Here is a 57,133-nt window from a genome sequence, read left to right as displayed (position 1 = left end):
GGTATTGAACAAATTACTCAAGGCAATGATGGTGAGGTCCGACTTAGGATCTTGGATCAAAACCGCTTTGAAACCATCAATTTCACCTTGGTGAATAAAGTAAGTTGTGCCGCCAATTTCTTCATTGAACCCGCCAAATTGATTTTCATACATGCGTGCAACCATCTCGCGTGAAATGATTTGCCCGGTATTCAGCGAGCGGCTCCAGACCAGCAAGTCACGCGCGGTGGTGATCAGTTCACCCGCTGCCCATGCACAGCCGGGTGGGGTGATGTGCGCATCAACGAGCCCCGACAGTTCGTAGGACTTCGCCAGCTGGAAAGACAGCGTCAGTTTCATGCTGCTATCTTTCATGCCCAGTGGTCTGAGAATTTCAGCGGTAATGTAATCTTCGTAATTGGTGCCGGTGACTTGCTCAATGATTTCACCCAGCAAGTAATAGCCCGCGTTGTTGTAGTTGAACATTTTGCTCGGTGGATACACACGCGACTTATTGATGATGTTTTTCACCAATGCGTTAGAAGAGCAGCTTTGGTCGTATTCGCGCCATGACGGGTCGCGATACAAACCGGCTGTGTGGTTCAACAGCATGGCAATGGTGATGTTTTTCGCATCGTTCAATTTAGGGAAGTATTGGTAGACAGACTGGTCTATGTCGAGTTTACCTTGTTCATGAAGGCGTAAAATCGTCACCGCGGTCATTTGCTTGGTGATAGAGCCCACTTTAAACAAGTTGTCTTTATTGATTGGGCGTTTGAGTTTCACATCGGCGTAGCCAATGGCTTTCTCGTACACCACCTCATTGTTTTTCGCGATCAATACATTGCCACTGAATCGGCCATAGCTGTTCAGGTGGCGAATGTATTCTTCTAGATTTTGCTGTGTTGGGGTCGCTTGCGTGTCACCTGTTTGATTAGGTGTGGATTCTGTGTGTTGAGGTCCGGTTAACGTTAGGCCCCCGTCCGTGCTCTGTGCACCGGTTAATGTGATCGTTTCAGCATGGGAAAAGTGGCTGAGCGGAAAGAGAGCAAGCAGTAATAACACTTTCAAAGTCTTGGGCTTTTTCATATTTTCTGCAGTAAAGTGATAATAAATGCACTCAACGTATCACCCCAAGAAATGTTCAGCTATTCAAGGGTGTCACCTCGAAGGGGAGAGGGTGAAAAATTTCGACGCAGTTTAACTTTTTTTGAGGGGTGAATTTTTATTGCAGTGAAAAGTGTAAGCAATATCAACTCGATGGCGGCGTAAAATAACGGGAAAAAACAAGGTAATTAAGTATCTGTTTTGTAAATAACTTTGTTGATTTTGTTGACAGTAAAAAGCCACGCAACGGTGGCTTTTATGGGATTGWTTCGCCTTTTAGGCTGGTCTTTGACGGGCGATCACTTTTCCCATTGAATGAGGGTGTCTTTTGGCCATTGCGCGCCAATGTCATAATATTGTTTCTCAAGCAAGTGTCGCTTAATTTTGAGTGTCGGCGTCAGAATGCCATTTTCTATGCTCCACGGTGATTTAATCATGAGCACGCCTTTGATTTTGGCGTGTGATTCTAACTCGTTGTTGATCATGGCGACCATGCGTTCAATACTTTTCTCATACCGGGCAGGATCGAAATTTGGGTAGTCATGCGGCACGGCCAAGAGGATGGGGGCGGGCATGCCTGACCCCACGACACACAACATTTCAATATTCCCAATGTCCACAATGCGTTTTTCAATCGGTACCGGTGAGACGAACTTCCCTTTTGCGGTCTTGAAGGTATCGTTTTTACGGCCTTGAATAGTGAGATAGCCGTCTTCATCCATAAATCCGATGTCACCGGTACGTAGCCAGCCATCCTCATCAAACATGGCCTGCGTGGCTTCTTCGTTCTTGTAATAGCCCGCAAACAGTCCTTGGCTGCGAACAAGGATCTCTTCATCCGCCGCTACTTTGACTTCTATGCCTGGGCCGGCGTTGCCGACAGAACCAATTTTATCGCTTCGGAAAGGGTGATTCAGTGTGCTGTAGGCAAAAGATTCTGTCATGCCCCACGCTTCGGTGATGTTCAGGCCAATGCTTTCATACCAGCGTAACAGCGCGGGAGAAACGGGCGCGGAACCACAGCCTAATACGCGGGCTTGATCCAAGCCAAGGCCATCGGCCAATTTACGTTTTATCAAGCCGGATACGAAGGGGATTTTCAGCAACAGATTGAGTTTTTTTTGTGGCAGTTTGTCGAAGATCCGTTGTTGGAAAACGGTCCACAGTCGCGGGACGGAAATGAACAAGGTAGGACGATGCATTTTGACATCATCAATGAAAGTATCGAGCGATTCTGGGAACGCGACTTGAATACCCGCCATGACGGAAGCGCCAAAAATGTACACCCGCTCAGTGATGTGAGCGAGCGGTAAATAAGAAAATAAACGTTCCCCTTTTACCATGCCGATATGATCCACTAACCGCTGGGCTGACCAAGAAAACGCCCCGTAATTGAGCAAAGCCCCTTTGGGTAAACCCGAGGTGCCGGAGGTGTACACAATCGACATCAAGTCATCATCATGATGAGTCGGACGTTCTTCGGTCGGTGCGTGGTCTTGAATAAAGGCCTCAAGCGTGGTATCGCATTCAGGCGCTGACGGGTAGGGAAAGGCAATCGAAAATACGTCAGGGTGAGCGGCCATGACCGTGGAAATGGACGTGGCGTCGTCCAGCTTACCGACAAAGACCGCCTTTGATTCACTGTGCGTTAAGCAATGCTCAATCGTGTCAGCCCCTGCTGTCGGGAAAATGGGCACACTGACGTAGCTGCCTAGCATTAAGGCCAGGTCGGTGATAAACCATTCGGCACAGTTTTTTGACACAATCGCGATACGATCGCCCGGTTGAAGCCCTTGTGCCCGCAGTGCGCTCACCAGTTTAAGTGCATGATTGGCCACTTCTGCATACGTGAAATCAACGAATTGGCGATTGATGATTTGGCGGAGGTATACATCATTGGCGCGTTCATTGGCCCATTTTAGTATCATGTCGGTAGGCTGTGGGTGAGCCGTTGCCGACGCGCTTAAGGGATCCGCGTGCAGAGGTAACGTCATAATACGATCCTTTCTGTTATGTTATTGTTAAAATAATGCTAACTCAAGGTCTTGGTCAAGTGTTGATTGTCAATAACAGGCAAGAAAAAAAGGCTTACCYTTTCTTCAAACTAGAACAAAATAGGAACAGATGCGTTATTTTTATTACTTTAATAACCTATTCATAAATTTTTGTTTCTATTATACTTGTTGCGATTTACGAAAAAGTAATGTGATAAATTGAATATAAATTCATCGCATGATATTCGCCGTATAGGGATATTTCGTCATGCAAACGGCAATGTGTTTTAGGCCTGCCAATGCATGTTTTTGGTCTGCTAACACATGTTTTTAGCTTGCTAACACAGCGCACCATGTATGACCGGGAAGTGACAAGGCCTGCAGAGGAATTTTGCGGGTATGTTGTTGATTGAATTAGATGATAGAGTCAACTCATTATGCCAAAGCGTAGTAAAGAAGATACCGAAATCACCATTCAGACGATCATGGATGCGGTTGTTGATCAAATTCTGACCTTGGGATACGACAAAATGTCGTACACCACGTTGAGCAAACAGACCGGCATTTCTCGTACCGGCATCAGCCACCATTTCCCCAAAAAGCAAGATTTTGCCAATGCCCTTGATGGGCGAATTTTCTGTTTATTCATTGAGAAACTGGATTTAAACGCCGGATTGCAAGAGTTTGTGAATAGCTGGCTGAGCGCTTTGGATGATGAAAAATTTCGCGCAACGTTACGTTTATTGTTCCACCATATTGCAACCGCCGAAAGCACCAGCGAATTTTCAAAACGTGGCATTGAGCGTTTATACCAAATGTGCCAAGAGCGATTTGGTGATGAAAGTGAGAAAGAACTGGAGTGGTTGCTGGGTAAGTCACTGATTCGACTTGTCCGATAGGTGATGCGAATAGACTAAGACGTACACGGTCAGTAACGACAGATTGATAGAAAGTTAGAGTGTGAATGATGTTGAAATATATTGTAATTGCATTGGTAGGGCTGGGTATTTATATCGGCGTGACATACAAAGATGAGATCGAAGATGTCATGGATGCGCGTTCTTTTGAAGAAGTGCACGATGCGTATGAAGACGCTGCCGACAAAGCTGATGATGCGGCGGACGAATTAAGCGATAAATGGAAAGAGCTCACCAAGTAGTCCATTGAGCCCACTGTATTGCATAAAAAAGACCGACTTTTCGAAGTCGGTCTTTTTGTATCAGCGTGTTTATACGCGATCAATGCGCTGAAATGATATAGAAGTAGTAAATCATGGTTAAGGCGATGAGATAGACCGACCAGTGATCTTCTTTATAACGGCCTGTGGCGAGCTTGAGGAAAGCATACACCAGCATCGCAGCGGCAATACCGTTACCCGCATTGAAGCTGAACACACTCATTACGACACACACGAAGGCCGGTAAATATTCGGTGATATCGTCGTAGTTGATTTTGCGCATAGAGCTCATCATGGCAATACCGATGTACATTAGAACCGGTGCGGTGGCTTCGGTGGGGATCATACCCGCCAGTGGCGCCAAGAATAAAGTCAGACAGAAGCACGCTGCCGTGACTAACGCAGTAAAGCCGGTACGGCCGCCCGCTTCTACGCCCGCCGAGCTTTCTACATACGTTGTCAGTACCGGGCAAGAGAACAAGGCGCCGAAGGTGGTTGCGCTGGAATCGACATGAAAGTTCTTTTCAATGCCGGGCAAGTTACCGTCTTTATCTAAATAGCCCGCTTGTGCGCCAATGCCCAATAGTGCCCCTAGTGTAGAGAAAAAGTCAGGAATAAAGAACGCCAGCAAAAAAGGCAGATAGACAGGGCTGAGTGCGCCGATGACATCAAGCTGGAAGAACATGTCATCAATGCTGCCCGGCATGCTGAAAAAGTTGTCTGGCACGCTGGTGATGCCTAAAGGCAAGCTGATCAAGGTGGTCAGCAAGACGGCGATAATGATGCCGCCCTGAATTTTACGGGAGACAAAGAACAGCACCATGAAGAAGCCCAGCATGGCAACCATCACTTCCAGTGACGCCAAATCCCCGAAAATCAGCACGTTTTTACGTGGATCCGCGACCACGACACCGGCTTGTTTAAAGCCCAGCAACGCGATGAACAGGCCAATACCCACACCCACAGACACTTTTACGCTGTGTGGGATCACGCGGACGACGAAATCACGCACGCCCAAGAACGACACCAGCATGAAAAGTACACCGCTGATGAAGACGATACCGGCAGCAATGCTGAGCGGGACATCGTTACCCAGTAAGGTGTAGGAGAAAATCGCCACACTGCCCAGACCTGGGCCTAAGACAAACGGGCGGTTGGTGTATAGCGCCATTGCGATGGTGGTGATCACGGTCATGAGCACGGTGACGGTCAAGGCGCTGTTGAATGGGATCCCGCCTTTGCTTAGCATGTTAGGCACAACCGCGACCATGTACGCCATCGTGGCAAAGGTGGTCAGTCCGGCAATCACTTCGGTACGAAGGTTGGTGTTATTGCCTTTAAAATCAAACCAATTAGCAAGGCTAAATCCTGGTTTAGTGGTAACAGTTTCCATTGTATCCCTCTACAAATCGTACTCAGTCGTACGAATAAGTCATGCAGTTAACGTGCGCGGCAATAGTGAATGTGTTTATTGGCTGGAATCATCGGTTCAGCGGCCAGCGTGCGTCGCAATCGATCAAATTCCGCGGTCCATTCGGTGACCCATTGTTGTTTTGTGTCGGTGGGCATCCAGCTGGCTTCGATGCTGTTGATTAGCATTTGGCGCAGGCTGTCTAAATCAAAGCCAAAATCTTCCACCATCACGCGGTAGCAATTGGCACTGGTTGTGTCGTGAATATGCCAGTCATCGGTACATGGAATGATGTTGAGTCCCGCTTTGGCCATGGTACGAATAGGGTGGTTCATTGCCCATCGCGCGTGATCCGGCCACTGTTTGAAGTAATAGGTATTGGACGGAATGACCGTAAACGGGATCCCTTGCTCGGCATATCGCGCGGTCAGATCAGGGTTGTCGATAATGGTGTAGCCATGATCAATACGATCAACCTGGATCAATGCAATACCGGTTTCCACGTTGCGCCAGTGCAGGCCAAATTCTGAACAATGGGCGGTTAAGCGTAAATCATGCTGTTTGGCTAACGCGTAGGCTTTCCAAAAGTGCTCGACAGGCGCGTTATGTTCTTTGTAATCAATACCGATACCCAGCACATAAGGGTGTGGATAGCGGATCATAGCGTTGACCATGTCTACCGCGTCCTCTGGGGATTTTTCACGGTTAATCGACGGGATCAAGCGGATCACTAAACCTAAACGCGTCTGCACATCGTCAATAGCGTGGGCGAGTGAGTCGGTGACCTCGGCATACGTCAGTGACGTATCACTGGGGTTCCAGAAGGTTTCGATGTAGCGCACCCCGCAGGCATGGGCGTCTTCCGCTACTTCATGCAATACACGGGCGTAATCTTCCGGTTCGCGCATCAGTTGATACAGAAACGTCAGTGCCTCAATGCCGCCTTTAATGATGCCACCTTGTTCTTGATGGGCACGGTAGTAGCATTTTGCCTCATCCTCAGCCAGATCAACGCCATATTTATGGGCAAAGGCCAGCATGGTTTCAAGGCGCACCCCACCGAGTAAGTGGTAGTGCAGATCCGCCTTGGGAAATTGATGATAAAACGCAGAAAGCGAAAGTGTATCGGATGCCACAGTAACCTCTTTGACGCAACAATTTGCGCAAACGTTTGCTATTGCGCGGAGTATCTACCTCAAACGCGGAAATGTGAAATGCAAATATCGATATGTCAGTGCCGAATCGGCACTGACCTGTAAGGTTATGACGTTTTAGGCAATGAGAATGTTTATGCGGGACGGTGCCAAGCGTGAGTGAGTTGCCATCCTTGCTGAATGGCTTGCTCTAATTGTTGCCACATCTGCTGTGCCTGATGGCGTAACGGAGCCGAGTTGCGATAAAGCCGGATTTGATACGGGAAGCGGAAGTGATCGGGGGCAATGGCGGTGAGTGTGCCTGCGGCGAGTTCATCACGGATTTGCACATCCGGTAACCAAGCGACCCCTTTGCCTCTCAGTGTCATGTCTTTGTGCAATTGGCACATGGAGCTTTCAAACACCGGGTAGGTATTGAGGGGGTCTAAACGGGGTTGATGCTGTTCGATCAAACGGGCGCTGTAGGAATCGGCACTGTAACGGATCATCGGCGTGGCGTGATGAAGCGGGTCAAAATACGCTGTGCCATCGTCTTGTGTGGCAGAGACAAGTAAGAAGTCGCCCTGTCCAATGCAGAGGTTAGCAAAAGGGGGCTGGAGCAAGGAATGAATTTCAAACCCGAGGAAAAAGTCACACTGGCCTTGGATCAGCGAATCGACCGCGCAATCCACACGCAAAATATCTACCGAGAAGGGCACGTGCTGGGATTGATTAATATGGTCGATCAGATCCAACAACGTCGGTGACGCTAAAGAGTGTGGGCTAGCAATACGGATAGGATTTAACAAAGGCTGTTCAATGCCATTGAGCATTTTTAAGCCGTCTTCCATTTGAGCAATGACATTCCGTGCCACGGTTCGAAATTGTCGTCCTGCTGGCGTTAAGCTGATCGGCGTGGTTGAGCGATCAATCAACGGTTGACCGATGGCTTTTTCCAGTGCGCGAATATGGCGACCAAACGCAGGTTGAGTGATATGTCTGGCTTCTGCGGCGCGAGAGAAATGCTGCAGTTCGGCCAGCATGAGGAAATCTTCCAGCCATTTTGTATCTAGGTTCATGATGCGACTCGTCACGCCGTAAAGGCAGTAGGATCAAAAAAGCACCGAAACGGTGCTTTTTTTTATGATATCGGACTGGCTTATATTCTACATTGCGGTCGCGGTGTTTTATAGCTCGGCAGTTGTTTGATTTCTGCTTTTAGATCATCAATGCGCGTATCGTGCGAAGGGTGCGTCGACATCAGTTCCGGTGGCTGATTGCCGCCAGAGGCTTGTGCCATGTTTTTCCACAGGGCAATGCTGGCGTTCGGATCAAAACCGGCTTCCGCCATGATACGTAAACCCATAATGTCAGATTCGGATTCTTGCGAGCGACCATAAGGCATCAAAATACCGTATTGCACCCCAAGGCCCAATCCCGCCATTGCTGCACCGTGATACTGTGTACCGCTGGTGGCCAAGCTAGATAGCTCTAAACCCACATCGGTCATTTTGCTGCGAGAAAGGCGCTCGTTACTGTGCTGTGCAATCACGTGGCCGATTTCATGGCCAATGACGGTTGCCAGTTGGTCTTGATCTTTCGCCACGTCTAACAGGCCGGTATACACACCGATCTTGCCACCTGGCAGCGCAAAAGCATTCACCTGATCGCTGTTAAATACCACGACTTCCCATTGTTCATTGGCGTGTTCGCCAGCCAGTTTGGCGGTCAGTGCGTTTGTCACACATTGCACATACTGGTTGGTTTTTTTATCCGTATTGATCTTTTCTTGTTTTTTCAATGCATCAAAAGATTGTGCACCCAACTGTGACATATCTTGCTGTGAGTACAGCAACATCTGGCTGCGGCCGGTAGGCGAGTTGCTGCAAGCCGTCAGGGCGAAAGTGGCTGCGATAAGGCTGGCAATAGCCAAAGGACGATTCATGTGTGACTCCTGTCAATATATAATGCAATTCCCAGCTCGGAATTATACCTGCAAATGCCTATCTGAAATCCATCCCTACGGTCTGCGAAAGAGGAGATTTCAAGGATTTTAGTGCAATATTGCGGCGCTGTTGTCGAATTACACCCACGATATTGCACGATTTACGTGCTAACAAGATAGCCAGATTGCTAATTGTGAGATAACTCAGTTCCTGTATGATCGTGAATGGAAATAATGTTGGGATAAACACATGTCAATATGGAAAAAAATATTCAGCCTAGAGAGCTTGAATAAAACGTCAGTGAACACCTTGGTGGAGCATCTTGGCATAGTCTATACCGCCTTTGATGATAACAGCCTGTCTGCCAGTATGCCTGTTGAAGCGCGCACACATCAGCCCTTGGGGATGTTACACGGTGGGGCATCCGTTGTGCTGGCTGAAACGTTGGGATCGTTAGCGGCTAATATGTGTGTGCCTGACGGCTATTATTGTGTCGGGCTAGACATTAATGCCAATCACATCCGCGCCATGCGCTCGGGCACAGTGATAGGCAAAACGACTCCCGCGCACTTGGGCGCCACAACGCAAGTCTGGCAAATCGATATAACGGATGAACGAGGTCGAATGGTGTGTACCAGCCGACTAACCATTGCAGTGATGAAACAGAAAAAAGCGGTGAAGTAAGATGAATATAACGTTTTCAGAAGGGCGAGTGATTGCCAATCAACATGAACTCGTGGTGCGATTAGACGGACAGGCACGTGCAACGATGCAAGCCATGGTGGATGACATTACCTTGATGGGCCGTGGCGCCAATGTGATTACTGCGATGGGATCGGGAGTGAGCTGGTCGGTCAGGCTTGATTCTGATGCGCAATTGCAGGCGGTGTCAGACGCCATTGGAATCGCGATTCAAGAATAATGCGAGGGAGGTCATTGTATTTTAGTGACCCTGTCACTCGTCGCCATTGAGTTATGTGTAAAAAGAATAATATTAATGAGTTGTTGATGGGCTTATTATCAGCTTTGGCCACACTTTTAAGCCGCTCCCATTCTTGTATTTAGAGAACTCATTGTTGATAACATTGTAGATACATTTGTTGTTGGCAATGATCCGCGCCAATTAACAAGTTTTTGTGAGACCCCTAACTCATTATTGACTTTTATGACCCAAATATGGCTCCTGACAAGGTATGGTATAAGGGTAAGGTGCCTCTGAATAACTCGTGTTAATTCATGTGTTTAAGGTTTATTCCTTGGGGGAATTAAAGGTGTGAAAGATAAGGAGTGCTGGTGAATAAGCAACAGCTAAAAAATATCGCTGAATTTGCCTATAAGACGATGTTCCGGCAAGCTCCAGATCTAAGTGACATTCAAGAAACCTTTTATGGGTGGGTTGTCTTTTTGGGCTCGAATAAGGGCCGTGTGGTGGTGAAGTTTTCTCGGGAAATAGGGCGTCTGGCAAAAGAAGTTGAAGGGCTAGAGCGTCTTCGTCGCGTTTTACCTTGTCCGGTGCCGAAAGTGCTCTTTTTTGGTCGCGAAGAAGGTTACAACTATTTGATGATGGATTGGCTCGATGGCGTGTCAGCCCATAATTTACCTCAGGATCAACAAGCGATCACTGCATTTCGTGAGAGTTATTTGGATCTCTTACTGGCACTGCATGATCAAAAAGCGGCACCCGGCTTTGAGATTGGTCGTGAAAAGTATGCACGCGATTTACCCCGCGCGTTTGAAAGCTGGATGGGCCCGGTATTTCGCTATGTGATGAGCAGCGGCTCAGCCTTCTCACAACCGTTGAAAGACGCGTACAGTCAAGCATGGGAGATGAAAGACAATATCTTATCTACCGCATCGCCTGAATCGTCTTTAGTGCATGATGATTGCCACGTCGGCAATGTGCTGTTTGATCCGAAAACGTATCAAGTGTCCGCGATTCTTGATCCTTGTGATGTGGGCTATAAGCATCGGGAAATGGATCTTTTCCACCTGTTTGATGTGCGCTCAGACCTGCAACTGGCGGAATGTTACCAAGCGCATCACCGGCTTGATGACGGTTTTGAGATGCGACGTTGGTTCTTTAGTGTTTGGGATGACGCTAAGCATAGCCGAAATATGGGTTGGTATGACGAAGCATGGCTACAGAACAAATTTGACCACTTTCATCAGGCGTTAAACCACCAAGGCCTTTGATGGTATCTACAATTACACATAACGATCACATATAAAAAAATGCGCTGGCACTGGTGCATTTTTTTATAGGCAATATTTACTATCATTAAACCAAGACGTTACGGTTTAGGGATGAAAACAATGAAACGAAGTATTGCGTGTGGAATATTGGTGCTGTTAGCGGGCTGTGCACAGCAGACCTCACAACGAACGCCATCCCCCTCAGAAGTAGAACAAGAAACGGCGGGCACCCCTGTGGGTGGCATTGACGAAGCTACACCGATGTCACCATCCGTCACGCCACTGCCTAAGCCAGAAGTGACTTTGCCGACAGAGCCCGTCCCTCTGCCTGTGGTGGTTCAGCCAACGGTTAAAACCCCTGTTACCCCTAAGCCGCAGCCTAAACCGGTGCCACTTCCTGTCGTGACCAAAAGCCAGGACGGTAAATATATTTTGGGGCGTGAGGAGTGGGTGTGGTTGCCTGGCGCAAAAACGCATGTAAAAGCCGCTGTTGATAAAGACAAGACCCTGTCGAGTATTGGGGTCACCAGTGTGAAAGCTTTTGAACGTGACGGCAAAGAGTGGGTCAAATTCAAAGCGGGTGATCAGCGGGTTGAATTACCGGTTGAGCGGTGGGTGAAACCGAAAAATGGCGGTAACCGTGAAGCGGTGGTGAAATTGCGCGCCAAGCTGGGGGAATTGAATGAGTTAACCGAATTTGTGCTGACGGCGGGTCAGGGCATTGTCTTGGGGATTAACTTCATCCGTGATGTGGCCACCGTGGACAGTCAGCGCACGTTTGTGCAGCCCAAAACCAAGTAGTCGCCCTGTGCGGTAAAGCGGCTCCAGCAAAAGCACGAAAAACGGCGGCGAGGGGAATGACCACTCGCCGCCGTTTTTTTCTCATTAAACGACGATTATGGCGTTTCTAGCGTCACTTCGTAGCTTGAGAATTTGCGCACATTGATCACACCGGTATCGAAAATCAAATACTGGCCTTTAATGCCGAGCAAAATGCCTTCAACCACCGGATCTTTATCGAAGTTGTGTGAGGCGATTTTGGTTGGGTACTGCTGCACCGGATAGTGGATATCCACAATATCGTTATCTAATCGCTCAATCGCTTCATCACCAAACTCACTCAGTAGTTCCGTCATACGCGCTTCAATGGCGGGTAGTAAGCGTGCCGCTTCTGCTTTCAGATCGATATTGGCATTGTCGCCTTTCAGCATGGCGCGCCAGTTGGTTTTATCTGCCACCAGTTCAGCCAATGCGATTTCGGTTAAGCCGGACAGGTAGCGAGATTTCACTTTTAGGATCGCAAGCGCTTGTGTTGCCCCTTGGTCGATCCAACGTGTTGGCAGTTGCGTGTGACGCGTAATGCCTACTTTCAAGCCTGAGGTGTTCGACAGGTACACATAGTGCGGCACCATGCAGTGTGTTTCGCCCCATTCAGGCTCGCGACACGTGCCTTTTGCGTAATGGCAGGTTTCTGGCTTCATGATACACATGTCACAGCGTGCGAGTTTTTTCATACACGGGAAGCAGTGGCCTTGTGAATAGCTTTTCTTGGTTTTTTTCCCGCACGCATCACAGAAGATATTGCCGGTAAAGGTCAGTTTCAGGGGGTGACCAATGTGCGGATTGAGGGGAACACGATGATCGCCAATCGGTAATTGATACTCCACCACATCCTCAAGGAGGGAATGCATTTTACTTAACGTTCCTTGCATGACTTTGCTCATTATTGTGTGTTTTGTTAGATCATACCAGCCTCGCTGCGGTTGTGCTGCAAGAATCCGAGAATGGGCAATCAGATGCGGTGAAACTATCCCAATTCGTACAGTGAAAAGCGGCTTATCGCATGATGAGGGATGTGTAACGAACAGGTTGTGTAAATGTTTGTAATCTGCGAGTGAACATTATTTACAATGATGAGTAACTTGATATCATTTTGGCGAAATACCCATCAATGCTGAGTGGTTACTTGGTCAGCCACCCTCAGCGAATAATGCCTTCAAGGTGAAAAAGAATAGGGAAGTGAGTCAATGAAGAAAGTCATCGTAATAGCAGGAATGCTGTTTGCTGCCGGCGCTATCGCCAGTCCGTTTGAGAAGCCAAACGAAGCGATTGAATACCGTCAGGCGGCATTTAGTATGATTGCCACCAACTTTGGTGATATGGCAAACATGGTAAAAGGACGTAAAGACTGGGATCAGGCACAGTTTAGCCAGCGCGCACAGTTTATTGCCCAGTTGGCACAAATGCCGGAAGAAGCGTTTCAATTTAAAGGTGCAGAAGCGGGCGATACCACCAAAGCCAAGCCGGCCATTTGGTCTGATTGGTCAGGCTTTAATACCAAGCTGACGAAGTTCCAAAGTGACATGAACAACCTAGCGAAAGTCTCGATGGAAGGAGATGAACGCGCCACCAAGAAAGCCTTTGGTGTGGCGGCGAAGAACTGCAAATCTTGCCACAGTGATTATAAATATAAGTAATCATTGCATGGCGTCAAATGCGCAGAGCAGTGACTCATTACAGAAGCCGACGTGATTGTCGGCTTTTTCACGTCTGAAGGCCTTCGCGTTTCATAGAGTGATAGATTACGCAGATGCGGAAAATATAGCGTGTGATGTGTAGAATAATTCTACAATTCATCTTTCTTGATTTTCATTAGTCGATTAATATCAATGTGTTAATGCTAATGTTGATATGTGCCAACAGAGAAGTGCGGAGCGGTAACGTAGAACCATTCCGCAAATAAAGCCAACAAGTTACTAAAAGGTCAATGGACTTACTCCGTTCTACTGGACATGCATTGACGATCTAAGGCGATCATCATGCCAACCTATCAAAGTCAGGTGAAGGGGAGTCTATGTCATTCGTTATGTGCAAACAGGAGAAAGTGGAGAGTATGGAAGTGTCATTGAGAGCGATGAATTCAGATTCATTCTCAGAGTATTTGAAAATGGTCATCCCTTCCTATGCGAGTGACAATGTGAAAGCTGGTTGGTGGGATCAATCGGAGGCATTGGAACGTTCAAAAATGGCTTACACGCGTCTTTTGCCTGACGGTTTAAATAGTGAGGGTAACTACCTATTTAATATTATTGAAAATACGACCAGTAACAATGTGGGTTATATTTGGGTAAAAATAGAAACTCATATTCATACGAAATCTGCATTTATATATGATATAGGGATTTACGAGGGTTATCGTCGGGAAGGTTATGCTAAATCAGCCCTCAGTTGTATTGAAATAGTTGCTGCTGACCTTGGTGCAACAAGCTTGGGGCTCCACGTTTTTAATCATAATTCATCGGCTAAGTCACTATATTCAAGCGTTGGCTATCGGGTAGTAAGCCACAATATGCAAAAAGATATAGGCGTAAAGTAAAGCATATAGCAAATGACGATTCGTCAACGCTTTCGATTGAGGGGGGGGGCGCCAATTGCTTACAAGCCCAAGATCAGGAACGTTGTTAATAATGAGAGGTTCACTTTTGTTGGATCAGAACAATTGACAATTGACCGTATTTATATGACAGTGGTTGTATGAAATTTAATCCATTGCAACTTAATAAACGAATTATCATCATTTCTTAGAAATGGTGGGATTTTGATAGACTTTGGATAAATCGACCCCACCCTAGAAGGTGGGTTTTCTTTTTCTACCTTTTGGGAATTAACCTCTGAAAGGGATTTAAATGAAAAAGGTAGCCGTTTTTGGAAAGCCGGGTAGCGGGAAATCTACAGTAAGCAAATCATTAGCCTTAGCAAGCGGTTTACCGCTTCATCAACTAGATTCACTCGTTTACAAATCAAACGGTGAGTTTATAGCTCGAGAAGAATTTGATGCTGCACACAGTGATATTCTGCGTTCAGAATCTTGGGTCATTGATGGCCTTGGACCCATCAGTGCTTTTAACGAGCGATTGGCGGCGGCAGACACTCTCGTTTACATCGATCTGCCATACTCGGTCAGTTACTGGTTTGTGACCAAGCGCCTTTTGAAAGGCCTCTTTGTAAAGCCAGAGGGTTGGCCTGATGGAAGTTCAATATTAAAAGGGACAGTGAATAGCTACAAGACACTCAAGTTGTGTCCTAAGTTCTGGAACGATGACTTCACCGCTACGCTAATTGAATACTCGAGTAACAAAGAAGTCTACATAATTAAAACAGTTTCTGAGTTGAATGACTTTGTTTTAGCGCACGCTAAATAACGACGATGGCGTCAATAGCGAATTTTTGGCGATGTTTTTATCCCATATGACGCCATCTCGAAGCATCGGATGCAGGATCACAACCATCTTCCTGCCACACGCCTCCATCCTGATGAGTGCGGGTGGTAAGGTTTGCAAACGTTACAAGAACCTTAGAACACTCCCTGAGTTTTACGTTGTAAAGACTGTTTTGTGGGTCAAGACGTTGCCTGCCTTATCTTGCCATAGATTGAAAGTGATAGTGTGGTCTACGAGGTTTTATCTAACCAGACTCACCAAGTGTGGCAGCGTCTGAATGAGGGGGCGTCCATCTCATTCGTTATGTCTATCCATCGGAAAAGGGTTCAGAATAGATCATTCTGAACCGCTGTGATTCTTAAATATTACTTTATAGCAGCTAAAATAGTCTCGGCTTTGCTCGCTTCAAATTGTTGAGGCTCCTCGACATTTAACTGTGTCACCACACCATTTTCGATAACCATTGCATATCGCTGTGAACGAACGCCACCGAATGTAGCCGTATCCATTTCGAGTCCCAACGCTTTAGTAAAGCTCGCATCACCATCGCCGAGCATCATAATTTCCGTGGCATTTTGTGCCTCTCCCCACGCTTGCATGACGAAAGCATCGTTAACGGAAACACACGCAATGATATCGATACCTGTTGCTTTAATTTCGTCAGCGAGTACAACGTAACCAGGTAAATGAGCCTCTGAACAGGTTGGTGTAAATGCTCCTGGGACGGCGAAAAGCACCACTCGCTTGTTTGCAAAAAGCTCATCGGTGTTGTGGGTTACCATTCCTTCCTCGCCTAATTCGCTGAGGGTTGTGGCTGGTATTGTTTGGCCTTTCTGGATCATGTCTGGATTCCTTATTTAATTTGCCTTGAACAGTGTAGCGGTCAAAGCAAGCAGGAACCACCTACAGAAAATAAGGATTAAGGGCGTTGCACACCCTCATAAGTTTAGCCAACTTTGTACCTGCCGCGTCCCCCCTGCAATAAATTGACAGAGATCGCCATAGCGCAGTGATCCGGTCGAGAATATTCATAAATAGCGTCAATGACAGCGGGAGTTTAGACGAAAAGTCTGGATACTGATTAAAGTAAATCCCTCGTTTATCCAGGAGGCTGAAATGGCCGGTGCAATGACAGAAATGGCAATCTCCAGCTACCTCGGTTGGTTGTTAGTATTGCTCGCTTCATATCCATTCATTCTTGTCGGTATCAGTATGTATTTCTACGATGAAGAGCGGAAGCAAGCATTACGCTGGGTGAACGGCGTCAGTCTGGCGCTTGTTATCTTTTTACTCTATATGCACATGCAGACGGAAATCATTTTCGGAAAGGAGCTGCTCGAAGCTTGGTATCAAGACCATCCAGAAGACAGGCCTTAAGGGAAGTTTGATAAATCCCTCACACTATTCAACACTACCACTTGGTTAGGCGTTGGCATGATTAAACGATTGCAATCAGGAACATACGATGTATAAGTTAACGTTTAAACCAAGCGTTATAGCCGCCTCATTATTATGCCTCATCGGCTTTGCTTATGCTGGCGAGTTAGATCCTTCAACCTATGAGGGGAAGCGCTATGATGTGGTTAAAAGTGAATATTTGGTCAAAGGTTGGCAGGTTCTGTCTGAACAAGGCCGTGAAGTGCCTGTTTATCAAGGCTACCCAGAAATCACATGTGGTTCAGGCACAATGGCTATTTGCTCGGTTGGCTTTCAAAATGATAAGCATGCCGTCGCGTTTATTGTGGAGAAGTTAGGTGATCACATCATCGTTTCAGGGGAATATTAGCCCATGACATTCATGTAGCGGTTTTAGGATCCCAGACACATCTCAGATTGTAAGGTTATCGTTTATTCATGCTTAAGGTGAAAAGGACTTAGCATGAAAAGAGTATCAGCACGCTATTATTGGCAGCAAGGTCACCATCAACAGTATGTTGGGCCATACCAGCAGTATGGCGGCGGCTGATTAATTTGTCAGGCCTGATGGAATTGCATTGACGTCGTTGTGATCAAAATAAATACGCCACCACCTCTTTTGCCCAGTAGGTGTAAATCACATACCCGATCACCAAGAAAATGCCCCAGCCGATAATGCCGTTACGTAATTGTGGGGCAGGGAGGCCTTGTGACGGTTTTTTGCCATGAAGCATTGGGGTAATCAGGTTGTCTTTTTTAAGTAGATAGATGAGCACCGCAGCGACATGTAAGCCAATCGCCCCTAACAACACATCGAAGTTCAGTGCGTGAATACCGGTCATCAAACTGCTGGTGGCCCCGCTGACCATATAGGCGAGTGGGCCTTCTGAAATAATGTCGTCATTGGCAAAAAGTCCCGTTACCAATTGCGAGAGCAATAACAACATGAAGAACAGCACCATGTAGGCCCCCGCTGGGTTATGGCCGTGCTGGGTGGCGTTGTCTGGGCGCTGAAAATAGGCGAATACGGCGCGAGGAGGGCGAACGAATTGTTGAAACTGTGCGGTATCGCTACCAAATACGCCCCAGATGAGGCGGGTAAGTAACAACGCCATAAGGAAATAGGCGATAGAGAAATGCCAGTCCATCAAGCCTTCCGTGCCGGTATACCATAGCCCTAATACCGACAACGCTTGTAGCCAATGGTATCCGCGAATGAATCCATCCCAAATAGGTAACGTGGTGGATGTTGCCATGATGCTCTCCCTGCGACATTGTGCTGCCCAGTGACTTTATATAGCCAGTTGGCGACTGGCAATTATTTTACTCATAAGTGACACATTGGCAGTATCTCATTTTCATTGATTTACATTTCACACTTGTTTTGATGGGTACTGATAAAAGAAAAGGGCCGATAATGGCCCTTTGTATGATGATGAAACCCCGCTGGATCAGCGGTTTTCAATCCGGTTATAGTCTAACAAGCCCGCTTCAATGGGGTGATTACGGTGATTGATGTCGTTCAGTTTGTCACTGAATGGCCAGAAGTCGGTGGCAGTACGTCGAACGCCAAAGGTATCCAGTAGCGCGCGATAATCTTGCTCACTCTTCACATGTTTCACCTGAACGGCCAATAGCGGCAACTGTGCTTCTTTTACGCGCCAAAATGCCCCGGGGTAGCTGCCAATTAAGCTGCGTACCAGTGTGATATCATCTTTTGCATACACACGGTTCGACTCTTCATCAAATAAGCTCGAAATGTTTTTGTGTGCACTGTTACGCACCAACGTAAATAACTGAGGCTCCATTGTGGCGTCGGTTGGTTCAACCATAATGAAGGTCAGCTCTGGGAATAAATGCGTATGCATGCCGTGTAGGCGATCGATATCCGCTAAAGCGGTGATCGCATTGGCCGACAGTGGCGCTTCACGGAAGTCATAACGGTGCGGTGTGACAGGGGCCAGTTTGGCTTTCAGGCGGTCAAGCAATTCACGCTTTGGATCCGCAGTGGTGTACTTCACGCCAGTCGGCTGATCGAACGCATTCACGTCGCCCTGCAAGAAATCACTGAGCTGCTGATTCGCGCCCTGATACCATTCGGCTAATTCCTGCCGACGCACATTGGTCGGTAGCAGTGACAGGAAGTTTGACTCCCCTTCCATGCGCAGGAAGTCCATATACATACGGGTGATCAACTGATGACCAAAGTTACCATACACATCAAAACCGGCCACGAGCAGGTAGTGAATGCGTTCAAGCAACGAGTAATCAATGACCCACGCGGTTTTCGGTTGTGCGCCGACCAACCCTTTAGTGACGGTGGCACTGTCAAAATGGCGAAATACCGTCAGGCTGGCGTGGGGGTTAACGCCATTACCATCCCAAATCAAATCCGTCGTCAGGTGTTCGCCATGTTTGAAGGTGTCGTCCAAAAAGTCATTTTTTGCACGTAAGAAGCGACCTTGCTGTTTGGCGTAGTTGATCCAATTATGGATCGGCAGGGTGTTACTTTCTTTTTCTGCAGGCAAACGCAAATTGTGGGCTTGGGTTTGATAAAACGCATCCACACTGGGGGTATCCGACATGGCTGGATCGACAAAGAATACCCAGAAGCGGTCATTAATAACATTTAACGCCAATTGACCACGACACACTGGCCCTTTGATAAAGCCCATGATGGTGTTTTGCGCGTTGTCGATCAGGAAACGGTAACGGCTGTTGACGGGCAGTTGGCGGAATGCTTCCATTGGATTAGCCGCCAGTTCAGGCGCATAGCTCGGTAACGCAGACACGGTATAAGTCGGCGCAAAAAAGAGATCGTGATAACGTGCCATTTTGGCTGCACTCAGTGCATAGGGCATATGCGTTTTATCGACGATGGTTTCACGCACTTGCTGGAAGCGGTAATACACGCGTTTTACACCGGGATCGTCAAACGGACGGCGGGTTGCGATCACCTCTATCGGTGTGCCGGGTGCGGTACGCGAACGCACTAAATTGAAGTAAACCGGCTTGGCTTGATCGGAAAAATACAGATGTGAGACAAACAAATGCTCGTAAATGTAACGGCTGACCAGTTGTTGTTTTACGCTGTCGCCATTGAGGAAAGCTTCCCATTTGTCCACGTCGGTTAGTGTGGCGGCGTCTGGCGCCGGTACGCTGGCCATGGGTGCACCGGCTGTCAGCCAGTTCATCAGTGTGGTGTTTTCAGCATCACTGATTTGTGGCAGGCCATAAGGCATGCCCCATTTCGGGTAACTTTGCTCATACTGCGCCATTTCTTCAATGGTCGGACACTGTTGGTCACGGTCGAGCGAAAAGTCCCACTGTTCATGATCGAGCACGGTTTGCTCTGGCAGCGGGTGCGATTGTTTTAATTGCAGCAAACGCGCCATCACACCCGCTTGGGTATTGGCTTCTGGGGATTGTTCACGTTCATTCAAGACGGCATTAAAGCCTTTTTCACGCCATTGGGCGGTGTTTTGCGCATCAATAAACATGCGGGTGGTGTTCGCTGCCAATAAGCGGGTGCCTTCATACACTTTGGTTTTATTTGAGCCGCGATCAATGCCTTCGGCGGAAGACAGCTTAAGCTGGCATGGTGCATCGTAACAAGCGTGGCAGACGACACAGCGGTTTTCCAAAATGGGTTTAACCTCTGTGAGGTAGTGGCTGGCCAGCGGTGTTGCTGCGGGGGCGATACGGTCTTGTGGTACCGCTTTACCATAACGTTGGTCGATATTCAAACCGGCATACACGGCGCATCCGGAAAAAACGAGCGTGAGCAAGACAAGGAAGAAACGTTTACGGTGTATAAAAAATCGATGCATGAAAAGGCTTTCTGTAACAAAGTGATGATGGAGAAAAGTATATACCCTGAAATATTGGCGCGTCAGGAAAGGGAGGCGGAGGTGTGGTTTTGCTTTTCGATAAAAAACAGGGAGCGCATGCTCCCTGTGGGTATTACTTCTTGAAGATTTCCTGGAACTCACGCTTCATCGGTGGGTTCTGACGGGCTTTCTTCAATTGCTTACACATGTCTTTCACACAGTTGTGTAGTACTTTGTCTAGCATGACTGCTTTGTAGTCAGTAAACTCTTCGTCAGACATGTCAGAAGGTTTTTCTGATTCTTGCATTTCACTTAGGAAATCGACACCTGAGTAGCTCTGGCTAAGTGCGATTAGTGCATGGAACTGTGCGAAGTTATCAAGCACGTTCTGCGCACTAGCCGGAAGTAGGTTCCATGCTTCATGGGAAGTTGGCTCAGAAGCTTTGTACACGTTGATTAGCATGTCCTGTAGCTCGACAGGGACTTCTTCATATTTGATCACTTGGATAAGCTCAGGCGAGCAATCATCCAGTGTATATGTTACTTCTTCAACGATTTGCTCTTCTTGGTTTTTGATATCAGACATCGCTAATTCCTACAGCATGAATTGTTTAGGGTGGGAATCCTAAAGCCCTTTAAATAAATGTCAACAGTAACCGTACGTTGTATGCGTGACAAGCTTAGGCGTTGAACAGACGGGTACTATAACTCGCATGTTAACGAATAATAGTCATGTAATGAGCAAACCTGTTAGCTTTATCACGTTAAAGGGGAGAGTTGATTGAAATTGATGAACAAAACTGGGTTCTTATCATACTTGTGCTATAAATACCCTATGGGAATGGCTAATATATCAATAGGATACCTACATGGAAGCGATGCGGATTTTACTGGTTGACGATGTCCACTTAGAACGCATGCAGTTAGCGATGCGTCTGCAGCGTTTAGGGCATACGGTTGAAGCAGTATCGTCGGGCAAGGAAGCGATCGACCGATACGCCTCTTTTGACCCTGATCTTTTATTGTTAGACATCAGTATGCCAGAGATGTCGGGCACCGAAACGGCAGAAAAAATTCGCCAGATCTATCCGGAATGGGTACCGATTATTTTCCTCAGTGGGCATGACGAACCGGAGATGATTGCGACGGCGATTGACATGGGCGGTGATGATTATCTGGTCAAGCCTGTGAATAAGATTGTGCTCGCGGCTAAACTGAAAGCCATGCAGCGTATTGCCGATATGCGTCATCAACTCAAAGATGCCTCCAATAAATTGGAAACGGCCAACGAAAAATTATCCCAACAAGTGAATGAAGATGGCTTGACCCGTATCGCCAATCGCCGATATTTGGATGCGAAGTTCAGCGAATTTATCTCTTGGCATGGACGAAATAATTTCCCGTTTACCGTGATCATGATAGATGTCGACCATTTTAAAACCTTCAATGATCACTATGGCCATTTAGAAGGGGATCGCTGTTTGCAACAAGTGGCGAAAGAGCTGCAAATTCAATTCAGTCGAGCCGGGGAGTTAGTGGCACGGTACGGCGGTGAAGAGTTCGTGGTGTTGCTGAGCAATTGCGATAAAACCCGCGCTGTGCGTGAATGTGAACGATTGAAAGATGCGATACGCCAATTGGATATCCCTCATTCACAGTCTCTAACGGCGGATATTGTCACCGTCAGCCAAGGCATGGTGTCATGGGTGCCAACCGGGCTTGAGACGGCTGAAAATATGTATGAAATTGTCGACAAGGTACTCTATAAAGCCAAAGCGCAAGGGCGCAACCGTTTTGTGGCAGCAGAATTTACGTAGGCAATAAGGCAAAAAACAGAATAAGTGGGCTGGTATTCGCTGGTCCATTGACTCTCTCCCCATATACCACCACACCGCTTTCTACGTCACCCCCCTTCCTCATGCCGTGATCTTAGGCATAAAACACGGTAATTCATTGTAATTTTTTTGATCTGGGTAACAAAAAAATTTTACTTCAGTGTCATTTGCTGATTTTACAACCAAATAACCCACTTTGTGCTTGTTGTTACCCCCGACCATGCTAATCTCCCAGCGAGCCAGTGCGAATTCCACTGAACATATCTTGGTATAGACCCATGCCGCCTTTGTGGGCTTGGGGTGAGTAAAAGATGCAGGTTTATCCAGTTGAATTCGTATTGTATGAAAGAAGGGTGAGTGAAGATCATGGATATTAGCTTTTCACAAATTGAAGCGCGCGTGATGGGTTGTCTGCTTGAGAAAGAGGTGACAACCCCGGATCAATACCCGTTAACGTTGAATGCATTAACAACCGCATGTAACCAGAAGAGCAGTCGAGAGCCAGTGATGGCGCTGGATGAAGCGACGGTATTGGATACGGTTGAAGCATTGAAAGCGAAACGCTTTATTCAAGAGGTGACGGCAGGCTTCGGTAGTCGTGTCGCCAAATATCAACACCGTTTCTGTAATACAGAGTTCAGTACGTTCCAGTTCTCTCCACAAGAAAAAGCAGCACTTTGTGTCATGCTGCTACGTGGTGCGCAGACGGCAGGTGAGATCCGCACACGAACCAATCGCCTTTGCACGTTTCATGATGTGAAAGAAGCGGAAACGGTGATGGATCACTTAGCTGACCACCCCAAAGGGCCTTTCTTGGTGAAATTGCCGAAAGAGCCAACGAAGCGTGATTGCCGCTATATGCACCTTTTCTGTGGCGATGTGGATGTAGACGCGTTTCAGGTGGCATCCGTCAGTGCAGTCCCTGTGGCATCATCAGCCAACCTTGAGCGCATTGAGGCGCTAGAGCATGAAGTGGCTGAGTTGAAAGAAGACATGGCGGAGCTAAAAGCGTTATTGGATTCATTAACGTCATAGCATGCATCAATAATCATGAATCATTGAGCCCAGCATTTGCTGGGTTTTTTTATGTTGGGCTTGAATGTGCGGAGAAGGGTCATGACAGAACAAAAAGCGGTTGGGAAGATTTCCCCGCCATGGTCGGTCTATTTAATTAGAACCGCGGCTAATCAGCTCTATTGTGGGGTGACAACCGATGTGACACGACGTTTCCTTGAGCACCAGTCTAAATCTCAGGGCGCCAAGTTTCTTAAAGGCAAAGGCCCGTTGACCTTGGCGTGGTCACAGGCAATTGGTGATAAACGTGTGGCGATGCAAGTGGAATACCGTATCAAACAGCTGCCTAAAAAGAAAAAAGAACAGCTGGTGGCAGGGGACTATTCCGTTGCAGAATGGATCGAGGGCCAGGCGTAATCCCCCGAATTGAATGTTGCCTGTGTAGCTGATAACCGTGTGATTGTTGGTAATTCAATCAATTTGTTGTGGCGCGGATAGAAATATCAGACAGAGTACGAATAAGAATTTGAATGCGGAATAGCTAGGACTTACACTCGAGCATCCTATTTCCCCCATGGGTGGGGAGATGCATCAGCAAACGAGCAGGAAAGAACATCATGGCAATTAAAGCCACCATTTATAAAGCGCAATTCAACGTTGCTGATTTAGATCGCCACGTATACCTTGACCAATCCCATACGTTGGCTTGTCACCCGTCAGAAACGCTGCAACGTTTGATGCTTCGCTTGGTGATGTGGGGACTGAATGCCGATGAAGATCTGCAATTCACGAAAGGGTTGGGTGAAGCTGATGAGCCAGCACTGTGGACGAAAAGCCTGACCGATGAGATTGATCTGTGGATTGACCTAGGCCAGCCTGATGAAAAGCGCATCAAAAAAGCGGCACACAAAGCCAAGAAAGTGATCATCGCGACCTATGGCGATAATGCGGCGGCGATTTGGTGGAAGCAAAACAAGAGCAAAGTGACGCAGTTCGGTAACGTGTCTGTGGTGTTCTTTGATGATGAAACCTTAGCGACTCTTGAAACGATGGTTGAGCGTACCATGCAGCTGCAGTTGACCATTGAAGGTGAGCAAGGCTGGTTGAGTGCGGGTGATAAAAGCTGCACATTGACCCCGGAATGGTGGCACCGCTAAGCCTTCTAGACAGGCCTTGGCGTGAAAATGCGATAAGATCACGAGGGTGTCATTGAAAAGTCATTATTCGTGGTCAATCTAGGGTATATTCCTACTATGTATGGCGGCTTAGGCTGCCATTGAATTCTTGTGAATATACGCAAACAGGGAGTATTGCCATGTCTTCCCACATTCATACCTTAGCCACTAAAGTATGGGACTACCACTTACTCAACCACACAATTACCCCCAGTGATTGTCTCTTTGTGCTGTGCAGCAATGACATTCGTGTCGCCGAACATGCTGCAAAACTCTATCTAGAGGGTTATGCGCCGTATATCGTGATGTCGGGTGGTGCAGGCGTATTAACGGCAGGGCTGTTTGAACGCTCAGAAGCCGAAGCCTTTGCTGCCATTGCGATCGACATGGGCGTGCCTGAAGACGCCATCCTCATTGAGCCGCATTCCACCAATACCGGTGAAAATATTCAATTTACCCAAGCCTTGCTAGCGATGAAGGGGGTAGACCCGCAGCGATTCATCTTGGTTCAAAAGCCTTTTATGGAGCGCAGAACCTACGCCACGTTTATGCAGCTATGGCCGGGTAAAGACGTGACCGTCAGTTCCCCACCGATCCGTTTTGATAATTACCCCAATGAACTCTTGTCGTATAGCGATGTGATCAATGTGATGCTGGGAGATTTGCAGCGGATCAAAGTGTATCCGTCTTATGGGTTTGCGATTGAGCAGGCAATCCCCGAGGATGTTTGGCAGGCATTTGAAGCACTGGTCGCATTAGGTTTTCACGAGCATTTGTTGCTGGATGAGCCAATCAGAAAGACCGGTTGATGTAGACAGACTGCTGTTGCAAAATCAGCTTGGTGTTTATGAAGAGATGTTGATGCGACGATAAGAGGTTGTCGCGAAGCGAACGGATTGACGCTAAGTGGAAGTGAAGCGAAAACGATTGAAAAGGTTGGGTAGCCCATGAGGCTACCCAAGTGCACCTTATTTCTTACGGCAGTATTCTGCAATAATAAACATGGTCTGACCTTCTACTTTACCCTGAACGTGTTTAGGGTCGTTAGTCAGGTTGATACCGCGTACCGCAGTACCTTGTTTGATCACCATGCTAGAGCCTTTAACTGGCAGATCTTTGATGATAGTCACGTCGTCGCCTTTTTTCAGTTCAACACCGTTAACATCACGTGGCTTGTCTTCGTCAGCCAATAGGCCTTTTTCAGCCCACTCAACTTTGTCTTCTTCCATGTACATCATATCAAGCAGATCTTGTGCCCATGTTTCAGAAGAAAGACGCTTAAGCATACGGTAAGCCATGACTTGTACAGCAGGCTCTTGGCTCCACATGCTGTCGTTTAGGCAACGCCAATGGTTTTGATCCAGCGTATCAGCATCTTCGATTTCAGTACGGCAAGTACCACAAACCATCACACAGCTACCGGCTGTTTTGTCTGGAGATGCCGGTACTTCATAGACACTTAGGTTATCTTCAGATGCACATAGTTCACATTTTGCGCCTGAACGCTGCTTAACGATTGATTCAATACTCATAGGATTAGTCCGTAGAAGTGTAATGGTGAATTTACCATACAGGTAACTGTTCTGTTTATATTATGCCACCAAATCCTCAGAAGGGAAGGAATCCAGATCAAGATCACAATATTCAACACTGCACTGTATGAAATTTACACGAAAATGCAGATGTACAATATCTGCATAGTAAAAGGTCGTATTCAGTTATTTTAACGCTAAAATAACCGTCTTCTGTGGGAATTGATGAAATGTTAAGGATAATAATGAAAAAGGCGATAATTTTACTGTCGGCACTGGCGATTTTAGGCTGTGAAGATGAAGACGTAAAAGCGACGATAGAAGGCAATACCCGTGTTTTTGCTGTCGATGGACTCAAACTTGAAATAGGCAATTTAACGGAATATTACTCACTGGAAGAGGCGAAGGATTTAATTATTATTCCGAATAACCTGCCAGAAGGGGATTATGCGGGGCTCAGTAACCTCGGTATTAAAGAAGAAAAGCAATGTGGCTATATTGATGCCAGCGAAAGAACCTGCTTTTTATCGGGCGACAGCAGCACGTGCTTGCCAAATACCGTAAAAATGCTTGGTGTTGAAATTTATACCATTGATATGGAAAATATTGATGAAGCGGCACAGTTAGGCTTTTATCCAACCATTGCGTCTCATTTGGGGGGGAAATATGTGGATTTTGATATTACCACCAGTCACTGTCCGATCACGGGTAACGAAGTGAATTAAAGGGGCAGCCATATTGCTTCAGCAGTCCTGAACAATAGTGTGATCTCAAACACGGAATGGTTGCGAAGGTGCTATATTCGGTGTTAATGACGCCGCGTTCACTCGCATAAATAGGTTATATGCCTTTTCATCGTTTTGTGCACTGATACCCTCCCAAAAACAAATGGATTTTGGAGTATTCAGGCATGAAAAAGGCTTTTCTGGCATTGGCAACCGCGATGTGCTTCTCGTCGATGGCGGCAAACGCATCAAATATCACCCCGTATGTGGTCGGTGGTGATCCCGTTACTGATATCGGTACCCAAAGCTGGATGGCTTCATTGCGTGTGGTACCGATGGATAATGCCCATAATTGTGGGGCGTCGGTTATTGCTGAAAACTGGCTAGTGACTGCCGCCCACTGTGTGGTTACCGCGAATTCCTCGGGTAAATACTTCGTTATCCAACCTCATCATCTGAATGTGGCCGTTGGCTCCGCGACGCTGAGCTTACCGTCAGTTAGCAATTTGTATTCGGTTTCTCATGTGGTAGTGCATCCTGACTATGCCCCGGATGGTGAGTTTGAGAAAGACTACAACGGGGAAATTACGGTCAAAAGAACCGGGCTGTACAGCGATATTGCGCTACTGCGCGTTCACCGTGCGTTTCCGGCCGACAGTGTGACACCGATTACCTTGGCGACCTCTGAGGTAGCAGATGAAATTGACGCACGTTTATCCGCAGAATGGAATGCCGCTAACCGAGTGAAAAACACGTCCGTCTCCGGGTGGGGCGCGGTGGATGTCGGCGCCACTGAAATACCGAATCGATTGCAAACGGCCGAGTTAACGCACCTTCCCATTGCGGATTGCTTCGAGTTGATTGAGAAGGGCAATACCGTTCATGGCATTATCGAAAGTCCGTTTGATGTCACCAAAATTTGTAGCATGTCACCAGAAATTCGCGATGATATTGTTATCGTTGAACCGGATCCTGAAACCGACGAAGACGGCAACCCGGTTGAGACTGATCCGATCTATACCGGTGATTACGGTGCAGACTCTTGTAAAGGGGATAGCGGTGGCCCATTGCGTGCGCAAGATGCCAATGGCAATTGGGTTCAAATTGGTATCGTGAGTGGTGGCGTTGTGGGTACGCCGATTTGTGGTTCAGTCTCTCGCCCGTCATTCTATACCCGTGTCGGTACATACAATGCGTGGGTACAAAAGACAATTGCAAATGTCCCAAGCAGTCCGATAACGGAGCCGAACTTTATCGCAGATGATAAATCGGAACAGTGTAATCCAAACTCTGACGGTGTCAGCCATACAAATTGTGACATGATCCAGAATTCAGGATCGGGTGGTGGCATTGGTGCAGGTTTACTTTCATTGTTGGCGCTTGGTTGGCTACGCCGCAAAACGAAATAAGAATCAGATGAGAGTGGATTGACGCTTCGGTCAGGAATGGCTTAATGCTTGAGATGCAGATATAGGCCTCGTGACGGCACATATAAAAAATGCCACCTGTTAACAGGTGGCATTTTTGTTTGTCACGAAAGCTTGTGGCTTACGAAAACCGGATTAACTGATTCATCTATTAACTGATTAACGACGGAACGTTACCGCTTCGGCGTCGTTACCCAAATGGATCTGGGTGGTTGCAGGTTGCGTTTCAGCGATCACTTTACCGTGACGGATAGAGTAGCGCACAGGCACCTGACGGCGAACCGCATCAAAGCCATTTTCTGCCGGTAGAATGATCAGGTTGCCTGGCTTGCCAGCATCAATGCCGTAGCGGTCTTGAATATTCAGGGTGCGTGCTGATTTCGTGCTGATCAAATCTAAACCATTGTTGATTTGGTCGTAGCCCATGATCTGACACACATGCAGGCCCATATGCAGCACTTGAAGCATGTTGGCCGTGCCGAGTGGGTACCATGGGTCAAAGACATCATCATGGCCGAAACACACGTTAATGTCGGCGGCCAGCATCTCTTTCACGCGTGTGATACCACGACGCTTCGGGTAATCATCGAAACGGCCTTGCAGGTGAATGTTCACCAGCGGGTTGGCCACAAAGCTGATCCCTGACATTTTCAACAGACGGAACAGGCGAGAGGCATAAGCGCCATTGTACGAGTGCATCGCTGTGGTGTGGCTCGCTGTGACTTTGTCGCCCATGTTGTATTTGTGTGCCAGTGCGGCAACGGTTTCAACAAAACGCGACTGTTCGTCATCGATTTCATCACAGTGCACATCAATCAAACGGTCGTATTTACGCGCAAGTTCAAACGCGTAATGCAGTGACTCTACGCCGTATTCACGGGTGAATTCAAAGTGCGGAATCGCACCGATCACATCTGCGCCAAGCTTAACGGCTTCTTCCAGCAGTTCTTTACCGTTCGGGTAAGACAAGATCCCCTCTTGTGGGAAGGCCACAATTTGGATGTCTACCCATTGCTTCATCTCTTCTTTCACTTCAAGCATGGCTTTCAGTGCAATCAGCGTGGGGTCAGAGACATCAACGTGGGTACGTACATGCTGCACACCGTTAGCAATTTGCCACTTTAGTGTTTGCTTGGCGCGCTGCTTCACATCCTCAATAGAGAGCATGGATTTACGCTCAGCCCAGCGTTCGATGCCTTCAAACAGCGTGCCTGAAATATTCCAGTTCGGCTCACCGGCTGTTTGGGTGGTATCCAGATGAATATGTGGCTCACAGAACGGCGCAGTGGCCATGCCGCCTTCGCCATCCAGTACATTGCCGTTGTGTGCTAATGCTTCATCCATGGTCGCAATAGTCTTGAAGATACCGTCTTCAATGAGGATTTGATGCAGGCCATCCTTGCCGCGCAGCGTGACATTTTGAATCAGAGTAGTTGAGGTTTGCATCGTTATTTATCCTTTATGCGTGAGTCGCACATGTTTTTTTCGTAGTTGTTTGAGCGGCTTTACGGTTTAACAGTGGGTCTAAAATCAGGAAGCTGATCGCGCCACCCAGTACGGCATTCACAGGAACAATGCCCGGCAGTAGGTGGCCAGCTGCCACACCAATGGCGACACCCATGATGGCGGCCCAGTTGACGGTTTTAAATTCAGCGTTAGCGAAATCTTTGTAACGATGACGGTTTTTCACGAAATCTGCAATGATGATACCGCCGATAGGTGGAATTGCCGCCGAAAGGAATGTTAACCAGCCGACAAAGTTATTGTAAAGCCAAACCGCACACAGGGTACCAATGACACCATTCATCATGGCGAGGTGTTTACTGGGTAAGCCGGTGATATTGGAAAACCCTAAGCCAGAGGCGTACAGCGCATTGTCGTTGGTCGTCCAAATATTCAGGCCAAGCACAATGATGGCCGGGATAAGCAAACCCTGCGCGATCATTACTTCTGAAATGTCTGATTGGCCCGTTACCGCGGCACCCGCTGCACCAAAGATAAACATCAGGGAGTTACCGAGGAAGAAAGCAATCATGGTCACCATGACGGCGCTCATTGGCTTTTTACCAAAGCGAACAAAATCAGCAGTGAGTGTGCCAGCGGAAATGAAAGAGCCAACGACAAGGGCGAGTGCAGTAGAGAAGTCGAGCGGTTGTTCTGGGGTCAGGGCTTGGAGGTTTTCAATGCCCCCGATGTTGTTAACGGCTTCAAAGACGGAGAAACCACCCAGCAGGGCAATGGCTGGAACGGCAATGGCTGACAAAATCATCAGAGCGGCAATGCCAAAGTAAACGGTGACGGTCATTAAAAGACCGGAAACAAGAATAAGAACAGTGGTGTCAATGCCAGTAGCTTTATGCACCGGGATGGCAAACATCGCAACCCCAACACCGAACCAACCCACTTGTGTGCCGCCTAACAGCAGAGAGGGTAACCAGGAGCCTTTGGCGCCAAAAGAGAATCGAGCAAGAAGATGAGTAGAAAGGCCAGAAGAGGCGCCGATGTATCCAAGAAAAGAAGTATAGATACCGAGAATGAGGTTACCAATAAGAACAGCGAGGAAGAAATCATCATAGGAGAGACCGGTTCCCAATGTCCCCCCTGTCCACATACTGGCGGAAAAGAAGGTTAACCCCAACATCACCATGGTAAGGGAAATCACACCTTTTCGTGCCGATTGTGGCACAGGCCCCAAACTGTAGTTGTTATCACCAGCCATTGTATACCTCTTACGTTATAAGTATCTGTCCTGTTATGCCTACCGAGTAGGTAAACGGCGCGTATTCTATTTTAATGGATTTAGATGTCAATCATGATTTTAATGCCGAATGCGATTTTTATTGTGTTTTTGTGGTTTATTTCAATTTAAACAATGGTTTGTGATTTGTGTTTTTATTTTGATATCGCAAGTAAACGTTTATATGGCGTGATTGTTCGATGTGGTTTTGTGCGTTTATGCACTACTGGTTATGCAAGTGTGTTTATGTGCCAAAAGTGGCAGTTATGATTTTTTGTTTGTGAGGGGTAACGTTTGCTTTTTGTCTTTGTGATGATAAATCAATATTTTTGCACGTCAGTACGCGATAAGAGTGAGTTTTGTGTATGAAGTGATGGTTAGGGGTTGTAAATCAATCTAGTTGGTTGTTTTCATGTGTTTACATCGGTGCATTTGGTTGTTTTATGTGCGTGTGAAACGATGGCGTAAATGAACCAAAAAGGAAAGCGATCAGAGGGAGTCAGTGGTTGTTGCGTTGTGGATAACTTTGTTATCCACAGAAGCTGTGAGTAACTCTGTGGGAAATGCCTGAAGCCTAATACCCGTGCCGCTTTTGCTAAAGTCAAGACTTATGAGTTACAAAAGTAATGTAAATTCAAGGATCTTGACGCAGGATAATTTACACATATAAAACGCGATACGGTTAAAAGTTGGCGAGAAATTTGCCATAGAGGACGGATATTTTACTTGCTTGCGCGCCGTTTACCCTGAATAATCCACACTGTAATGATAATGATTTTTATTAGTGTGAACTTGTGTCAAAAATACTCGTAATTGATGATGATGTTGTATTATGCGAATTGCTTGAAGAAGTATTAAGCGAAGAAGGGCATGACGTACATTATGCACATTGTGGTGAGTCGGGCTTAGCGTATTTACATGCGCATGCTGTTGATCTCGTCTTATTGGATGTCATGTTGCCAAAGGCAGATGGCATGGAAGTCGCACGTCAGATTTGCGCATGTTTTGCCACGCCTATTATCATGTTGACGGCATTGAATGATGAAGCCACGCTGTTGAATGGTTTGCAGGCGGGAGCGGATCATTTTATGCCCAAGCCATTTCGCGTGCCTGAACTGCTGGCTCGCATGACGGCCATGATGCGACGAGTGGGCTTAGAACGTCAACGCAGCAGCGCCGGGTATTCTGCGTCAGTGGTGATCGATCAATTGCTGAAGCTACCGCTTACCGGTACTGAGTGTGAACTATTGGAATACTTGGTGAAGAATAACGGCATCGTTATTTCAAAAGCGGAATTGCAAAAAGTCGTCTTAAAGAAAGATTTAAGTCCATTTGATCGTAACTTGGATATGCATATCAGCAACATTCGCCGAAAAATGACCCAATCAGGCTTATCGAAGCAGCATATAAAGACGGTGCGGGGAAAGGGATACAGTTTTCTTGAAACCGTTGGCCATTTGGCCTAAACGCAGAAAAAAAGAGTGGCGCATGAGCGCCACTTTTGTATTTTACTTTCTGTAAGAACTTGCAATGTTGTCAATACGCTGGTTAGCACGCATTGCTTCTTGGTAAGCTGCATCAGATGCTGCGCGAGCATCGTTAACAGCGCCTGCCATTTGATCTTGTTGACTTTGCAAAGCACCTACCTGATCAGAGAGCATATCGACTTTATTAGTGAGTTGCTGCATTTGATCGACTTCGTCTGAGCTAGAGCAACCAATCAGAGTCGCACTCAGAATAATACCTGTAAGGATAGATAATGAACGGTTCATTTTTCTTTCTTCTCCTTTATTTGCCACTACAAACCGAGTGTAAATAATCAATCGGCAGAGTTAGTATGGCAGACATGGCCCAAATTGCTGCTTAAACACCCATTTTTTAGCGTTTTTTTTCTCTCAAAGTTGAGAAAACCCGCCGTAGCGGGCCTGTTTTAGCGCCATCAATGTTAGCTTGCTGGGGCGTCCAGCACGGTATTTATTGCGTCCACTAAACGGTTCGGGTTCAGCGTATGTTGCACCTTTTGCAGTAACGTGCCGTCTGGTGCCAGGAAGTAAAAATACGAATTATGGTCAACGGCATATTCTAATGCGGAGTCTTTTAGCTCGGTTTTCATGTATAGCACGCCGTATTTTTCTGCCAGCGCTTGAGTTTGTTTTTGTGTGCCCGTCATGCCGATGATCGTTTTGTGGAAATACTGCGCGTATTCGGCGCTTTTCTCTGGCGTATCACGCGCAGGGTCAAGCGTGATAAAGATGGGCCACAAACGGTCAAGTTTCGCAGGTTCAATTTGTTGTAAAGCGGCAGACATGACCGCCAGCGATGTCGGGCAAACGTCTGGACAGTGTGTGTAACCGAAATAAATCACCCGAATGCGCGGATCGTCCGCCCGATAAAGATCAACCGCTTTATCCTTTGTCTCTAAAAGGCTGATCGGGTAGTCCGGTTCGAAATTCGCATTGTCGCGTTTATCCACCACTAAGCTTGCAAATAAGCCGGCACCTAACGCCAGTGCAAGAATTATCCATTGGTATTTCACTTTATCATCCTTATTGAAATAGAAAGCGACTGACGGTTATCTGTTGTACCGACAGGATGAATTTGGCCGAGCCACGTCATGTGTTTTGACGTACAAAAAGGCAGTGATAGCTCGCCGGAAAACGCCGCCTTCGGAGTCTGACGGGTTAATGGCAGACGATATACCCCCATCATCATTTCTCCCCCTTCCAAAGACAGCATCAACGCTGTGACATCATTAGGCAGCGCAGGCCAGTTTACCGTAACACGCGCTTTTTCCATCGGTCGAATAACGTCCCTGTCTAATGATATTGCCGCTCCTTGTTGATGACAAGGCGTCGTGGACAACGCACAGTGTGTTTGTGACACCGAGGAGGAGGACGAGCCGAGCATCGGCAACGGCGCATCATGAAAATAGATCATCAGGGAAACGGCGGTCAGACCGATAAGCAGCGCATATTTATGGAAGGTTAGGAGCATGGATAGGTTACCGACACATTAAACATGGCCGATCATACCATTGGCGGGGTGATGGGTAGAAAGAAGCTGTTCGTTTTGTGATGGAGAAAAAGAAAAGCAGCCTTATCCCTCTCTTTGATAACGACATAGAGGAAGCAGGCTGCTTAGGGGGGCACGCTGAGAGCAAGGAAGAAGCGGTTATTTCTCCGCGACTTTCTCTAGCCCCCATACCAAGGCGATACCCAAAATCATGGCCAAGATAGCGTAACCCAACAGCGCAGGGTGACCGGTCGCTTGTTCAAAGCTAAACGGCGACAGGTTTTGCTCTAGCAACGGCACTTGCTCACCGCCAGAGTTAGTGCGCCATGTTAGGGTTTCTTTCCATGGCCAGATTTTGCTAAGCGTACCAATCATCAGGCCTGTCAGGAACGTTAGTGCGATATCGCGGTAGTGGCGCAGTACCCAAGACAGTACGTGAGAGAATGACAACAAGCCAATGACACAGCCTGTGGCAAACAGACCGAGAGTCACAACATCCATCGACTTTGCCGCACCCAGAATAGGGCCGTACATGCCTAGCAGTAGCAAAATGAAGCTACCTGAAATACCTGGCAGGATCATGGCACAAATAGCGATAGAGCCTGCAATCACGATATTGAAATAGGTTGGTTCTAGGGTCAGCGGGTGTAATACCGTGATCCCGTAGGCGAACACCGCACCGGCAATGACCGCGACAATGCAGGTCGCATTCCATTTTTCGATTTGCTTAAACATGTGGATCACCGAAATGATGATCAAGCCAAAGAAAAAAGACCACAGTGGGATTGGGTGGGTTTGTAGCATCCACGTAATGACGCGGGCGAAGGTAAAGATACTGGTCAAAATGCCCGATAACAGCAAAATCAGGAAAGTGCCGTTCACATGGGCAAAAGCCGCCTTGAACCCTTCACGGCGCCAGAGGCCGATCAGGCTAGGGTTAACCCGACGAATACTCTCTAACAGTGTGTCGTAAATGCCTGTAATAAAGGCAATGGTACCGCCAGAAACACCAGGTACGACATCCGCCGCTCCCATGGCCATCCCTTTTAGAAAAGTAAATACTTTACTCATGGTTTTCCGTAGTAATTGAATGAGAAACTGGTGGCATTATACCTATTTAACGTGAAAAAAAAGTGCTTTTTCATCGGTGGTGGAAGGTGAAGAGCGGTTTTAGACATTTTTTACATCTTCGCTGACGTAGCCTGTGGTTTTACGTGCAGGAGCGTGGCCGTTATGCCGCGCAGCAGAGTGGAAGGGGTGATCATGTGAAACGATTAATACGCTTCTCGGTAGTGGGTGGGTGTGGGTTTGTGGTGGATGTGTGTGCTTTGTGGGTGTTCTCGCAATGGTGGCCGTTTGCCGTCGCGCGAGTGGGCGCCTTTTGGCTGGCGGCCTCATCCAACTGGTGGCTGAACCGACACGTTACCTTTCACAGCGCGGTCAAAGCGCCGCCTCGCCAGCAGTGGATGCAATTTGTCGTGGCGTCTTGTGTCGGGTTTGTGCCGAATGTGGGCTGTTATTGGGTATTGATGCAGTGGGTAACGCCGTTGGTTATGACCATGGCAACGGAGAGCTCGCTGTGGATGATGTGCTGGCCCTACGTTGGCATGGTTCCTGGTATTCTATTGGGGATGGTGATCAATTTTACGCTGGCTGATCGGTGGGTGTTCCGGACTGCCCGAGCATAATGGTGGCGCAACATCCGCCCGCGTTAGTATTCGCGAGCGTTAATTGCCACTGGTATTTACGACAAATGTCATTGGCGATCAGTAAGCCTAAGCCATACCCTTCCACGCCTCGTGGCTTTGAGCCCAAGCCCATACCTGTATCTTGCACTTGAATGGTATGTGCATTGACCGTGACCGTCACGCTGCCTTGTTCGGTACAGGCAAAGGCATTTTTGACCAAATTACCCAATAAAATATTGAAGGTGGGGGCGGGCATTTTCATGGCAATCGGTGAGGCGATGTCCACGTCCCACGATACGTCTTTATGGGCTAATAAATGGGCATGGGCGTGCATGATGTCGGCGACTTCATCATAAACCAGCGGTCGTTCAGTCAGTGTCTCGAGATCATCTTCACGGGTGAGAGAGAGTAACGTTGTGACAAAATCATTCATTTCATTGCTGGCGTGCAGCAACCTCTGGCGCTGTTTATCAATAAAGGCAGGCTCATTGGATTGCCCCAACAAAGAGATCGCCCCTTTTATGACCATCAAGGGTGTACGCAATTCATGGCTGGCGTAGCGATTGAAGGCGCGTTCACGATCGATCAAGGCTTGAATGCGTTGATGGTATTCGTTGAAACTGTCGACCAGTTGTAACAGTTCGCGCGACGCGATGCCTTTCGGTGCCACGATGGGGGACAGGTCATCGGTTTTACGTTGTTCAATGTCATTCGCCAATTGTGTGATGGGATCGGTCAGGCGACTCGATACCTTGAGAACCACCATCAAGCTTATCACTAATAAAATCAGCGATATAAATAACTGCTTGGCTTGATTATAAAAGATCTCTTCTTCGCTGATTTCATAAATGTCATCGAAGTAAATCAGGTAAAGGGGAACCGTTTTTCCTGCGACTGTCACCTGCGTGTGCATAAGGAAATGATCCGTCACACCGGATTCTTCATTGAATAATTCAATCGCTTTATCTTGTGGCAAGTCTTCCGGCAAGACCAAATCATTCGGCAGCAGGGCTTTATCCAGATAGGCGTGGCTGAACGGTGGAATGGCAAAATGATCCTGCGGGGTGCTGGTTAAGGACTGCTCCGCAATCCCTTTGGCATAGTTCAGACGGTTTTTGGCATTGATTTGCTCAAAATTTTCTAAGGTCGCGTCGAGCAAAGAAAAATGCAGCGTCACAATGCCAAACGCAATAATAGCGAAATAAGTGAAGGTAAGTTGCTTGGCACTTTTGACTTTCATGAAGGCTTTATTCATTTGTCATCCTGCTGGATCAATTGATAACCCACTTTCGGTACCGTTTTGATATACGCATGTTTGAACGGTTTATCGATTTGATTCCGGAGCTGATAGATATGGCTTCTGAGTACATTGCCTTCCGGCTCGTCATCGCCCCACAGTGCTGCGATCATTTCTTGTTTACTGACGACTTTCGGTGCCCGAGTGATCAGCAGTTTTAGAATCGTAAACAAAGTAGGGTTTAGGGCAAAACAGCAGTTATCACGCAGTAGGTTATGGCTGCTGAGATCCAGTTGGAGCTCGCCAAACGTTAATGTAGAGACGGCGGTTTCGCCTTGGCGACGCCGGGTCAGGGCTTTGATGCGCGCTTCAAGGATCTCAAGATCAAACGGTTTAACCAAATAATCATCGGCACCGTGTTCAAACCCTTGCAAAGTGTCTTCACGCGTATCACGGGCGGTCAGCATTAAAATAGGCGTATCAATACCTTGTTCGCGTAACTGCTGGCACACGGTAAAGCCATCCATCTTGGGCAACATGACATCCAAAATGATCAAATCATAATGGTTCTGACATCCGAGTTCGAAGCCATGTTGTCCATTGCTTGCGTAATCGAGGGTGTACCCTTTTATTTCAAAAAAATCGAAAATGACGCCCGCAATATCCTGGTGATCTTCAACCAAAAGTAGCTTCATGAAATAGCCTGCCGGAAAAATAGATTGGCCTAATAATGCCACAAAGAAAGGTGAAAAAAATGTCGATGACCTTTTTCTGACAGGGTATGGCATACCTTATGTACAAGAACGAGGCGGGTTAATTTATTCGAGGTTTATCATGTCTACTATTACCGTGCTTTCACATCATCGTGAGCACCCGCGAGATCATCAATCTCCCAATCAGCGGTCAGCACCGGTTCTCACGGTTATTATTCCAATGTTCAATGAACGAGCGGTATTGGCAACATGCCATGAACGTGTTTGTCAGGCTTTAGAAGCGCTGAATCAACCGTGCGAATTGATTTACATTGATGATGGAAGTACCGACGGCAGTTGGGACATCGCAACACAACTGAAGAGTAAACAGCATCAGGTGCGTACGCTAAGACTGAGCCGAAATTTCGGCAAAGAAGCCGCCATGAGCGCAGGACTGAAAGCGGCACAAGGCCAAGCCGTCGTGTTAATTGATGCAGACTTGCAAGATCCCCCTGAATTGATCCCGGCAATGTTCGACCAATGGTGCGCAGGTTTTGATGTGGTCGACATGCAGCGTCGTCAACGCCATGGTGAAAGCTGGTTTAAACGTTTTACTGCCGCCACGTTTTATAAGGTCATTAATCAGTTAACAGATATGCCGATTCCAGAAAATGTGGGTGACTTTCGCCTGATTGACCGTCGCGTTGTCGATGAAATTAATAAGTTGCCGGAGCGAACCCGCTTCATGAAAGGCTTATTTGCTTGGCCGGGCTTTAAGCGCACAACGTTGCAGTTTGATCGCGATCCCCGTTTGGCGGGAGAAACCAAGTGGAATTACCGCAAACTGTGTCATTTGGCATTTGAAGGCATTACCTCTTTTAGTACGCGTCCGCTGCGCCTGGCCACGGCAGCGGGGCTATTGATCTCGCTGGTGGCATTGGTATTAGCGGGCACCGTATTGATAAAAACCCTGTTGTTTGGGGATCCCGTTGCCGGTTATCCCTCCATGATGTTGGTGGTGCTTATTTTGGGCGGCGTTCAATTACTGTCGATTGGATTGCTGGGGGAGTATGTAGGGCGAATATTCATTGAATCGAAACAACGACCGTTATTTGTCGTGATGGAAGACAAATTCGCTGAGCAGGACCGCGTTAAATACGGTGCTGCTGAACACCGTCATTTACAACGAGTACAACACACTGTGGCAAAAGGACTCAACGCATGAGCCAGAAAAAGACATTATTCACCTTAACCCGTTTTGCCATGATGTTGGCTGTGGGTACCGTGATCGTTCGACTGTTAACACTGGGTGTCTATCCGTTAATGGATACCACAGAAGCTCGATACGGCGAAATGGCAAGGATCATGTATGAGACGGGCAATTGGGTGACCCCGATGTTTGATTACAATGTGCCGTTTTGGGGAAAACCGCCCCTGTTCACGTGGCTGAGTGCCACGGGGTTTGAATGGTTCGGTGTGAATGAATTTGCCGCACGTATGCCACATTGGGTTGTCGGAGTGGTGATTTTAATGTTGACGTGGGTGTTAGCGGCGAAAGTACGTGATCGCGATGAGGCGTGGCTAGCCGCTGCGATTTTGGCGACCACAACGGCGTTCATTGTGATCTCGGGTGCCGTCATGACAGACACCGCGCTGACATTGGGTGTGACCCTGAGTATGGTCGGTTTTTGGCTGAGTTGGGCGAAAAAGTCGACGTTTTGGGGGTATATGTTCTTTGTCGGCCTAGCGATAGGCATGTTAGCGAAAGGGCCTTTAGCCTTGGTGTTAGTCGGCATTAGTTTAACGCTGTGGCTGGCACAGGATAAACGGTGGAAGCAAATACCTCATTGCTTACCGTGGGTAAAAGGGAGCGCATTGTTTATTGTTCTCTCTCTGCCTTGGTACTTATTGGCAGAGTGGAAAAGTCCGGGTTTTTTGAACTATTTCATTATTGGTGAGCACATTAAACGTTTTGTCGTGAGTGGTTGGCAAGGTGATTTGTATGGATCGGCGCATGATGAAGTACGTGGCACTATTTGGGTATTTTGGTTTTTAGCCGCACTGCCTTGGGCACCGGTTTTGTTTTATCAGGTGATGCGCTTTTTTAAAGAGGGCGAAGAGGGCGTTCAAACCACCCATGGCTATATGGGCTTCTTATGGTGCTGGTTGTTGGCCCCGATGATCTTATTCACCCTGGCGGGAAATATTTTAGCCAGTTATGTCATGCCGGGCCTGCCCGCATTGGGGTTGCTCATCGCGGGCTACCATAGTCAACAAAACCTGCCAGAGAAGGTGTTTAAGCTAGGGCTAGTCACCCCCGTGTTGCTGATCATTGTCGCAGGTTTATTGCACCTGAATGTGGTGGGGAAAGAGCCAGAAAAAGGGTTGATGGCAGCATGGTCGGCACAAGCAGAAAAGGAAAATACGGCCTTGGTGTATTTGAATAAACGCCCGTTCTCGGCCCAATTCTATTCTGCGGGTAAAGCGACGTTAGCCAACGCTGAACTGACCGATTTTCTTCGTCAGCAACAGCATGATTTGTTTGTTGTCGTAGACAAATCGATGATCCCATCGGGCTTTTTATGGGACAAACAGCGGTGTGAGTTACGTGCGGAGTCCAATAAACGACAGCTAGTACATTGCAAAATTGGTGGCTGATCACGGCGTTTAATACTGGGTGTGGTCATTTTTTAAACTGTGACAGGGTAAACAAAGGCCTTTATATAATTGTGGGAATATGATTTCAGTTTAGTTCAATGAAATTAGGTTGGAGTATCATGATGTACCGTGAATTATTGGGAATACCCAGTGAACATGCTTTTGTTCGAACGGATATGAAGTGGGACGAAGGCAAAAAAATGGATGTCGATACGTTTTGGTATGACGAAAAAGACATTCATGGCCATATCATTGCGAAGTATGTGGTGAAGGTCATTAAGTTTATCTACCCACCAAAGAAGGCAGAAATTAGCTATCAAAAATTCAGCCCTGATAGCATATCCCTGTTAGCCAGTGGTGATATCGCATAGTTAGTATGATGATCGCCCGGCTATTGTAAAGAAGCAGTCAATGTCGGCTGTTTCTTTTTTTTTGTATAAAATAAATGAATAAAAAGTAGCGACAACTCACCTTGAATATGGCGTTAATTTTGAATTTCTTACAGAAAGTAAGGGAATATATTCATGTGCTAGTTAAGATATTTCGCAAATAAAAATAGTAAATAAAGTCGTATAGACTGACAGTAAATAAATAATAACGTCACGTGAGTGTGATAGACATCAAGGAATGCGCGGTACAGTGAGTGACGGTGTTGAATAACCCCTAGTTGAGTCTTACTATTTATTTATTGATAAAGAGAAATGGAGTTTGTTTTGTTATGCTACCTATTGATTCGACACTTCGTGTGGTAAGACCGACCGATAATGTAAAAGAATTGGCGCAGATGTATAGCAAAGCATTGGGCTTTGATGTGCTGAAGCAGTTTGATGATCACGATGGATTTGATGGCATTGTGCTTGGGCATAAAAAACACAGTTACCACATTGAATTCGTGAGCAAAATTGGTGAGAAAATCGGTCCTGCCCCGAGTGGCGCTGAGCATCTGTTGGTGTTTTACCTTCCGTGCAGTCAAGCGTGGGAAAGAGCGTGTCGCAGCATGATTGATTCAGGCTTTGTGGTGGTTGATTCAAGCAACCCTTATTGGGAAACGGTCGGTAAAACGTTTCAGGATACCGATGGTTACCGTGTTGTATTGCAAAACCTTGATTGGGATGTGTGATTAAATCGATAATACGATTGAACAATGAGTCTGGTCGACCTTAAAAAAAGCTCAAGATTTTTTCTTGAGCTTTTTTGTTGATCTTTTTTATTGTGCGATGGAATACGCAGCACGATTATTTATGGCTGAGGCCATGATATGCTGACTGAAACAGCAGTGAAAATCCTTCTTGGGTCAAATCGCGAGCGGAAACATTCGCCGCCTGTAAACGACGATAGCACTCTTCCAGTGCGCGAATTACCGCTTCAACTTCTTTTTTATTGAGGTGTTGTGCGTGCATGATGATCTCATTCTGTTATCGAATGTCTGCACTATTGCGGAAAGATGTCTGCAATAGTGTGCTTCTTGTTATGTTTATTCACGGTACGCTTAATAGGTTGAATGGCGTCTGAATAGCCGAACATCCGCGTTATTAATCCGTATCGACTGGCTGATTCATATCGCTATAGCGTAGTCAGTCAGTATTGTTTATAGGCTAATGAGAGTAAGAAAAATGCGTGAGATAACTGTCAGCGTAATGTCAAAGCTCTGTCATAAATTCAACGGGATTAACATTGTGCGCCATCATTAGGCGCACAATCATTGTGGGGGAGGGGTCAGTATTTTTCGTCTAATTGCGTCAACTTTTTGAGGAAGGCCTGGATTTGTGCTTCATTGTTGTTATGAAACTCGGTGGTGGTTTGGTTTATGACCGAATCCGGGTCTTCATTGCGGGTATGGAACTGGTATGTATTATGGAAATTAATGTCTAGGCTGACGATGCCATCAGACAAGCTCACGCAGTAACCATCCTGATTTTCGGTGCACTGGACGCCTTCCAGCTCACTCCCAAAATCAATGGTATGGCCTTGTGTTTTAATTTTTTCGTACACACTGAGCAATGTGCGAACATCGACACTGTTTTTCATCATAACCTCCGTTCACCCTGTGGGGGGGATGAGTCTGTCACTCCTATAAATTTAGGCGGTATGTGGCGGTCTGCAACACTAAGAAGGGGGAAGGCTTGTCACAGATCAAATTCACCTATTGATACCCATCACAATTTTGCGCCATTTTTTGTTAATTCATCACGCAAATACATGATGACGTTTTGAAAATGAAGTGGTAGCTTGAGAGAAAGACAACATAATTCAAATAACGCATTCACAACAAAACGGAATTTAAACATGTTTAAACAACTGGCAGCGGCGCAACCTGACCCTATATTGTCGTTATCGGCAGCATTTCGGGAGGATATGCGGGAAGAAAAAGTGGATTTGGGCATTGGTGTGTATCGTAATCATCAGGGGATCACCCCGGTGATGACAGCGGTTCAGCAGGCGCAAGCACGCGTTATGGCTAATGAAACGACCAAAGGTTATGTCGGCCTAGCCGGTAATGAGCAATTTAACCAATCGATGATGGATTTGCTCCTATCGGGCACGTCGGCACATGCGCGTGCTGCTGCCGTGCAAACCCCTGGTGCCAGTGGTGCATTGCGTATGTTGGCAGATTTAATGCACGTTGCACAGCCAGATACCACGGTATGGATTTCCAACCCGAGTTATGTCAACCATAAGCCGGTGATGGAAGCCGCAGGTTTGAAAGTGCGTTATTACCCGTATTTTAACCCGGAAACCAAGCAGGTGGATTCCGCCGCGATGTTGGCTGAACTTGCGAAAGCTGGCCCGAAAGATGTGGTGCTATTGCACGGTTGTTGCCATAACCCAACAGGTGCCGATATCACGTTTTCTGATTGGCAGGCGATCACGGCAATGGCGAATCAGCAAGGTTTTATGCCGTTTGTCGACATCGCCTATCAGGGCTTTGGTGAGGGGTTGGCGGAAGATGCGGCCGGTCTGCAATACATGGCGAACAATGTTGAAGAAATGATTGTTGCTACATCGTGCTCGAAAAACTTTGGCTTGTATCGCGAACGTACCGGTGCCGCAATTGTTATCAGTGATACCTTATCGAATGCACAAAAAGCCAAAGGGCGCATTTTGAATTTGGCGCGTTCAAGCTACACCATGCCGCCTGATCATGGCGCGGCATTGGTCGCGACCATTTTAAATGATGCCACACTCACGCAGACGTGGAAGCAAGAGCTAGACGGTATGAACCATCGTCTATTGCGTTTACGGGCGGGGTTGGTGCAAGCGGTGCAGCAGCAGGGTTCAAATCAGTTTGATTTTATTCAACAGCACAAAGGCATGTTCTCTGTGACAGGGTTGTCACCTGAGCAAATTGGTCGCTTGCGAGATGAGCATGCGATTTATGCCGTGGGTGATGGCCGCATTAACATTGCCGGTTTGCAAGAGCATCAGTTGGACTATGTAGCGAATGCGCTACTGACTGTCTCACGTTAATGTATTATGCCGCTGTGGTCAGATGGGGGCTGGAATTAGGCGCCCCATTTTTCTAACATTTCCCTGAGTTCGCTTGCCTGATAAGGTTTGCAGAGAATATCGTCCATTCCCGCTGAAAAACAATCTTCGCGTTCTGCGCGTGTTGTCCCCGCTGTGAGTGCCAATATTGGTTTCGTGTAGCCTTGATCGCGCAATTGTTGTGTGGCGGAATAGCCATCCATGATCGGCATGCGGCAATCCATTAATACGATATCCACGGTTTCATTTTCCAGCAGCGTCAGCGCCTCTTGGCCGTTATTGGCAATTAATGGCGTGATCCCAAACTTTTTCATCATGAGTGTGATGATCATTTGATTGGTTTTTAAATCTTCGACCACTAAGACCGACAGGTTATCGATGGGTTGCGCATCGTTATGTTCTGCATCACCCGTATCGGCAGGGGGCTGATACAGCGTGATCGGCAAACGGACCGTGAACGTCGCCCCAGCGCCATCGCTACTTTCAACCTCTATACTCCCATGCATTTGTTGGGCGAGTTTTTTACAAATGGCCAGTCCCAAACCAGTGCCTTCGTGATTACGTTGGCTGGAGTTATCGACTTGGGTAAAAGGGTCAAACAAGGTCGCTTGTTTCGCTTGCGGGATCCCGCACCCAGAATCTGTGACTGAGAAAAAAAGGTGATCTGAACGCCATTCTATGGTGGATTTTACCGCGCCCACGGTGGTGAACTTGAGGGCATTGCCGATCAAATTGACATAAATTTGTTTGATTCTGTCGACATCGCCCACCATCCAGCGAGGGGTCGTGTTTGACGTTGAAATGGAGAGCTGGATCTGTTTCTCATTGGCGCGATGCTGAAATATATCATTGAGCATCGTCATCATGCTGTGGCAGTCGAAAGGCTTATTGGTGAGTTCCAACATACCCGCGTTGATCTTACTGTAATCCAGCAGGTCATTAATGATGGCACGTAATAATTCACCAGAATGGTCAAGGGTATTGAGTAACCGTGTCTGATGGGCATTTAAGGGAGTGTCAGCCATTAGCTCTGCTGTGCCTAACAGGCCATTGAGCGGTGTCCGGAGTTCATGATTAATCATGGCGAGAAAATCACGGGTGGATTTTTCCGACGCCTCGGCCCGTTTACGGGCTAAAATAGCCTCTTCCAGTTTAAGCTGTCGGTCGATGGACGAACGCACCATTTCGCTAAACAGGTGCATGTGTTTTTGAATGGTGTTGAGCCACGAACCCGACGCATGAATTTTGGTGGCGAAAAAGCCTTGCGTATTGGTGTCGTTATAAAAAGAGATCCACAGCACGCCTTCGTCGATATCCCAGTAATAGGGAACATGCCGAAGGTCGATGGGGCATTGCCATGTTTGCTGCCTGCCAGAGGTGTGTTCAATCGCAATGTCACTATCTGGGAAACAAGTAATCGCAATACCACATGCGCGCACTGAAATACTGTCGACCAGTGAATCAGCCAGTTCTTTGATCAACGATGCTGATGGGGGGTGTTTGAGAAATTTACGTCCAAAAACCAGCAAGAGGTTTTCTATTTTGGCTTGATAGGCCAATAATTCCGAGTCTAATTCGGCTTGTGCTTTGACTTTCTCGAAGCTTTTCTCAATCAACTTTTTGGCGTCAAACAGCTCGAGACTTTTTATCTCCAGCAGTTTTTCCGCCGATTGCCGTGCTGAGCGTTCCCGCACGACTTTCTTCATTAGCAATGCAATGTGCTGATCAGGATCCATGCTTACCCCGGGATCAAATCAATGGAAAATCGGACATGGCTTTTGGACGGGTTATACGCTTCCATCGTGATGTTGACTTGCTCATTGAAATGCTTGGCACACCCTTTGATGAGACCCATGCAAACATGTGACATGCAGCGTGCAGAGTGGTAATCCATGACCATTCGGCTTGAGGTTAATGATAAAAATTGAAATTTAGGTGGCGATGCATCGGGGTAGAGTTTTTTTACTTCGGTATGAATATGCTCTTCTACCCGCTGAATGAAACTAAAGGTGTTGTGTTCATGACTCGGCATACCCGGCAGGCTTTCTAATAAACTATTGAACACCGCTTCACCATAAACCTCCTGAAGGATTTCAGGTGAAATGTGAGTGATGTTACTGAGGGCCATAATCAGTTTGACTAAATCGCGATGATCATAACTCCCCACCGTGGTGTAAGCCCCGCTGTTATTAGTGTCATCAAACATTTGTTGGCATACATCCAGCCCGAATTCGCTTTCAACTAAATCAATAAACTCAGTGAAAATGATTCCCTTCATAAATCCCCACATTACGTTGATATGTTTATATAAAAATTATGGGAAAGGAAAAGGAAGAGGTCAAAAAACTCTAACAAAAAAGTCAGCCTACGCTGACTTTTAACAACATGATGAAGGGATGTGCTGATTATTCTTCAATAAACAGGGTCGGTAATGACGCTTCAGATTGTTTAAGGAGTGCTAGTTTCATCTCTTTGATCAGTGCGGCTTGGTTTGGCAGGGGGAGCGCATGCACATCTGCCACTAAGGTACCGTGTTCTGCATCGTGATAAATCATGCCACAGGCTGCTGGCTTACCTTTGAAGAAGCCGACGAACAATTGTGCCGGAGAGTCAGGCTCAAACATAATTTGCGTGAGGTATTCGACAAGGGCTTCTTTTTCGTCATCACTTTGTTCCCATTTGCTGGCCAACACAAGTGAATAACGAATCGTCAGGGGGTGACAGTCAACAGGGTAAATCGATAAGGAGCCATCCGGTGATTCCAAGGGCTCAGTGACTGGGTTGGCGTTCAACAAGGGTTGATTTTGTTGATAGAGCGCAAGGCCAGTTTCGCTGAGTGGGGTGGGAAACTCGGCGTCTGTAATGTGGCTGGCCATCCACGTATTCTTTAAATTAATTAATTGTTGCATCGAGACTGCTGACCGTTATCGTTGCTTTTAGTTACCCACACCATACCGTAAATAATAGACGGAAGGTATGGGTTCGCGGCCAAATGCTTAATTAATGATTAAAAATAACGTCATCTGCTTCAACACGGTGCCTGTCACTGTAGATCCCATCGTCAGCGCGCGAACCACAACCAATGATCATGGTTATCTCAGCGTCGCGCGGTAGCCCGAGCAGTTGTTTAGTCCGTGCAGAATCAAAGCCTTCCATCGGACATGTGTCGTAACCTTCCGCGCGCATGGCGGTCATGAATGTCATAGCGGCCAGTGAACTGCTTTTATGCAGACACACTCGTAAATCGGCTTTGCTGACTTCACGTACCATGGGTTTTTTCAAACCAAGGCAAAAGGTGAGTAGCTTTCGTCCCATACCGAGAATGCCAAATTTGTCATTGCGATAAACAAAAGGGATCAAGGTTTCGTAGTATTTTAGCGCCCGTTTCGCGGTCGCGTCATGCCTGCCTTCAAAGGCCTCGCGCACCTGCGTGGCGTTCCCTTGTGCACGACGTTTCCATTTGTACGGGGTGACCACGAAAACGACCAGTTCATTTGCGGTTGTCGCGGCGTTTTGCCCCATACAGTAGTGGGCAAGCGTATGGCGTTTTTCATCAGAGATAACACGATGAAACTCCCACAATTGCATGTTAGAGCTGTTGGGAGACAGTGTTGCCAGTGTCAGTGCACGCGCCACGGCGTCATGATCAAACGGCACGGCAGGATCATACTTGCGGACTGAACGACGAGAATGAACGAGCTCGCTATACACGTGTTGCGTGTTTGACATGGCATCTGGCATGGGATCTGACATAAGAATATCCTGATGGCTTCAATGGATTGATCAATGAATAAACGGGTCAGGCATTATGGCATGAAGTATTCAGTGTTTGTCGAAAAAGTCTTTATTACGAATGTATTTGTTCATGTAGTGGTAGGTGATGGGGCGCAATAACCAACTGATGATTGAGCGGTAAAAACGCTGAAACGTCGGGGTGTCTTCGTAGATTTTACCGTTGTGGAGCCATAGCATTTTACCCACATGCCAATAGACAAGCGGGAGAGGAGGCAGGAACGTCACCATGTCGAGATCACAACAAATGCGGTAGGTATGTTGTGATAGGGGGTAATGCTGCTTAAAGTTCCAAAAACCCGTGGCAGGCTGACCAAAGGTCACAATGCGTTTTATGGCGTGGGGGTGGGTCTGATATAAGCGATGTGCAACGAGAATGGCCATCGCGCCACCAGAAGAATGACCAGTAAAGGCGACTTTCTTTCCCGCTTGGATTAACGGCAAAAGGACATGTTCAATTTGTTGATACAGCGTTTGGTGGTGCAAGTCTCGCTGTTCACTGTTGCCTTGTATTTCCGTGTTGAGATTGAGACTAAAATGCGAACGCTCTCGTGTGGTCGACATTTTGCTGTGTTGTTCGAGTAAGGAATAGTAGCCCCAATGGACATGGCAGTGTGTGTCACCCACTGGGATCTTTTTAGGAAAGAACGCCAAATTGATCATCCAATCCCACAGGCTTTGCGTACCTTTAAAGACGACCACAACGTCTTTGTTCTCGCCCCACAGCAAACGAATCACCGTGCGCCCCCAGCGATCGGTGATCTCATGGCGTCCCTTTTTACTAAACCCATAGAGCGTGTGATTAAAAGTCGATGGGTACGCCAAACTGCATAGAATGGCATAGTGTTCGTATTGGTATCTTTTTAACCGCTTCATGATTGATCGCAAGTGGCACATCAATCGCTTAACTCTAGCGGCTATTTATAGCAAGTGTGTGACAGTGATGGCGATTCAAAGCCGTGATCTTGGCGTTAAAAGAGGGCGTAAAAATGTCATGTCAGGTTGCTAGACTGCGATTTCATTGAATTGAGTTCAAACTTTATGAACATCAATGCGCAAAAAGTATGTGATTTGATATAAGAATAGTAAATGGTGGAGTTATTCTTTTTACTTATTGTTCGTTAACGCATGGCAGGAAATACATGATGGAATATGATTTTAAATCTCACCCATTGCTTCAACTCACACAGGCCACTCAGCCTGAGGCTATCATCAAACAGTTTCAGGCCATGATGTTGGCTGGGAAAGCGGTGGAGTCAATCACGGTGGCGAACACCAAACAAGCGATAGAGCAAAGCTATCAACACAGTTTGAAATTGCTGGAGACAATGGATAAGCAGTTTCAGACAACCGGTGATACACAACAAGCGTTGTGCTTCCCCTTTGATGTGATGGATCAATTTACGCGCAATGTCAGTGAGCAATGGAAAATGTTAGCGGGGCTGTCGGTGGCCTCTGTGGCTGATCTGGAAGCGGACCTTGAACAGCATAAAAAAGTGGTTGTTGAGCTTAATGCCACTGTCACTACGCTGGAAGGGGCATTGAAGGTACGTGAAGAAGAGCTTGAGCAAGCGGATGCCGATACCAATAAAGCCCTGAAAGCGAAACAAGTTGCTCAGCGTAATGCGCGCAAACTTAAATCAGAGCTGGATCTCAGCATGGAGCAAGTACAAGCACTAGAAGCGCAAGTGAAAAAGCTTGAAGCTTCTGTGGCACAGCAGGAAAGTGATAATGCTGTGTTAGTTCAACTGCACGATGAGCGCGAAAAAGAAGTGACAGCGTTGCAGGCGGATTTGGATGCGATCAAGATTGAGCAACAGCAACAGCAACAGCAACAGCAACAGCACGAACAGCAACAACAGCAGGGTGCGTAATATTGTGTGACACCGCAGACAAGAAGCGCCGAGAGGCGCTTTTTTGTTATGAGTGTTTAATAAGAGACACAGTTAACAAGAACAATCTTTTTCAATTGAACCATCATTAACCATATTGACGGCAAACGTTTTCGTGATTATTCTGGCTTACAAGTGTAAGCTCAAATTAGACGAGCGAAAATTCAACAAAAAAGGTTAATAAGGATGACGACCACCCAACCTCCTGTGATCTGGCTTAATGTCGTACTGTTTACAACAACCATGGCGATTGCCCTGATTGGCACGCCGCTGTATGCGTGGCACGTCGGTGTCGATGGCGCACAAATCATGATGCTGCTGGTGGCGTTTACTTTTTGTGGCATGTCGATTACGGCGGGCTACCATCGTCTATGGTCACATAAAGCCTATGAAGCCAATAAACCCATGCGTGCGATATTTGCGATTGGTGGGGCATTCGCTCTGCAAAATAGCATTCTGCATTGGTCATCCGATCATCGCATTCATCATCGTCATGTCGATAACAATGACAAAGATCCGTACTCCGCAAAAAAGGGCTTCTTCTATAGCCATATCGGGTGGATGCTGCGTGATTATCAAGCTAGTCGCTACAGTGATTACAGTAATTGCCGTGACTTACAAAAAGACCCTATCGTGATGTGGCAGCATAACTATTATGTGCCATTAGCTGTGGCCACCAATGTCGGTATTCCGCTGGTCTTTGGCCTGCTCCACGGCGATGTATGGGGCGCGTTGTTACTGGTGGGCGTATTACGTTTAGTATTGAGTCACCACACTACGTTTTTCATTAACTCATTGGCGCATATTTGGGGCTCGCAGCCGTATACGGATAACAATACCGCTCGTGACAATGGCTTTTTGGCGCTGCTGACCTTTGGGGAGGGGTACCATAACTATCACCACATCTTTGAAAATGATTACCGTAACGGTATTCGTTGGTGGCAGTTCGACCCAACAAAATGGTTGATTAAAAGCTGCGCATGGATGGGCATGGCCAAGAACTTGCGCACCAGCCCGGAAGACAAAGTGGAAAAAGCGCGCGCAACCATGTTGCATCAACGTTTACAGAAAAAACTCCTGACACTGCCTAATCCACAAGCGCGTTTACAGCGATTGGATGAAGAATATGAAGCCCTGTTGCAGAAAATTGCCGACTATTATGCCGCGCAAAAGCGCCTGCTGGATCTCAAGAAAAAACACTTGTTGAAACATTACGATAGCTTTGAATTCATTCAGCAGTATAACGAGATGAAATACCGACTTGATGAGCAGCGTAAAACGTGGAAGCGAATAACCGCACAGTACGCGTAGTGCACATGGTTGAAAGCGGATAACTGACGGGGCGTATGCCCCGTTTTTGTTTGTGTGCCACACAGTGATAGAATGCTGGCCATTGACAGGCTTGACGTTAAAATGACGAAAGCGCTTAACGGGTGACGTAGAATTGGCGCAATAAATCTCAAAAGTGAGAATTATTGCGCTCAGATCGAGTCATTGAATGAAATTTGCCATAATTGAGGGGTTAAATTGATGGAGGCACTGTTTTGAGACGCTTATTGCTCTTAATGCTTGTTAGTTTCATGTCGTTGTCGGCACAAGCGGTTGAGTATAATCGACCTGCGCCAGACAGTAAGCTTGTGGGCGTCATGGAGTATTACCAAGTCATGGAAGGCGATAGCTTATTAGATATTGCGAATAGATATGATGTGGGGCTGTTACTGCTGATGGCATCGAACCCTGGGGTCGATCCTTTTCTGCCAACACCGGGCTCATTGCTGACTATTCCTATGCAGCTCATCCTGCCGGATGTGAAGCGCGAAGGAATAGTGATCAATTTGGCTGAGCTTCGCTTGTATTACTTCCCGAAAAACAGCGAAAAAATGTACGTGTTCCCGATTGGGATCGGTCGTGTAGGGCGTGAAACCCCGCGCATGACCACGCAGATCAGTCAAATGATCAAGAACCCAACATGGACACCGACCGCCAACATACGTAAAGAATACCGTGAAAAGCACAATATTGAGCTGCCGGGCGTTGTGCCTGCAGGACCAGAAAACCCATTGGGTGATTATGCAATGCGACTCTCGCAAGGGGGCGGTCAGTATTTGATCCACGGTACGAATAAAGACTTTGGCATTGGCATGCGTGTCAGCTCTGGCTGTATTCGTATGAACCCATGGGACGTCGAATGGCTGTTCGCACAAGTGCGCCGTGGTACCGTCGTGCGTATCATTAACCAGCCGGTGAAAGAAACCACAGAGCCAGACGGTTCCGTTTACGTGGAAGTGCATGAGCCGCTTTCTCGAGATGAAGCACAGCTTGGTGAGTTTAAATCCGTCAATGCTTCTAATACGTTGGTGTCTGCGGTAGTGAGTGATGATAAAGCCAGCTTGGCGTTATCCCGCGCGTTGAATGATCAGCAAGGCCTGCCAATCAAGCTAAGATAACCGCGTGATTTGGTCACTGACATGTCAGTGCTTAACATAAAAAAAAGCAGCGTTATCGCTGCTTTTTTATTGCTTGGAGAGTGGGATGCTATTCAATAATGGTTGAAATCAGACGTTGGTCATCCAAACCGTCAAGCGGGGAAGGGACAAACACCAATGCACGTAGCTCAGGGTGTTGGTCATCGAGAATTTGCTTGTCACGTTCAGCCACGAAATCATGGTGAATTTTGGCAAAGCCGCTGGGGTACTTGGTATTCCAGAGCGGGCTTTTCGCAATCAAACTGGACGTTATAAATTGTCCAATATAGGTCACTTGATTAGGCGCGATGATAATTTGCCCGCCCACATTGCTGACCGACTTAGATTTCACGGTTTGAATGCCATTGCTCCCTTTGAAGTGCACAGAGTCCAACTCATAGTGACCGGCCGGTAAAGCCAGAGTGAATAATTGCCCTTCCAGTGCGTCGGTTTCAAAGTCAGGGGAAGAATCAAATCGGCTGACCGTGATCATTTCCTTGCTTTCGATATGACGGATATTCAATGTGGTGACAATTTTGTTGCCGGTGGCTGGCCATACGGTATTTACCCCCAAACTGCCCACGAGATAACCACTGTGTTCATGTGACGACGCGATCGGATCGGGAATATTGACCGCAATACCCTTACTGCACCCCGCGAGGAACAATAGAGTAATAAACAAAATGATGCGCTTCATGTGACCTCCTTGCTGAAGCAATTTGTTTAGCGTGCTGTCATGCGTGAGCGTGCTTCCTTTACGTTCATGGTGCATGATGACATTTCCACTATAAGGGAGGTGCCCTGTTATCCCAAGCCTATCACCCCAAGAGTTATAGGTGGGTTCGGTTGAAACAGTAAAAAAATTCTAATCAGGCCAATTTTGCCTCAATCATCGTCGTTTCTGTTTATCATTTCTATTCATCTATCGTGCAGTCAGCGCAATAAGGTTTAAAAGGCAAGATATGTTACCCTTGCTGCGACTCCCCCAATATGATGCTTGACTAAAATGATAAGCCTTCCAAAGATAAAAGCGACCTTTCACCTTGGCAACAAAGAAGGGTTGGCGTTTAAGCTATTTTCCTTCTTTGCGGTTAGCTTGTTTATTATTTTGCTGTTGCAAAATTTGGCTGAAGCGGCGTTGGTACGGACGCTGCTGTATATTCCCAAGCCAATACAAGCCCAAATGCATGATATGGCCGATCAAGCTGAGGCTATCATTGAACGTGGTGATAACGCGGCACTGGCTGAGTGGGAGGAGGCGCAGTCATTTAAAGTCTTCGTGCTGGATGCGCAAAATCGCGAACTCAGTGGCCGTGAAATGCACCCGCATTTTGCATTCAAACTGCGTTTTGCGCGCGATATAGATACCCGGTTCGACAATAAAGTGAACCAACCGATTATTACTTTACCCTTGGTGTCGGGTGATCGCTTGGTGATCCAATTTCCTCATCAACTGCATCCCGCGCGGATATTTACGTACTATTTTACCGCCATTAAAGCCGTTATTGCTGTGCTCATTTTGGGGGTGTTGTCGTTGTTACTCGCCCGTTACCTGCAAGCGCCGCTGAAAAAACTGCAAGAGGCTAGTCATCGCTTGGCGGAAGGGGATTTTTCTGTCCGAGTCAGCCAAGAGGTAGGTGACAGTGTCACGGAGTTTAAGGCGTTGGCTGAGAGCTTTGATCATATGACACAACGCATTGAAGCACTGAATGCCAAACAAAAGCGGTTGATTCGCGATGTCTCCCATGAACTGAAAACACCGCTTGCGCGGCATGAACTGGCATTGCATTTGTTACGACGAAAGATTTCCGATGACCAACAGGTGTATTTACAGCGGTTAGAGAATGAATCTAACGAAATGAATGCGTTAGTGAATGAAATATTGGCGTTCAGTCAGTTGGAAAATGCCCATTACCAGCCAACGTTAGTGCCGATTGATCTGTATGCGCTTTGTGAGCAGCACATTACCGAGATGCAGCAAGGGCTGCATGGCACACAAACGCTATCCCTTGATGGTGAGCCTAGCGGAGCATGTGAGCCGCACTGGGTGCAGGCCGAACATACCTTGGTTTTACGTGTGCTGAAAAATACGATTGGCAATGCCATCAAATATGCGGGTGAGAATGCGCAGATTGTGGTATCGCTGGTGGACGCAGAGATTTGGGTCACGGATAGCGGGAAAGGCATTCCAGCGCAGTATCTACCGTCGATTTTTGACCCGTTTACCCGGGTGCAAGCAGGGCGAGAGAAATCCGCTGGGGGTTATGGCTTAGGGTTGGCAATCGTTAAAGAGTCGATGGAATTGATGGGCGGGGAAGTTCTGGCAGCAAACGTGCCTGAGGGCTTTCGTATAACGCTGACGTTTCAGCCATCGTGATAAGGTAAGGACAGAGATCTGTACAAGAGAGAGCGCTGACAGCTTCCAATGAAACGTGAAGCTGTCAGACAGTAAAGCGGTGACGGGATCTTACTGTTTTGCTGCCGGCTTGATCACGTTTTTAAACTTGCTCGCTTTCGTACGTAGGTAATCTACGTCAGGCGGGAAGTCTTTGTTTGATTTGGCATGTGTCATCATGTCGAATACCGTGAATTCAGTCAGAATCGCATACTGGTATTCTTTGAAATCGCCTGCCGCTTGCAGGGTAGGGTCGTAATACTTGTCGCCTTTGCGAATAATAGCGTGGTCAATGACCGTTTCTTCGCAACGGTAACCCAGTACATAACGTTCGCCTTTACAGTAAATCACGTTCATATAGCTGTTGTAGAAACTTTCACCTTCCACTTTGGTGCAGCTTTCTAGCATGTCATCGTCCATTGCAGACACAGTGACAATACGCATTTTTTCAGCAATAAGATTTAACGCATTAAGTTGGCGATGAACGTCATCTAGGTTTACTTCTGTCACTTCATATATACCGGATAATAAAAAACCGCTGCATTATACCTCTCGCCGCGTGAAATAACAGGTTTTATGATGATGAGCAATACGCGAACGCGAGAAGGCTGACCTTTTACATCCACTGACAAAATCCTTACAAATGCAAAGATTGTAAATTAAATGCAAATGGTAATGGTTATCACTTATATTCCGTTTCAGATTTTACGGGCGCTTCAGCGCTCATAGGTACAGCCACACTGCCGATTGATAACTCTAACTACACGGCAAACGTACCTCATACTATTTGGAGTAACGGAATATGTTTTCAAAAAGTCAGTTGGCTTTATTTATCGGTGCAGTACTTGCGGCGCCTGCAGCAATGGCCCAAACGCACACTGAAACCACGGAAGTGGATGAGCACATGGTGGTAACAGGCCGTGACTACGGTTACAAAGCCGACACCAATACCAGCGCCATGCGCATTGAAGCCACACAGCTTGAAACCCCAGGACAAGTGTCCATCATCGATGAACAAGTGATCGATGAGCAGCGTGCTACCACGCTGGGTGAAGTGCTACGTAATGACTCCAGTATTTCGGAAGGCGGCAAAGGCCGTAACCGTGAAACCTTTTTCCTACGTGGTTTTGAACTAGACAGTGGTGACAGCTTCCTGCGTGACGGTAAGCAGCATTGGTCTCACTACCGTCAGCCAATTGAATTGCTTGAGCGTGTAGAAGTATTGAAAGGCCCAGCAGGTTTGCTTTACGGCAAATCTGCACCGGGTGGCTTGATCAACATGGTGGCGAAGAAGCCAACCTACGAAACGCAAGTGAATGTGAGCCAAGATATCGGCTCTGATAACGAATCACGCACAGTGGTTGACGTGAGCGGTGCGCTGAACGAAGAACAAACACTGCGCGCGCGTGCGATTGTCTCTAAGCACAGCTACGACTCATGGCGTCGTTATAACGATGGCACGACACCATCAACAGAACGTTTTGTCGGCGGCCTGTTCGTGGATTACGACGTAACAGACAACACAACCGTATCTTTCCACTACGACCGTACTAACGATAACGGCAGTGTAGATACCGGTGCATGGATTGTCGATGGCGAGCCAGTGCTGGGTGAGAAACACATCTGGGATGCGCAGTGGTCTAACATCGAAAACGATGTCGAAAATATTGGCGTGGATGTGAACACGCACCTTTCTGATACATGGCGCATGTCAGCGAGCTATAACCGTCAAGACTTCGAACGTCGTGACACAGAGAGCTTCACCGATCCAACCACATATGATGCAGCGACAGGCACGTTCAAATACAACGCGTATGACCGTTGGGATAACTGGAAGTTCGATACAGCGAACGTTGACTTTATCGGTGAGTTTGATGCATTAGGTGTGTCTCACCAGACGCTGATTGGTGCGAATTGGTTGGGTTACCATTACGAAACGCAAAGCCAGTACCTGAAAAATGGCTACGAAGTGGCTGTTGGCGAGTCGATGATCAAGCCGACGGATCTGCATTACACCAACGGTAAGCAGAAAGATCCAACAGAGCGAGATTCTTACGGCATTTACCTGCAAGACATGGTCACGATCAATGATGCTTGGCAGGTACTCGCAGGCGTACGTTTCGACCGCCATGAAACCAGCGCGGGTGATTACAATAACGTATTGCCAAAAGCGGCGGTGATTTACCACCCAGCAGAGAACGGTTCGATTTACTTCACCTACTCTGAAAGCTTTGAACCGCAAGATCCGGTTGATAATGAAAATGACGTGAACGACGGCATGGAATTGGATCCTGTAAAAGGTACCTTGTTTGAACTGGGTTCAAAGTGGGAACTGTTTGATGGTCAAGCGTTAGTATCGGGTGCTATCTTCGATATCACGCAAGAAAACAAAGTGGTTAAAGAAGACATAAACACGGGCGGTCATTCGTCTATGACGACGCAGGTGGGTGAGCAAAAACACCGAGGTGCAGAGTTCTCTGTATCCGGTTATGTGACTGAACAGCTAGCATTGAATGGTAGCATGACTTACCTGGACGCGAAGATTGTTGACCCGACAGATGCAAGCATTGACGGTAACCGTCCTGCTGATGTACCAGAGTTTGCCGCTAGCATTTGGTCGCGTTACTCAGTAACGAACAACACAGACATTAATCTGGGGCTGTTCTACGAAGGTTCGCGCTTTGGTGATGAGAAAAACACCTATAAGAAAGATGCGTATACCCGCGTTGATGCCGGTGTTGCTCACACCATCAAATATGATGAAAACCTAGACGTTATCATGCGTCTGAATGTGAACAACCTGTTTGATACCGACTACTTAGCGGGTGGTAGCCAGACTAAGACCATCATTGGTGAAGGTCGCAATTACATGGCAACCGTACAGTTTAGCTACTAAAAATGTGAACGAATGAATGGGGAAGTGAAAGCTTCCCCATTTTCGTTGTATTTTTACACAAATGATATT

At 47.1% G+C, this 57,133-nt stretch carries 59 protein-coding genes (1 of these 59 cut by a window edge); 30 read left to right on the top strand and 29 right to left on the bottom strand.

Going from position 1 to position 57,133, the window contains the following annotated elements; genetic code table 11:
- Window positions 1–1,068, bottom strand: partial view of a serine hydrolase domain-containing protein gene (locus L4C36_RS14900; RefSeq protein ID WP_428478592.1) — the 5' portion only. 357 nt of this gene lie to the left of the window's left edge; the window shows 1,068 of its 1,425 coding nt (coding positions 1–1,068); the start codon lies at window positions 1,066–1,068; its stop codon lies off the left edge, out of view.
- A 317-nt stretch (window positions 1,069–1,385) separates the two neighbouring features.
- Window positions 1,386–3,080 (bottom strand): AMP-binding protein, encoded by a 1,695-nt coding sequence (locus L4C36_RS14895; protein WP_428478591.1) that lies wholly within the window; start codon window positions 3,078–3,080, stop codon window positions 1,386–1,388.
- 437 nt (window positions 3,081–3,517) lie between these two features.
- On the opposite strand from L4C36_RS14895, the gene L4C36_RS14890 reads away from it, so the two are divergent.
- Both L4C36_RS14890 and L4C36_RS14885 read left to right on the top strand, forming a co-directional pair.
- Entirely contained in the window at window positions 3,518–3,979 is a 462-nt protein-coding gene (locus tag L4C36_RS14890; RefSeq protein WP_428478590.1) for a TetR/AcrR family transcriptional regulator, read from the top strand.
- A 65-nt stretch (window positions 3,980–4,044) separates the two neighbouring features.
- Window positions 4,045–4,239, top strand: coding sequence for a YtxH domain-containing protein (locus L4C36_RS14885; RefSeq protein WP_428478589.1), 195 nt, complete (start codon window positions 4,045–4,047; stop codon window positions 4,237–4,239).
- A 79-nt stretch (window positions 4,240–4,318) separates the two neighbouring features.
- Here the strand turns inward: L4C36_RS14885 and L4C36_RS14880 are convergent, their stop codons facing one another.
- The 4 genes from L4C36_RS14880 to L4C36_RS14865 form a co-directional block, all read right to left on the bottom strand.
- Entirely contained in the window at window positions 4,319–5,650 is a 1,332-nt protein-coding gene (locus L4C36_RS14880) for an NCS2 family permease (RefSeq protein WP_428478588.1), read from the bottom strand.
- Window positions 5,651–5,697: 47 nt separating this feature from the next.
- Window positions 5,698–6,804 carry an adenosine deaminase family protein gene (locus L4C36_RS14875; RefSeq protein WP_428478587.1) on the bottom strand — a complete coding sequence of 369 codons (1,107 nt, stop codon included), beginning with the start codon at window positions 6,802–6,804 and terminating at the stop codon, window positions 5,698–5,700.
- Between the two features lie 152 nt (window positions 6,805–6,956).
- Window positions 6,957–7,880 (bottom strand): LysR family transcriptional regulator, encoded by a 924-nt coding sequence (locus L4C36_RS14870; RefSeq protein WP_428478586.1) that lies wholly within the window; start codon window positions 7,878–7,880, stop codon window positions 6,957–6,959.
- Between the two features lie 80 nt (window positions 7,881–7,960).
- A complete protein-coding gene (locus L4C36_RS14865; RefSeq protein ID WP_428478585.1) occupies window positions 7,961–8,746 on the bottom strand; it encodes a M48 family metallopeptidase in 786 nt (261 codons plus the stop codon).
- 250 nt (window positions 8,747–8,996) lie between these two features.
- Between L4C36_RS14865 and L4C36_RS14860 the strand changes: the two genes are divergently transcribed.
- From L4C36_RS14860 to L4C36_RS14845, 4 genes are all read left to right on the top strand, one after another.
- Window positions 8,997–9,431 carry a hotdog fold thioesterase gene (locus L4C36_RS14860; RefSeq protein ID WP_428478584.1) on the top strand — a complete coding sequence of 145 codons (435 nt, stop codon included), beginning with the start codon at window positions 8,997–8,999 and terminating at the stop codon, window positions 9,429–9,431.
- 1 nt (window position 9,432) lies between these two features.
- Window positions 9,433–9,669: a DUF3389 domain-containing protein gene (locus L4C36_RS14855; RefSeq protein WP_428478583.1), complete on the top strand. Its 237-nt coding sequence runs from the start codon at window positions 9,433–9,435 to the stop codon at window positions 9,667–9,669.
- Between the two features lie 371 nt (window positions 9,670–10,040).
- The gene (locus L4C36_RS14850) at window positions 10,041–10,940 is read left to right on the top strand and encodes a phosphotransferase (protein ID WP_428478582.1); all 900 of its coding nucleotides are present in this window, start codon (window positions 10,041–10,043) and stop codon (window positions 10,938–10,940) included.
- Window positions 10,941–11,060: 120 nt separating this feature from the next.
- Complete coding sequence (locus L4C36_RS14845) at window positions 11,061–11,741, top strand: putative ATP-dependent zinc protease (protein ID WP_428478581.1); 681 nt, start codon at window positions 11,061–11,063, stop codon at window positions 11,739–11,741.
- A gap of 95 nt (window positions 11,742–11,836) precedes the next feature.
- Here L4C36_RS14845 and L4C36_RS14840 read toward each other — a convergent pair whose 3' ends face one another.
- A complete protein-coding gene (locus tag L4C36_RS14840; RefSeq protein ID WP_428478580.1) occupies window positions 11,837–12,664 on the bottom strand; it encodes a DUF2797 domain-containing protein in 828 nt (275 codons plus the stop codon).
- Window positions 12,665–12,967: 303 nt separating this feature from the next.
- Here L4C36_RS14840 and L4C36_RS14835 point away from each other — a divergent pair, with 303 nt between their 5' ends.
- The 3 genes from L4C36_RS14835 (at window position 12,968) to L4C36_RS14825 (ending at window position 15,142) form a co-directional block, all read left to right on the top strand.
- Entirely contained in the window at window positions 12,968–13,417 is a 450-nt protein-coding gene (locus tag L4C36_RS14835; protein WP_428478579.1) for a c-type cytochrome, read from the top strand.
- 377 nt (window positions 13,418–13,794) lie between these two features.
- A complete protein-coding gene (locus tag L4C36_RS14830) occupies window positions 13,795–14,316 on the top strand; it encodes a GNAT family N-acetyltransferase (RefSeq protein WP_428478578.1) in 522 nt (173 codons plus the stop codon).
- A 310-nt stretch (window positions 14,317–14,626) separates the two neighbouring features.
- Window positions 14,627–15,142, top strand: a complete 516-nt coding sequence (locus L4C36_RS14825) for a P-loop NTPase family protein (RefSeq protein ID WP_428478577.1) — start codon at window positions 14,627–14,629, stop codon at window positions 15,140–15,142.
- Window positions 15,143–15,525: 383 nt separating this feature from the next.
- Here the strand turns inward: L4C36_RS14825 and L4C36_RS14820 are convergent, their stop codons facing one another.
- Window positions 15,526–16,002: a peroxiredoxin gene (locus tag L4C36_RS14820; RefSeq protein ID WP_428478576.1), complete on the bottom strand. Its 477-nt coding sequence runs from the start codon at window positions 16,000–16,002 to the stop codon at window positions 15,526–15,528.
- Window positions 16,003–16,288: 286 nt separating this feature from the next.
- Here L4C36_RS14820 and L4C36_RS14815 point away from each other — a divergent pair, with 286 nt between their 5' ends.
- Both L4C36_RS14815 and L4C36_RS14810 read left to right on the top strand, forming a co-directional pair.
- Window positions 16,289–16,537 (top strand): hypothetical protein, encoded by a 249-nt coding sequence (locus L4C36_RS14815; protein WP_428478596.1) that lies wholly within the window; start codon window positions 16,289–16,291, stop codon window positions 16,535–16,537.
- An 88-nt stretch (window positions 16,538–16,625) separates the two neighbouring features.
- The gene (locus L4C36_RS14810; protein WP_428478575.1) at window positions 16,626–16,946 is read left to right on the top strand and encodes a hypothetical protein; all 321 of its coding nucleotides are present in this window, start codon (window positions 16,626–16,628) and stop codon (window positions 16,944–16,946) included.
- Window positions 16,947–17,169: 223 nt separating this feature from the next.
- Here L4C36_RS14810 and L4C36_RS14805 read toward each other — a convergent pair whose 3' ends face one another.
- From L4C36_RS14805 to L4C36_RS14795, 3 genes are all read right to left on the bottom strand, one after another.
- Window positions 17,170–17,832 (bottom strand): cytochrome b/b6 domain-containing protein, encoded by a 663-nt coding sequence (locus L4C36_RS14805; RefSeq protein ID WP_428478574.1) that lies wholly within the window; start codon window positions 17,830–17,832, stop codon window positions 17,170–17,172.
- Between the two features lie 195 nt (window positions 17,833–18,027).
- Window positions 18,028–20,391, bottom strand: a complete 2,364-nt coding sequence (locus L4C36_RS14800) for a fatty acid cis/trans isomerase (protein ID WP_428478595.1) — start codon at window positions 20,389–20,391, stop codon at window positions 18,028–18,030.
- 148 nt (window positions 20,392–20,539) lie between these two features.
- The gene (locus tag L4C36_RS14795; protein WP_428478573.1) at window positions 20,540–20,992 is read right to left on the bottom strand and encodes a DUF3069 domain-containing protein; all 453 of its coding nucleotides are present in this window, start codon (window positions 20,990–20,992) and stop codon (window positions 20,540–20,542) included.
- Window positions 20,993–21,275: 283 nt separating this feature from the next.
- Between L4C36_RS14795 and L4C36_RS14790 the strand changes: the two genes are divergently transcribed.
- From L4C36_RS14790 to L4C36_RS14770, 5 genes are all read left to right on the top strand, one after another.
- The gene (locus tag L4C36_RS14790; protein WP_428478572.1) at window positions 21,276–22,223 is read left to right on the top strand and encodes a GGDEF domain-containing response regulator; all 948 of its coding nucleotides are present in this window, start codon (window positions 21,276–21,278) and stop codon (window positions 22,221–22,223) included.
- A 384-nt stretch (window positions 22,224–22,607) separates the two neighbouring features.
- Window positions 22,608–23,276, top strand: a complete 669-nt coding sequence (locus L4C36_RS14785; RefSeq protein WP_428478571.1) for a YceH family protein — start codon at window positions 22,608–22,610, stop codon at window positions 23,274–23,276.
- Window positions 23,277–23,357: 81 nt separating this feature from the next.
- A complete protein-coding gene (locus L4C36_RS14780) occupies window positions 23,358–23,672 on the top strand; it encodes a GIY-YIG nuclease family protein (protein WP_428478570.1) in 315 nt (104 codons plus the stop codon).
- Window positions 23,673–23,872: 200 nt separating this feature from the next.
- Complete coding sequence (locus L4C36_RS14775; RefSeq protein ID WP_428478569.1) at window positions 23,873–24,412, top strand: YaeQ family protein; 540 nt, start codon at window positions 23,873–23,875, stop codon at window positions 24,410–24,412.
- A gap of 158 nt (window positions 24,413–24,570) precedes the next feature.
- Window positions 24,571–25,239, top strand: a complete 669-nt coding sequence (locus tag L4C36_RS14770) for a YdcF family protein (protein WP_428478568.1) — start codon at window positions 24,571–24,573, stop codon at window positions 25,237–25,239.
- 159 nt (window positions 25,240–25,398) lie between these two features.
- Here the strand turns inward: L4C36_RS14770 and L4C36_RS14765 are convergent, their stop codons facing one another.
- A complete protein-coding gene (locus L4C36_RS14765; protein ID WP_428478567.1) occupies window positions 25,399–25,962 on the bottom strand; it encodes a PhnA domain-containing protein in 564 nt (187 codons plus the stop codon).
- Between the two features lie 245 nt (window positions 25,963–26,207).
- Between L4C36_RS14765 and L4C36_RS14760 the strand changes: the two genes are divergently transcribed.
- Together L4C36_RS14760 and L4C36_RS14755 are read left to right on the top strand one after the other, a co-directional pair.
- Window positions 26,208–26,687, top strand: a complete 480-nt coding sequence (locus L4C36_RS14760; protein ID WP_428478566.1) for a hypothetical protein — start codon at window positions 26,208–26,210, stop codon at window positions 26,685–26,687.
- A 185-nt stretch (window positions 26,688–26,872) separates the two neighbouring features.
- Entirely contained in the window at window positions 26,873–28,096 is a 1,224-nt protein-coding gene (locus L4C36_RS14755; protein WP_428478565.1) for a S1 family peptidase, read from the top strand.
- Window positions 28,097–28,273: 177 nt separating this feature from the next.
- Here the strand turns inward: L4C36_RS14755 and L4C36_RS14750 are convergent, their stop codons facing one another.
- Both L4C36_RS14750 and codB read right to left on the bottom strand, forming a co-directional pair.
- A complete protein-coding gene (locus L4C36_RS14750; protein ID WP_428478564.1) occupies window positions 28,274–29,560 on the bottom strand; it encodes a cytosine deaminase in 1,287 nt (428 codons plus the stop codon).
- A gap of 13 nt (window positions 29,561–29,573) precedes the next feature.
- A complete protein-coding gene (codB, locus tag L4C36_RS14745) occupies window positions 29,574–30,833 on the bottom strand; it encodes a cytosine permease (protein WP_428478563.1) in 1,260 nt (419 codons plus the stop codon).
- A gap of 812 nt (window positions 30,834–31,645) precedes the next feature.
- Here codB and L4C36_RS14740 point away from each other — a divergent pair.
- Entirely contained in the window at window positions 31,646–32,317 is a 672-nt protein-coding gene (locus tag L4C36_RS14740; RefSeq protein WP_428478562.1) for a response regulator transcription factor, read from the top strand.
- A 42-nt stretch (window positions 32,318–32,359) separates the two neighbouring features.
- Here L4C36_RS14740 and L4C36_RS14735 read toward each other — a convergent pair whose 3' ends face one another.
- The 4 genes from L4C36_RS14735 to L4C36_RS14720 all read right to left on the bottom strand — a co-directional run bounded on the left by L4C36_RS14735 (window position 32,360) and on the right by L4C36_RS14720 (window position 34,934).
- The gene (locus L4C36_RS14735; protein WP_047875312.1) at window positions 32,360–32,623 is read right to left on the bottom strand and encodes an Lpp/OprI family alanine-zipper lipoprotein; all 264 of its coding nucleotides are present in this window, start codon (window positions 32,621–32,623) and stop codon (window positions 32,360–32,362) included.
- Between the two features lie 173 nt (window positions 32,624–32,796).
- Window positions 32,797–33,387 (bottom strand): SCO family protein, encoded by a 591-nt coding sequence (locus L4C36_RS14730; protein WP_428478561.1) that lies wholly within the window; start codon window positions 33,385–33,387, stop codon window positions 32,797–32,799.
- Complete coding sequence (locus L4C36_RS14725; protein WP_428478560.1) at window positions 33,384–33,845, bottom strand: hypothetical protein; 462 nt, start codon at window positions 33,843–33,845, stop codon at window positions 33,384–33,386. Before L4C36_RS14725 ends, L4C36_RS14730 begins: the two co-directional genes overlap by 4 nt.
- A gap of 177 nt (window positions 33,846–34,022) precedes the next feature.
- Window positions 34,023–34,934, bottom strand: a complete 912-nt coding sequence (locus tag L4C36_RS14720) for a polyprenyl-phosphate transporter (protein ID WP_428478559.1) — start codon at window positions 34,932–34,934, stop codon at window positions 34,023–34,025.
- A 194-nt stretch (window positions 34,935–35,128) separates the two neighbouring features.
- On the opposite strand from L4C36_RS14720, the gene L4C36_RS14715 reads away from it, so the two are divergent.
- Window positions 35,129–35,551 carry a GtrA family protein gene (locus L4C36_RS14715; RefSeq protein ID WP_428478558.1) on the top strand — a complete coding sequence of 141 codons (423 nt, stop codon included), beginning with the start codon at window positions 35,129–35,131 and terminating at the stop codon, window positions 35,549–35,551.
- Here the strand turns inward: L4C36_RS14715 and L4C36_RS14710 are convergent.
- Complete coding sequence (locus L4C36_RS14710; protein ID WP_428478557.1) at window positions 35,508–36,806, bottom strand: sensor histidine kinase; 1,299 nt, start codon at window positions 36,804–36,806, stop codon at window positions 35,508–35,510. The two genes, L4C36_RS14715 and L4C36_RS14710, sit on opposite strands and share 44 nt — an antisense overlap.
- Window positions 36,803–37,483, bottom strand: a complete 681-nt coding sequence (locus L4C36_RS14705) for a response regulator transcription factor (protein ID WP_428478556.1) — start codon at window positions 37,481–37,483, stop codon at window positions 36,803–36,805. The genes L4C36_RS14710 and L4C36_RS14705 overlap by 4 nt, the downstream gene beginning before the upstream one ends.
- Before the next feature lie 139 nt (window positions 37,484–37,622).
- Between L4C36_RS14705 and L4C36_RS14700 the strand changes: the two genes are divergently transcribed.
- The 4 genes from L4C36_RS14700 (at window position 37,623) to L4C36_RS14685 (ending at window position 41,258) form a co-directional block, all read left to right on the top strand.
- Window positions 37,623–38,705 (top strand): glycosyltransferase family 2 protein, encoded by a 1,083-nt coding sequence (locus L4C36_RS14700; protein ID WP_428478555.1) that lies wholly within the window; start codon window positions 37,623–37,625, stop codon window positions 38,703–38,705.
- On the top strand, window positions 38,702–40,138 hold the full coding sequence (locus L4C36_RS14695; protein ID WP_428478554.1) for an ArnT family glycosyltransferase: 1,437 nt from the start codon (window positions 38,702–38,704) through the stop codon (window positions 40,136–40,138). The genes L4C36_RS14700 and L4C36_RS14695 overlap by 4 nt, the downstream gene beginning before the upstream one ends.
- A 119-nt stretch (window positions 40,139–40,257) precedes the next feature.
- Window positions 40,258–40,509, top strand: coding sequence for a hypothetical protein (locus tag L4C36_RS14690; RefSeq protein WP_428478553.1), 252 nt, complete (start codon window positions 40,258–40,260; stop codon window positions 40,507–40,509).
- A gap of 347 nt (window positions 40,510–40,856) precedes the next feature.
- A complete protein-coding gene (locus L4C36_RS14685) occupies window positions 40,857–41,258 on the top strand; it encodes a VOC family protein (protein WP_428478552.1) in 402 nt (133 codons plus the stop codon).
- A 115-nt stretch (window positions 41,259–41,373) separates the two neighbouring features.
- Here L4C36_RS14685 and L4C36_RS14680 read toward each other — a convergent pair whose 3' ends face one another.
- On the bottom strand, window positions 41,374–41,538 hold the full coding sequence (locus L4C36_RS14680) for a hypothetical protein (protein WP_428478551.1): 165 nt from the start codon (window positions 41,536–41,538) through the stop codon (window positions 41,374–41,376).
- Between the two features lie 316 nt (window positions 41,539–41,854).
- Entirely contained in the window at window positions 41,855–42,169 is a 315-nt protein-coding gene (locus L4C36_RS14675) for a DUF3081 family protein (RefSeq protein ID WP_428478550.1), read from the bottom strand.
- 255 nt (window positions 42,170–42,424) lie between these two features.
- Here L4C36_RS14675 and L4C36_RS14670 point away from each other — a divergent pair, with 255 nt between their 5' ends.
- Entirely contained in the window at window positions 42,425–43,606 is a 1,182-nt protein-coding gene (locus tag L4C36_RS14670) for an amino acid aminotransferase (protein WP_428478549.1), read from the top strand.
- Window positions 43,607–43,641: 35 nt separating this feature from the next.
- Here L4C36_RS14670 and L4C36_RS14665 read toward each other — a convergent pair whose 3' ends face one another.
- The 5 genes from L4C36_RS14665 to L4C36_RS14645 all read right to left on the bottom strand — a co-directional run bounded on the left by L4C36_RS14665 (window position 43,642) and on the right by L4C36_RS14645 (window position 48,292).
- Window positions 43,642–45,360: an ATP-binding protein gene (locus L4C36_RS14665; protein ID WP_428478548.1), complete on the bottom strand. Its 1,719-nt coding sequence runs from the start codon at window positions 45,358–45,360 to the stop codon at window positions 43,642–43,644.
- A gap of 2 nt (window positions 45,361–45,362) precedes the next feature.
- Window positions 45,363–45,902: a heme NO-binding domain-containing protein gene (locus L4C36_RS14660; RefSeq protein WP_428478594.1), complete on the bottom strand. Its 540-nt coding sequence runs from the start codon at window positions 45,900–45,902 to the stop codon at window positions 45,363–45,365.
- A gap of 127 nt (window positions 45,903–46,029) precedes the next feature.
- A complete protein-coding gene (locus L4C36_RS14655; RefSeq protein WP_428478547.1) occupies window positions 46,030–46,533 on the bottom strand; it encodes a hypothetical protein in 504 nt (167 codons plus the stop codon).
- Between the two features lie 91 nt (window positions 46,534–46,624).
- Window positions 46,625–47,377: a nitroreductase family protein gene (locus L4C36_RS14650; protein ID WP_428478546.1), complete on the bottom strand. Its 753-nt coding sequence runs from the start codon at window positions 47,375–47,377 to the stop codon at window positions 46,625–46,627.
- A gap of 69 nt (window positions 47,378–47,446) precedes the next feature.
- Entirely contained in the window at window positions 47,447–48,292 is an 846-nt protein-coding gene (locus L4C36_RS14645; RefSeq protein WP_428478545.1) for a lipase family protein, read from the bottom strand.
- A gap of 266 nt (window positions 48,293–48,558) precedes the next feature.
- Between L4C36_RS14645 and L4C36_RS14640 the strand changes: the two genes are divergently transcribed.
- From L4C36_RS14640 to L4C36_RS14630, 3 genes are all read left to right on the top strand, one after another.
- The gene (locus tag L4C36_RS14640) at window positions 48,559–49,290 is read left to right on the top strand and encodes a hypothetical protein (protein WP_428478544.1); all 732 of its coding nucleotides are present in this window, start codon (window positions 48,559–48,561) and stop codon (window positions 49,288–49,290) included.
- A 204-nt stretch (window positions 49,291–49,494) separates the two neighbouring features.
- Entirely contained in the window at window positions 49,495–50,619 is a 1,125-nt protein-coding gene (locus L4C36_RS14635; protein WP_428478543.1) for an acyl-CoA desaturase, read from the top strand.
- A 233-nt stretch (window positions 50,620–50,852) separates the two neighbouring features.
- Window positions 50,853–51,755 carry a L,D-transpeptidase family protein gene (locus L4C36_RS14630; protein WP_428478542.1) on the top strand — a complete coding sequence of 301 codons (903 nt, stop codon included), beginning with the start codon at window positions 50,853–50,855 and terminating at the stop codon, window positions 51,753–51,755.
- An 88-nt stretch (window positions 51,756–51,843) separates the two neighbouring features.
- Here the strand turns inward: L4C36_RS14630 and L4C36_RS14625 are convergent, their stop codons facing one another.
- Window positions 51,844–52,470 (bottom strand): hypothetical protein, encoded by a 627-nt coding sequence (locus L4C36_RS14625; protein ID WP_428478541.1) that lies wholly within the window; start codon window positions 52,468–52,470, stop codon window positions 51,844–51,846.
- A gap of 309 nt (window positions 52,471–52,779) precedes the next feature.
- On the opposite strand from L4C36_RS14625, the gene L4C36_RS14620 reads away from it, so the two are divergent.
- Window positions 52,780–54,150: a histidine kinase sensor domain-containing protein gene (locus L4C36_RS14620; protein WP_428478540.1), complete on the top strand. Its 1,371-nt coding sequence runs from the start codon at window positions 52,780–52,782 to the stop codon at window positions 54,148–54,150.
- Window positions 54,151–54,240: 90 nt separating this feature from the next.
- Here the strand turns inward: L4C36_RS14620 and L4C36_RS14615 are convergent, their stop codons facing one another.
- The gene (locus tag L4C36_RS14615) at window positions 54,241–54,678 is read right to left on the bottom strand and encodes a hypothetical protein (RefSeq protein ID WP_428478539.1); all 438 of its coding nucleotides are present in this window, start codon (window positions 54,676–54,678) and stop codon (window positions 54,241–54,243) included.
- A 292-nt stretch (window positions 54,679–54,970) separates the two neighbouring features.
- On the opposite strand from L4C36_RS14615, the gene L4C36_RS14610 reads away from it, so the two are divergent.
- On the top strand, window positions 54,971–57,064 hold the full coding sequence (locus L4C36_RS14610) for a TonB-dependent siderophore receptor (protein ID WP_428478538.1): 2,094 nt from the start codon (window positions 54,971–54,973) through the stop codon (window positions 57,062–57,064).
- The last annotated feature ends 69 nt before the right edge of the window (window positions 57,065–57,133 follow it).

Origin of the sequence: Photobacterium japonica, from assembly GCF_050337005.1 — a bacterium.
Lineage (GTDB): Bacteria > Pseudomonadota > Gammaproteobacteria > Enterobacterales > Vibrionaceae > Photobacterium > Photobacterium japonica.
This window is presented reverse-complemented; position numbering and strand designations above follow the sequence as displayed.

Bases quoted from the DNA above. Each gene is read 5' to 3' on its own strand.
- L4C36_RS14825 (WP_428478577.1), top strand. From the start codon at position 14,627: ATGAAAAAGGTAGCCGTTTTTGGAAAGCCGGGTAGCGGGAAATCTACA.
- L4C36_RS14670 (WP_428478549.1), top strand. From the start codon at position 42,425: ATGTTTAAACAACTGGCAGCGGCGCAACCTGACCCTATATTGTCGTTA.
- L4C36_RS14700 (WP_428478555.1), top strand. From the start codon at position 37,623: ATGTCTACTATTACCGTGCTTTCACATCATCGTGAGCACCCGCGAGAT.
- L4C36_RS14635 (WP_428478543.1), top strand. From the start codon at position 49,495: ATGACGACCACCCAACCTCCTGTGATCTGGCTTAATGTCGTACTGTTT.
- L4C36_RS14845 (WP_428478581.1), top strand. From the start codon at position 11,061: ATGAAACGAAGTATTGCGTGTGGAATATTGGTGCTGTTAGCGGGCTGT.
- L4C36_RS14775 (WP_428478569.1), top strand. From the start codon at position 23,873: ATGGCAATTAAAGCCACCATTTATAAAGCGCAATTCAACGTTGCTGAT.
- L4C36_RS14760 (WP_428478566.1), top strand. From the start codon at position 26,208: ATGAAAAAGGCGATAATTTTACTGTCGGCACTGGCGATTTTAGGCTGT.
- L4C36_RS14675 (WP_428478550.1), bottom strand. From the start codon at position 42,169: ATGATGAAAAACAGTGTCGATGTTCGCACATTGCTCAGTGTGTACGAA.
- L4C36_RS14865 (WP_428478585.1), bottom strand. From the start codon at position 8,746: ATGAATCGTCCTTTGGCTATTGCCAGCCTTATCGCAGCCACTTTCGCC.
- L4C36_RS14695 (WP_428478554.1), top strand. From the start codon at position 38,702: ATGAGCCAGAAAAAGACATTATTCACCTTAACCCGTTTTGCCATGATG.
- L4C36_RS14860 (WP_428478584.1), top strand. From the start codon at position 8,997: ATGTCAATATGGAAAAAAATATTCAGCCTAGAGAGCTTGAATAAAACG.
- L4C36_RS14890 (WP_428478590.1), top strand. From the start codon at position 3,518: ATGCCAAAGCGTAGTAAAGAAGATACCGAAATCACCATTCAGACGATC.
- L4C36_RS14610 (WP_428478538.1), top strand. From the start codon at position 54,971: ATGTTTTCAAAAAGTCAGTTGGCTTTATTTATCGGTGCAGTACTTGCG.
- L4C36_RS14795 (WP_428478573.1), bottom strand. From the start codon at position 20,992: ATGTCTGATATCAAAAACCAAGAAGAGCAAATCGTTGAAGAAGTAACA.
- L4C36_RS14690 (WP_428478553.1), top strand. From the start codon at position 40,258: ATGATGTACCGTGAATTATTGGGAATACCCAGTGAACATGCTTTTGTT.
- L4C36_RS14780 (WP_428478570.1), top strand. From the start codon at position 23,358: ATGACAGAACAAAAAGCGGTTGGGAAGATTTCCCCGCCATGGTCGGTC.
- L4C36_RS14660 (WP_428478594.1), bottom strand. From the start codon at position 45,902: ATGAAGGGAATCATTTTCACTGAGTTTATTGATTTAGTTGAAAGCGAA.
- L4C36_RS14640 (WP_428478544.1), top strand. From the start codon at position 48,559: ATGATGGAATATGATTTTAAATCTCACCCATTGCTTCAACTCACACAG.
- L4C36_RS14645 (WP_428478545.1), bottom strand. From the start codon at position 48,292: ATGAAGCGGTTAAAAAGATACCAATACGAACACTATGCCATTCTATGC.
- L4C36_RS14805 (WP_428478574.1), bottom strand. From the start codon at position 17,832: ATGGCAACATCCACCACGTTACCTATTTGGGATGGATTCATTCGCGGA.
- L4C36_RS14725 (WP_428478560.1), bottom strand. From the start codon at position 33,845: ATGCTCCTAACCTTCCATAAATATGCGCTGCTTATCGGTCTGACCGCC.
- L4C36_RS14620 (WP_428478540.1), top strand. From the start codon at position 52,780: ATGATAAGCCTTCCAAAGATAAAAGCGACCTTTCACCTTGGCAACAAA.
- L4C36_RS14720 (WP_428478559.1), bottom strand. From the start codon at position 34,934: ATGAGTAAAGTATTTACTTTTCTAAAAGGGATGGCCATGGGAGCGGCG.
- L4C36_RS14650 (WP_428478546.1), bottom strand. From the start codon at position 47,377: ATGTCAGATCCCATGCCAGATGCCATGTCAAACACGCAACACGTGTAT.
- L4C36_RS14785 (WP_428478571.1), top strand. From the start codon at position 22,608: ATGGATATTAGCTTTTCACAAATTGAAGCGCGCGTGATGGGTTGTCTG.
- L4C36_RS14820 (WP_428478576.1), bottom strand. From the start codon at position 16,002: ATGATCCAGAAAGGCCAAACAATACCAGCCACAACCCTCAGCGAATTA.
- L4C36_RS14815 (WP_428478596.1), top strand. From the start codon at position 16,289: ATGACAGAAATGGCAATCTCCAGCTACCTCGGTTGGTTGTTAGTATTG.
- L4C36_RS14790 (WP_428478572.1), top strand. From the start codon at position 21,276: ATGGAAGCGATGCGGATTTTACTGGTTGACGATGTCCACTTAGAACGC.
- L4C36_RS14835 (WP_428478579.1), top strand. From the start codon at position 12,968: ATGAAGAAAGTCATCGTAATAGCAGGAATGCTGTTTGCTGCCGGCGCT.
- L4C36_RS14810 (WP_428478575.1), top strand. From the start codon at position 16,626: ATGTATAAGTTAACGTTTAAACCAAGCGTTATAGCCGCCTCATTATTA.
- L4C36_RS14625 (WP_428478541.1), bottom strand. From the start codon at position 52,470: ATGAAGCGCATCATTTTGTTTATTACTCTATTGTTCCTCGCGGGGTGC.
- L4C36_RS14895 (WP_428478591.1), bottom strand. From the start codon at position 3,080: ATGACGTTACCTCTGCACGCGGATCCCTTAAGCGCGTCGGCAACGGCT.
- L4C36_RS14685 (WP_428478552.1), top strand. From the start codon at position 40,857: ATGCTACCTATTGATTCGACACTTCGTGTGGTAAGACCGACCGATAAT.
- L4C36_RS14750 (WP_428478564.1), bottom strand. From the start codon at position 29,560: ATGCAAACCTCAACTACTCTGATTCAAAATGTCACGCTGCGCGGCAAG.
- L4C36_RS14880 (WP_428478588.1), bottom strand. From the start codon at position 5,650: ATGGAAACTGTTACCACTAAACCAGGATTTAGCCTTGCTAATTGGTTT.
- L4C36_RS14830 (WP_428478578.1), top strand. From the start codon at position 13,795: ATGTCATTCGTTATGTGCAAACAGGAGAAAGTGGAGAGTATGGAAGTG.
- L4C36_RS14705 (WP_428478556.1), bottom strand. From the start codon at position 37,483: ATGAAGCTACTTTTGGTTGAAGATCACCAGGATATTGCGGGCGTCATT.
- L4C36_RS14665 (WP_428478548.1), bottom strand. From the start codon at position 45,360: ATGGATCCTGATCAGCACATTGCATTGCTAATGAAGAAAGTCGTGCGG.
- L4C36_RS14755 (WP_428478565.1), top strand. From the start codon at position 26,873: ATGAAAAAGGCTTTTCTGGCATTGGCAACCGCGATGTGCTTCTCGTCG.
- L4C36_RS14710 (WP_428478557.1), bottom strand. From the start codon at position 36,806: ATGAATAAAGCCTTCATGAAAGTCAAAAGTGCCAAGCAACTTACCTTC.
- L4C36_RS14765 (WP_428478567.1), bottom strand. From the start codon at position 25,962: ATGAGTATTGAATCAATCGTTAAGCAGCGTTCAGGCGCAAAATGTGAA.
- L4C36_RS14885 (WP_428478589.1), top strand. From the start codon at position 4,045: ATGATGTTGAAATATATTGTAATTGCATTGGTAGGGCTGGGTATTTAT.
- codB (WP_428478563.1), bottom strand. From the start codon at position 30,833: ATGGCTGGTGATAACAACTACAGTTTGGGGCCTGTGCCACAATCGGCA.
- L4C36_RS14870 (WP_428478586.1), bottom strand. From the start codon at position 7,880: ATGAACCTAGATACAAAATGGCTGGAAGATTTCCTCATGCTGGCCGAA.
- L4C36_RS14840 (WP_428478580.1), bottom strand. From the start codon at position 12,664: ATGAGCAAAGTCATGCAAGGAACGTTAAGTAAAATGCATTCCCTCCTT.
- L4C36_RS14770 (WP_428478568.1), top strand. From the start codon at position 24,571: ATGTCTTCCCACATTCATACCTTAGCCACTAAAGTATGGGACTACCAC.
- L4C36_RS14680 (WP_428478551.1), bottom strand. From the start codon at position 41,538: ATGCACGCACAACACCTCAATAAAAAAGAAGTTGAAGCGGTAATTCGC.
- L4C36_RS14855 (WP_428478583.1), top strand. From the start codon at position 9,433: ATGAATATAACGTTTTCAGAAGGGCGAGTGATTGCCAATCAACATGAA.
- L4C36_RS14655 (WP_428478547.1), bottom strand. From the start codon at position 46,533: ATGCAACAATTAATTAATTTAAAGAATACGTGGATGGCCAGCCACATT.
- L4C36_RS14735 (WP_047875312.1), bottom strand. From the start codon at position 32,623: ATGAACCGTTCATTATCTATCCTTACAGGTATTATTCTGAGTGCGACT.